We start from the raw sequence: 57,467 nt of genomic DNA on the forward strand, positions 1-57,467 counted from the left end.
TACGTCGGCGCGTACACGACCGCCGGGGTGGTGTCGTTGGTCGCGGCGGGCCTCTCCTTGCTGCTGCGGCAGCCGGGGGCGCCACGCGCGCGTGAAGCCCTGGTCTAGCGTCCGCTGCGGTCACTTCCGGGTGGGGCCCTCCGCCGTCGGGCGGCAGGGCCCCGTCCGTGCTGCCGTACGGTCAGTCGCCGCAGCGGCCGGAGCGCAGCGAGTGCAGGTGCTCGCTGGACTTGCGGGCGAAGGCGTAGGACTCGGCCGGATTGTCGTGCTCGGTCTGCCAGTGGTGGTAGCGCCGGCCCTGGTGGGTGCGGGCGGTCACCTTCGACAGGAACCTCTTGTAGTCGATGTCACCGTCGCCTACGTCCGTCATGCGGTATCCGTCACGGGTGCTCTCGTCCCGGACGCCGTCCTTGACGTGGAACAGGGGGTAGCGGTGCGGCTGCTTGAGTACGTAGTCGAGCGGCTGGAAGGGGGCGGGGGTACCGTCGGGCCGCTTGCCGAAGCGGAACTGGGCGCTGAACGCCCAGTAGATGTCCATCTCCAGGTACACGAAATCGGGATCGGTCTCGGCGAGCAGCACGTCGTAGAGCCGGACGTTCGGCTTGTCGGTGGCGAAGGAGAACTCCTCGGCGTGGTTGTGCTGGTAGAACTTCATGCCGCGCTTGCGGGCCGCCTCGCCGTACGTGTTGAAGTCCTCCGCGGCACGCTTCCAGGCGTCGACGGTGCTGCCGTAGCGGAAGGGTCCTGAGGCGGTGCCGATGTGCTTCAGGCCGAGGGCCTCGGCGTCGTCGAGCACCTTCGTGAGGTTCTGGGCGAACGTGTACGCGCCGGGGTTGCTGTCGTCGTAGTAGCCGACGTGGGAGCCGATGGGGTGCAGTCCGTGATCGCGGGCCAGCGCCCTGAGCTGGGCGAGGGTGATGGCGCCCGCCGAGCCCTGGGTGTATCCGGCGAATTCGATCTCGTCGTATCCGTACTTCTCCAACTCGGCGAAGACCGGGCCGAATCCGACGGTGGAGACCTTGTCGCGCAGGCTGTACAGCTGGATGCCGAGCCGCCCCGGCGGCAGGACGGGGTGGCCGTGACCGTGGCCCCGCCCCTGGGTGGGTGCGGCCGTGGCGGTGGGGGCGGCGGCGCTCACGAGGGCCGCGGCGGTGGCCCCGGCTGCCACGCCCAGCATGCCGCGTCGGCTGAGTCTGCGGGCGAGCTCGGGGGCGGTGGCGGACGGCTGGTGGCTCATGCGGTTCTCCTCGGCAGGGTCAGGGGGGTCAGGGACGGGTCAGGGATGGGTTCGAGGAACGGATCAGGGATCGCTGGGGGCCGGGCCCTGATGGCAGGGTCCGAGCCCTCTGGTTCAGTGGAGATCAAGCAGATTCAGCGGCGCGGCGGGCGGACATCAGCGCAGTCCCGCGAGGTCGAGCAGGAGCGATTTCACATCGGTGGCCGCGACGGGGCCGCTGACGGCACGGGGGGTGGAGCAGAGAATGAGCGGACTTTCGTCCTCACTCGTGGGGAGGCGGCCATGGCTGCCGCGAATAGGTGACGGGTCCAGGGGCACGACCGCCATGCGGTAGCGCATGCCGAGCTTCTTGCGGGCCAGCGCGCTCGCGGCCTTGACGCGGACGTAGGGGTCCTGGGGGTCCATGAAGAGCTCGACGGGGTCGTAGCCGGGTTTGCGGTGGATCTCGACGAGCTGCGCGAAGTCGGGGGCGCGGGTGTCGTCGAGCCAGTAGTAGTACGTGAACCAGGCGTCCGGCTCCGCGACGGCGACGAGTTCACCGGCGCGCGGGTGGTCCAGATGGTGCGCCTTCTTGCCTTCGTCGTCGAGGAGTTGCTCGATGCCGGGGACGTCCTTCAGGGCGGCGCGGGTGGCGACGAGGTCCTCCGGGCGGCGGACGTAGACGTGGGCGATCTGGTGGTCGGCGACGGCGAAGGCGCGGGACGCCATCGGGTCGAGGTACTCCATGCCGTCCTGGGTGTGCACCTCGAGCAGTCCGGCACGGCGCAGCACCCGGTTGATGTCGACGGGCCGGTTCACCCGGGTGATGCCGTACTCGGACAGGGCGACGACGGTCCGGCCCTCCGCCTTCGCGTCATCGAGGAGCGGGGCGAGGGTCGCGTCCAGGTCGCCGGCCGCCCGCAGGGAGCGCGGGTCGTCGGGTCCGAAGCGCTGCAGGTCGTAGTCGAGGTGAGGGAGGTAGCAAAGGGCCAGGTCGGGGTGGCGGGTGTCGATGATGTGCCGGGTGGCGTCCACGATCCAGCGGCTGGACACGATGTCGGCGCCGGGTCCCCAGAAGTGGAAGAGGGGGAATGTGCCGAGCTTCTCGGTGAGCTCGTCGTGGAGGCCGGGGGGCCGGGTGTAGCAGTCGGGTTCTTTGCGGCCGTCGGCGTAGTAGACGGGACGGGGGGTGATGGTGAAGTCGGTGTCGGCGCCCATGGCGTACCACCAGCAGATGTTGGCGACGGTGTAGCCGGGGTGCGCGCGACGGGCGGCGTCCCACAGCTTGTCGCCGGTGACGAGGCCGTTGTGCTGGCGCCAGAGGAGTACGTCGCCGAGCTCGCGGAAGTACCAGCCGTTGCCGACGATGCCGTGCTCGGCGGGGGTGGTGCCGGTGAGGAAGGTGGACTGGGCGGCGCAGGTGACGGCGGGCAGGACGGTGCCGAGCGGGGCTCTGGATCCGGACTGGCCGAGCGCTTTGAGGTGGGGCATGTGGTCGAGGAGGCGGGGGGTGAGGCCGACGACGTCCAGGACCAGCAAGGGGGTCGGGGTCATGGGAGTTCCTTGAGGCCGAGGTCGGTCAGGAGGTCGCGGGCGAGGGCGAGCTCGGCGGCGATGCCCTCGGCGAGCTGGGGGCGGCCGCGCGGGCGGAGTGCGGGCGGGAGCGCCTGCCAGGTGTAGGTCTCGACTTCGAGATGGCGGGTGAGGGGTTCAGGACCGCCGACGAGTCGGGTCAGGGCGTTCTGGAGTACGGGAAGCGTGGAGGTGAGGGGCACGGCGGGGGCCGCGTGCAGGGGGACGTGGAAGTGGGCGCGCCAGGGCGCTGTGTCGGGCAGGGTGCCGGCGGTGAGTGCTTCACCGAGGTCGTCGGTGCCGTGCAGTCCGGTGCTGGTGAGGGTGCGGGTCTGGTGGAGGAAGCGGGGTTCGTCGAAGGCCGAGAGTGCTTCGCGTACCTCGGGGAGGTGGGGGTGTTCGGCATGGAGCGCGGCGGACAGCTGCGCCTTGACGACGGGGATGTTCGCAGCGGCGAGGGCGTCGAGTGCGGTGTCCGGGTTCTCGAAGGAGGTGGCGAGGTGACAGGTGTCGACACAGACACCGACGCGGTCGTGGCCGACCGCGGTGAGCGGGGTGATGGCATCGGCGGTCGTCTCGACGGTGCAGCCGGGTTCCGGTTCGAGGCCGATACGGATCGAGCGGCCGGTGAGTTCGGCGAGGGCGTCGAGGCGCTGGGCGAGCGTGGTGAGGGCTGCGCCGGCGGTCTCGGCGTGGGTGGCGTCGAAGGGGCTGTGCCAGGCGAGCGGAAGGGTGGAGATGGACCCTTCGGTGACGTCGTCGGGGAGCAGGGCGGCGAGCAGCCGGGCCAGTTCGGTGGTGTGGCTCAGCCGTTCCGGGTCGGTCCAGTCCGGTTTGTACACGCGGTACTTGACCTGTTCGGCGCCGAAGCCCTCATAGGGGAATCCGTTGAGGGTGACGACTTCGAGGCCTCGCCGGTCGAGTTCGGTGCGCAGGCCGCGCAGGGCGGCCGGGTCGGCGCCAAGGGCGCGGGCGGCGTCCTTGGCGAGCCAGAGTCCGATGCCCAGGCGGTCTCTGCCCAGCCGTTTGCGTACGGGCTCGCAGTGGTCGCGGAGCTGAGCGAGTACGCCGTCGAGGGTCTCGGCCGGGTGGACGTTCGTGCAGTAGGCGAGGTGGACGGTGGAACCGTCGGGGTGCCGGAAGCGCATGGTTCACGCCCCGCCGCGCAGTATGGAGTTGCCTTCGTGGGTGGCTGCGTCCGGTTCCCGCGCGTCGAGCTGGAGGCGTCCGCTGAGGCTGTAGAAGGCCACGGGATTGCGCCACAGCACGAGGTCTACGTCGTCCTCGTCGTATCCGGCCGCCAGCATGGTGTCGGCGACCTTGCGGGTCTTGAGGGGGTCGCTCTTTCCCCAGTCGGCGGCCGAGTTGATCAGCACTTGGTCGGGTCCGATGTCGCGCAGGATCGCGACCATGCGTTCCTCGTCCATCTTGGTGTCTGGATAGACGGAGAAGCCGAGCCAGCAGCCGCTGTCCTTGGCCTCCTTGACGGTCGTCTCGTTGAGGTGGTCGATCAGGACGCGGTCCGGGGGCAGGGCGGACTCGCGGACGACGTCGATCGTGCGGCGCAGGCCGGCGAGCTTGTCGCGGTGCGGGGTGTGCACGAGGGCGGGCAGCTCGTGGTCGGCGGCGAGATGCAGCTGGGTGGCGAGCGCGGTGTCCTCGGCCGGCGTCATGGAGTCGTAGCCGATCTCGCCGACGGCGACGACGTTGTCCTTGATGAGATAGCGGGGCAGTTCGTCGAGGACGGGCGTGCAGCGGGGGTCGTTCGCCTCTTTGGGGTTGAGGGCGATCGTGCAGTGGTGGGAGATGCCGTACTGGGCGGCGCGGAAGGGTTCCCAGCCGAGGAGGGAGTCGAAGTAGTCGAAGAAGGAGGCGGGCGAGGTGCGCGGCTGGCCGAGCCAGAAGGCGGGTTCCACGACCGCGCGGACACCGGCGGCGTACATCGCCTGATAGTCGTCGGTGGTACGGGAGGTCATGTGGATGTGGGGGTCGAAGATGCGCATCAGGACTTCTGCTCCTCGCCGGTCGAAGGGGCCGCGGGGGCCGAGGGAGCCGCCGGGGCCGCGGTGGGCTCGGGGGCGGTCAGAGACAGGACGCGATGCAGGTCACCGGGGACGGGACGGCCGGCGGCGGTGCGCTCGCTCGCGTAGTCGCCGAGCATGCGGGCGAGTTCGCCGTCACCGCGTGCGCGTCTCGGCAGGTCGGCGACGGCATCCACGGGCACGCCGGTGAACAGGCACTTGAGGACGGCGTGGCGCCAGTCGTGCGGGGCGAGGTGCGCGGCGGCGTAGGGTCCGACGGCCGCGGTGACGAGCCGGGTGTCATTGGTGCGCAGGGCGTCCTCGACGAGCGGAAGGGCGTCGGGTCCTGGCACCAGGTGGGGCAGGGCGTTCAGGACGGCGCGGCGCTCGGCGGCGGTGCCCTGGGCGTAGACGCGGGTGAGGGTGTCCGGGGACGCGTTCGCCGCGTGCAGGAGGAGGACGCGGGCGGCGTCCACGTGGTCGGGGCCGCAGCGGCGCCCGGCCTCGGCGAACCTCATCTCCCAGGTGGAGACGGGCCCCTGCCTCTCTCCTTCCTCTCGCTCGCTGTACGCGGCGGCCTCGGCGACGGCCTGGTCGAGCCAGGCCCGTGCGGCGCCGCCGAGGTCGGTTTCGAGACGGGCGCGGAGGGCGGCGATCCCGGGGGTGTCGGTCACGGGGTACCTCCTTCGGCGGGATCGGCGGATGCGGTGGCGGCCACCGGGGCGGCGGCTACCGGGGTTGGGGGCTCCGAGGTTGGGGGCTCCGAGGTTGGGGCCGCCGGAGCAGGGGCCCCTGGGGCGGTTGCTGCTTCCGCTGCTCGGTTGAGGAAGGCGATGGAGCGGGCTGCGAGTTCGGGGCCCGCGTGGGAGTGGCGGGGCAGTTCGACGACGGTGAGCCCTTGGTAGCCGCCTGCGACCAGAGCTTCGAGGACGGGCGGGAAGTCGATCTCACCGTCTCCGAAGGGCAGGTGCTCGTGGATTCCGCGACGCATGTCCTCGATCTGGACGTGCCGCAGCCAGGGGATGGCGGCGCGTACGCACTCCGCTGGAGGGAGCGGTTCGAGGCACTGGCAGTGGCCGATGTCGAGGGTGAGACCGAGGAGTTCGGGGTCGGGGTCGTCGAGCTCGAGGCGCAGACGGTGGAAGTCGGCTAGTGAGGAGAGGAGGTGGCCGGGTTCGGGCTCGACCGCCAGCGGTACACCGGCGCCCGACGCGGCGTCGAGAACGGGGCCGAGCGCGTCGGCCAGGCGCCGCCACGCGACGTCATCGGCGGTGTCCGCCGGGAGGATGCCGCTGAAGCAGTGCACGGCATGGGCACCGAGGTCGGCGGCGACCTGGACGGCGCGGGTCAGCAGGCGGACGCGGGCGGAGCGTTGTTCCGGGTCGGGGTCGAGGAGGGAGGGACCGTGTTTGCGGCGCGGATCGAGAACGTATCGGGCGCCCGTTTCGACGGTGGCGGTCAGCCCGAGGCGGTCGAGACGGCGGGCCACCGTGCGGGTGCGGGCGGCGAGATCGGGGGCGAGGGGGTCGAGGTGCATGTGGTCGAGGGTCAGTCCGACGCCGGCATAGCCGAGGTCGGCGAGGAGGCCGAGGGCGTCGTCGAGACGCAGGTCGGTGAGGCCGTTGGTGCCGTAGCCGAACCGGAGCCCGTCGGGCGGGGCCGGGCACCGAGGAGTGTTCTCGCTCATGTGACGCTCACCTTCCGTGCGAACTTCCGGGCGGCGGGGGCGAGGGCGACGGTCAGCAGAGCGGTGCGGGCGGCGCCGGCGCGGGCGGCAAGTGCGGCCTGCAACGGAATCATGGCGCGGATCCCGCCGCCGACGGCACGTTGGGTGAGGGCTGGTGATGGATTGAGAGCAGCGTGGAACAGGGGCTTTGCGGCGGTCCCGATGTAGGCGAGGGACAGCGCGCCGGGGAGGAGCCGCCGGGCGGTTTGGAGGGGAGTGATGAGGGGGGCGACCAGGGAGGTGACGAGGGGGGTGTTGGCTCGGATCCCTCCGCTTCCTCTGCTGCCTGGGGTCTCTTCGCTGCCTCGAGCCCCGCCGCTGCCTCGGGTCCCGCCGCCTTCTCGGCTTCCTCCGTTGCCTCGGGTCCTACCGCTCCCTGCGCCTCCTCCGCTCCTCTCGTCCCCTGCGCTCCCTCCGCCCCAACGGTTCCCCGTACCGTCAAAGTGAGGGCGGCGGTCGCCTCCCACCAGCCGGGCCAGCACCGTTGTCACTGCCAACGCGGCCAAGGGGGCGGCGGAGGAGCCGCCCTGGGCCTCGCGGCGGGAGACCGCGGTGACGGCGAGGGTGTGGGCGGCGAGTGCTCCCGCGGAAGGTATGGCGGCCGTGGCGCTCCGGCTGTCACCCGAGTACGGGCTCCACCTCCGACCCCGACCCCAGCCCGTACCCACACCCACACCCGCACCCACATCCGCACCCTCGCCAGCACCCGCACCCGCACCCTCGCCAGCACCCGCCCCCACCCCCGCCGTAGCCGTCGCGCCGAGGAGTAGGTCGAGGCCGCGTGCCGTGGCCATGGCCACCGGGCCCGCCGGTGTGTGCTTCAGGCCGAGGTCGTAGGCCCACACCGTCGCGGCCAGGGCGCCCGCTGTGGCCAGGGAGGGCCGACCCGCGCTGGAGGCGAGGGCCAGGCCCGCGGCGGTGAGGGCGGTGGCCGCGGCGAGGGCCGCGGGTGGGGTGATGCGGCCGGAAGGGAGGGGGCGCTCGGGGCGTTCGACGGCGTCCTCGGTTCGGTCGGCCCAGTCGTTGAGGGCCATTCCGGCTTCGTACAGGCAGAGGGAGGAGCTGATGGCCAGGAGGGTGCGGCGGTTGGGGCGCAGGCCGGTCGTCGCCGCGCCGGCGAGGGCGTCGCCGGGGACGGTGAACAGGGCGGGCAGGCGCAGGAGTTCGGCCCAGGCGCGGGTGGCCGTCATGAGGCCTCACCCGCCGGTACGGAGTGCGGAGGTCGAGCCGTCGGGCGAGGGGCGCGGCGCAGGTCGCTTCCGGAAGCGGGCGCGCCGCTCATCCTTCCCCTCCCAGCTGTGCCGCGAAATCGAGCAGCGCCGCATACTGCTCGCCCAGTGCTGACGGGGCGCCGGGGTCCGGGTCCTTGAAGTAGAAGGCGAGGGCGGGGAGCGCTCCGGAGAGGCCGCGTTCGTGGGCGCGGGATGTCAGACGGGCGAGGTCCAGGACCAGGGGGGCGGCGAGGGCCGAGTCGCAGCCCTGCCAGGTGGTCTGCAGGACCATGCGGGTGCCGAGGAAACCGTCGAAGGCGATGTGGTCCCACGCCGTCTTCCAGTCACCGAGGGAGGGGACGTCGTCGATGTGGACCTCGCCCTCGGGGGCGGCGCCCAGCGTGTCGGCCAGGACGCGTTCCTTGCCCGCGTTCTTCACGGCCGCGGCGGCCGGGTCGGCGAGGGCGGCGCCGTCCCCGCCGCCCAGGAGGTTCGTGCCGGACCAGGCGCGCACGGCGAGGGCCCGTTGCGCGAACATCGGGCCGAGGACGGAGCGCAGCAGGGTCTGGCCGGTCTTGCCGTCCCGGCCGGCGTGCGGCAGGCCGCTGGCGTGCGCCGCCTCGGTGAGGCGGGGGTGGTGCAGACCGGTCGAGGGGGTGAAGTTCACGTAGGGGCAGCCCGCCCGGAGTGCTGCCGCCGCGTAGAGGGAGCTGGCGGGGAGTCGCTCGTCGGTGTCCGAGGGACGTGGTTCGGTCGAGGCGACGTTCACCACCACGGCGCGGGCCAGGCCACGGCGGCGTAGGAAGTCGCGCAGGTCGGTGGCGAAGGCATCGATCAGTTCCTCGTCGCTGCGGGTGTCGCCCGGTTGTGGCCCACCGGGGCGTATCTCGGCGTCGGCGGCGGCGAGTTCGGCGCGTACCGCCGAGGGCAGGTCGTGCGGCAGGACGCCGCCCGCGGCGAGCTCCTCGGCGCGTTTGGGCAGCGGGCAGCTGGTGGTGTCGTGGCCGCCGAAGACGAGGGAGGACAACGTCGGCAGGGAGCGGTCCAGGAAAGGCGCCGTCTCGGTCACCATGCCGGTGGGCGGGTGCAGACCGGCCGCCATGGCCGCGCAGCCCGCGACGGCCGTGGTCGCGACCGAGCCTCGTGCCCCGATCAACCAGACCCCGACGGGCCGGGTATCGGCGGCCGGGGCGTCAGCGGACGAGGTACCGATGGGTGAGGTCCCGGTGGGCGAGGTCCCGGTGGGCGAGGTCCCGAAGGGGGAAGTAGAGGGCGCGGATGTAGAGGTCGCGGATGTGGACACGGCTGCCTCCTGCCATGGTTCAAGAGCTTGGGACTCGGGACACGACTCAGGAGCTCGAGGAACGTGAGTGCGGTGCAAGACGGCGGGCGGAGGTCCGGCGTCCTCCGCCCGCCGCCGTCTAGCGACCCGCGCCTGAACCGCTCGGCGCGGATGAACCAGTGGGTGCGGATGGGCCAGTTGGTGCGGATGAACCAGTTGGTGCGGATGGGCCAGCCGGTCCGGGCGAACCAACTGGCGCGGGCGCACCAACCCGCCCTGGCGTACCAACCGTTCCGGATGAACCAACCCGTCCTGACGCACCAACCCGTCCGGACAAACCACCTAATGCGGACGGACCAACCGCCCCCGAACCCCCCGCACCCCTCCCCGGCAGCTCCCTCAGCCGGATGTTGCGGAAGGAGACCTCATCGTCGTCGCCGTGGTTCTGGATGCCGATGTGACCTTGGAGCAGGCTTCGGACCGGGTCCGTGTTGGTGAAATCGTTGATCTTGATGCCGTTGAGGTAGACCCGGAGGCGTTCGCCCTCGACGCGGATCTCGTACGTGTTCCACTCCCCCGGCGGGTTCAGCGCCCGGTCGCGCTGCTTCAGGTCGGCGGAGCGGAATCCGTAGACGGAACCGGTGGTCTTCTCGGGGACGTCGGTGGCGTCGATCTGGATCTCGTAGCCGTTGTTCACCGCCGACCAGGGGTCGTCGGAGGGCGGGAAGCCCACGAAGATGCCGGAGTTGTCGTCCCCGGCCATCCTCCAGTCGAGCTTGAGCGAGTACGAGCCGAGTTCGCGGCGGTCGTACCAGAGCATGCCCATGCCGCCGGTGGTCGTGAGCGTCCCGTCGTCCGCGTTGAGGGCGAAGGAGCCGGGCCCCGCCTGCTTCCAGCCCTCCAGCGAGGCCGCCGTGCCGTCGAAGAGCGGCGCGTACCCCTTCTCCGGCCGACAGTCGGCCTGGGCGGCGCCGACCGCCCAGCGTATGCCGCCCAACAGGTGCTTGCGGAAAGCCGGTTCGGCGAAGGACTCCTTGGTGTGGCCGCCCCCGGTGTAGAAGGAACGGCCGCCCTCGTAGCTCTGGCACCAGGCGATGGGGTGGTCCCCCGACATGGTGCCGCCCGTGTACGACGACTCGTCGAGCGTGGCGAGGACGCGGGCCCGCTCGCGCGGATTGGAGCGGTAGTTGTACCACTCGTCGGTGCGGTCCCAGGCTCCGGTGCCCAGGTGGGACGTGGCCGGGTGCGCGTGATCCTCGGCCCGCACCTTCGCGGGCTGGATCGCGGGGTGCGACTGGAAGTACGCGCCCGCGAGCCCGCCGTAGAAGGGCCAGTCGTACTCGGTGTCGGCCGCCGCGTGCACGCCGACGTAGCCGCCGCCCGCCCGGATGTACTTCTCGAACGCCGTCTGCTGCGCGGCGTTCAGCACGTCTCCGGTGGTCGAGAGCCAGATCACGGCGTCGTAGCGGGCGAGGTTCTTGGCCGTGAAGGCACCCGCGTCCTCGGTGGCGTCGACGGTGAAGCCGTTCTCCGCGCCCAGTTCCCTGACGGTGGCGACGCCCGTGGGGATCGAGTCGTGCCGGAATCCCGCGGTCTTGGAGAAGACGAGCACTCGCTCGCCCGCCCGGCCGGGCCCCGGCTCGGAGGCGGCCGGAACCGAGGCGCAGCCGATGAGCAGGGCGGCCACCGCCGTCGCGGTGACGACGCGGGCACGTGTGCGCATCGCGGTCACCCCTTCCGGCCGGTGACGGCCCTGGTGGTGAAGGTGAAGTCGTCCACGTCGTACAGCGCTCCGGTGCCCGAGCCCTTGAAGACCAGGTACAGGGTCGTGGTTCCCGTCGGCGGCTTCGTGATGGCCGTGCTGACGTCGGTGTACGTCTCCCACGAGCCGGTCGGCGCGATCTTCGCGGAGCCGAGGAGCCTGCCCGTCGCCGATCCGCTGCGGACCTCCAGCGTGCCACCGGATCCGGCCGAGGCGACCCGCGCCGTCAGCTTGGTGGCGTTGCCGAGGATGTAGGGCTTGAAGGAGACCCAGTCGCCGTTGTGGATGTCGCCGACGGTCTTGCCGCCGTGGGCCGGGGTGTGGTTGATCACGGAGACGCCCTTGGAGTCGCCGTAGTGCTCGCCCTGGCGGTGCTTGGGCTGGACGATGTTCTGGTCGTGGGTGGTCAGCGCGGGCTGGCCGTTCGCGCCCTTGTCGGTGTACTCGGCGTCGAAGACCCCGAAGATGTTGGCGTTCGGGTCGTGCTCGCCGTCCGCCGACGTCTGGAGGGTGCCTTCGCAGCCGTTGGCCGAGGTGACGGGGTGACCGTGGCTGTCGTGGCCGAGGATGTGGGTGACCTTGACCTTGGCGCAGTCGATGGTCCCGTCCTCGGGGTCGGTGACCTTCACCTTGAACGGGATCTTGTCGCCGAAGGTGAACAGCTGCCCGTCCCCCGGGAGTTCCAGGGTCACCTTGGGCGCGGTGTTGCCGACGGTGACGTGCGCGCTGGCCGTGCCGGTGCGGCCGGTGGTGTCCTTGACGGTCACGGTCGCGGCGTAGACGCCGTTCTTCTGGTACGTGTGGGTGGGGTTCTGCTGGGTCGACCTGCCGCCGTCGCCGAAGTCCCAGGAGTAGGTGAGCGTCCCGCCGTCGGCGTCCGTGGCCTTGGCGGTGAACTTGCTCTTCAGCGGCGCCTGGCCGCTGGTCACCGAGGCGCTCGCCTCGACCACCGGCGAGTGGCCGTCGGTGGCGTTCTCGATGCGGAAGAGGGCGGAGTTCTCGTCGCCGTTGAAGTAGCCGGTGCCGTAGTCGAGGACGTAGAGGGCTCCGTCGGGGCCGAAGGCCATGTCCATGACCTGGGTGCCCGCCCACGGGAACGCGTTGATCTTGGAGACGGTGCCGTCGGCGCCCTGCTCGATGCGCTTGATCCAGCGCCGGCCGAACTCGCCGGCGAAGAAGTCGCCGTCGTACGCCTCGGGGAACTTGACCGGGGAGGCGTTCGCCGCGTCATAGCGGTAGACGGGGCCGCCCATCGGGGACTCGGAGCCGGTGCCGAACTCGGGCACCGAGCCGCCGTCGTAGGGGATCCAGGCCTCCTGCGCGGGCGGCAGGTCCGTCAGGCCCGTGTTGTGCGGCGAGTCGTTCTTCGGCGCCGCGCAGTCGAAGGCCTGGCCGGAGGTGCCGGTCGCGAAGTCGTAGTCGATGTAGGCGTCGTTCTTGCCGGTGCAGTAGGGCCAGCCGAAGTTGCCGGGCTTGGTCACCCGGGCGAACTCGACCTGTCCCGCGGGGCCGCGCTTGGGGTCGGCGGCGCCCGCGTCGGGGCCGTAGTCACCCACGTACACCGTGCCTGTCGGTTTGTCGACGCTCATCCGGAAGGGGTTGCGGAAGCCCATCGCGTAGATCTCGGGGCGGGTCTTCTCGGTGCCCTTGGCGAAGAGGTTGCCGTCCGGGACCGTGTAGGAACCGTCGTCGGCGACCTTGATGCGCAGGATCTTGCCGCGCAGGTCATTGGTGTTGCCCGCGCTGCGCCGGGCGTCGAAGGCCGGGTTGCGGTTGGCGCGCTCGTCGATGGGCGTGAAGCCGTCCGAGGCGAACGGGTTGGAGTCGTCGCCCGTCGAGAGGTAGAGGTTGCCGTCCTTGTCGAAGTCGATGTCGCCGCCGACGTGGCAGCAGATGCCGCGGTTCGCCGGGACGTCGAGGACCTTCTTCTCGCTGGCCGCGTCGAGGGTGCCGTCGCTCTTCAGAACGAAGCGGGAGAGCCGGTTCACGCCGTCGAACTTCTTGAAGTCCTCGGCCGTGCCGGTCTCCGGGGCGTCACCCGCGGGGGTGTCCAGCGGGGGCGCGTAGTAGAGGTAGATCGCGTGGTTCTCGCTGAACTTCGGGTCGATGCCGACGCCCTGGAGGCCCTCTTCGTCGTGGGAGTAGACCGGTATCCTGCCCGCGACCTTGGTGTCGCCCGCGGCGTTGGTCAGGCGCAGCGTGCCGTCACGTGAGGTGTGCAGGACCGAGCGGTCCGGGAGCACGGCGAGCGTCATGGGCTCGCCCATCTCCGGTTCGCCCTTGGCGAGGGTGACCTGCTGGAAGTCCTCGGCGAGGGAGGCGGCCGCCGGGGGCGGGTCCGCGGGGGCGGCGCCGGCCGACGGGACAGTGAGGGTGAGGCTCGCGCCGGTGAGCACGGTGCCGGTGAGCAGGGCGAGTGTCGTGCGGAGTCTTGGGCGTTTCCTGTGCACGGGGTTCCTCCGGAAGGGGGGACAGTCGTACGGGAGTGGGTGCGCCGTGCGCCGGGGTGCGCCGTCACCCCGGAGACTTCATGTCCTGTACACCTCAGGGACGGTAGCCACGTTTGTCCCGGGCGGAAAGCCCTTACGCGGCACCGAAGTTGAACTTTTTCCTGTCAATGGACAAACAGGAGCGGGACCGGGACTAGTCGGAGCCGCCGAACGCCGCGTCGAACGACGCCGTCGGGGGTTCGAAGTCGTACGCCTTCAGGTGCGCCAGCGCCTCCGGGGCGCCCTGGAGCCGGTCCATGCCCGCGTCCTCCCACTCCACCGAGACGGGACCTTCGTACGCGATGGAGCGCAGCATCCGGAAGACGTCCTCCCAGGGGACGTCGCCGTGGCCGGCCGAGACGAAGTCCCAGCCCCGGCGCGGGTCGCCCCAGGGCAGATGCGAGCCGAGGCGGCCGTTGCGGCCGTCCAGACGGCGCCGGGCCTCCTTGCAGTCCACGTGGTAGATGCGGTCGCGGAAGTCGTAGAGGAAGCCGACCGGGTCGAGGTCCTGCCACACGAAATGGGACGGGTCGAAGTTCAGCCCGAACGCGGTGCGGTGGCCCACGGCCTCCAGCGCCTTGTGCGTGGTCCAGTAGTCGTACGCGATCTCGGAGGGGTGCACCTCGTGGGCGAACCGCACGCCCTGTGCGTCGAAGACGTCCAGGATCGGGTTCCAGCGCTCGGCGAAGTCCTCGTACCCGCGCTCGATCATCGACTCGGGGGCGGGCGGGAACATCGCCACCAGGTGCCAGATCGAGGAGCCCGTGAAGCCCACGACCGTCTCGACGCCGAAGGCCGCGGCGGCCCGCGCGGTGTCCTTGATCTCCGCGGCGGCCCGCTGCCGCACGCCCTCCGCCTCGCCGTCGCCCCAGATGCGGGCGGGCAGGATCGCCCGGTGGCGCTCGTCGATGATGGCGTCGCAGACGGCCTGCCCGACGAGGTGGTTGGAGATGGCCCAGCACTTGAGCCCGTACTTGTCGAGCAGGGCGTGCCGCCCCTGGAGGTAGGCCGGATCGGCGAGCGCCTTGTCGACCTCGAAGTGGTCGCCCCAGCAGGCGAGTTCGAGACCGTCGTAGCCGAATTCGCTGGCGCGGGCGCAGACCTCTTCGAGCGGCAGGTCGGCCCACTGGCCGGTGAAGAGCGTGAACTTGCGCGGCATGACCGGGCCTCCTCAGGCAGGGATCAGGCGGGGATCGGCGTGTAGACGGAGTTCTTGGCGGCGCTCTCCTCGACGGCGGCGAGTACGCGCTGCACACAGAGGCCGTCGGCGAAGGAGGGCTCGGGCCGCGCCCCGGTGGTGATGGCGAGCAGCAGGTCACGCGCCTGGTGCACGAAGGTGTGCTCGTAGCCGAGACCGTGGCCCGGCGGCCACCAGCCCTCGAGGTACGGGTGGTCGGGTTCGGTCACGAGGATGCGCCGGAAGCCGGACGACGCGGCGGGCTCGGTGTGGTCGTGGAAGGAGAGCTCGTTCAACCGCTCCAGGTCGAAGGCCAACGAGCCTGCTGAGCCGTTGAGTTCGACCCGCAGCGCGTTCTTGCGGCCGGCGGCGAAGCGGGTCGCCTCGAAGGAGGCGAGGGCGCCGGAGGGGAACCGTCCCGTGAAGAGTGCCGCGTCGTCGACGGTGACCGTGCCGAGCCGGCCGCCGCCCGCCCCGGTGAGCCCGCTGGACGCGCCTTCCAGGAGCGGCCGTTCGCGTACGAACGTCTCGGTGAGGGCCGACACCCCTGCCACCGGCTCCCCCGCGAGGAACTGTGCGAGGTCCACGATGTGCGCGCCCAGGTCGCCGAGCGCCCCGGAGCCCGCCCGGTCCTTCCGCAGCCGCCAGGTGAGCGGGAACCTGGCGTCGACCAGCCAGTCCTGAAGGTACGTCAGGCGTACGTGGCGCAGGGCGCCGAGCCGCCCCTCGGCGACCATCTGCCGGGCGAGCGTGAGGGCGGGCACCCGGCGGTAGTTGAAGCCGACCATGGCCACCTGGCCCCGTGCGCGGGCCCGCTCGGCGGCCTCGGCCATCGCCTCTGCCTCCTCGACGCTGTTGGCGAGGGGCTTCTCGCACAGCACGTGCTTGCCCGCCTCCAGAGCGGCGAGGGCGATCTCCGCATGGCTGTCGCCCGGCGTGCAGATGTCGACGAGGTCGACGTCGTCCCGGGCGATCAGCGCGCGCCAGTCGGTCTCGGCGTGGGCCCAGCCGAGCCGGTCGGCGGCGGCCCGCACGGCGCCACCGTCGCGCCCGCAGACGGCCGAGAGCACCGGCCGCACCGGCAGGTCGAAGACGCGCCCCACGGTGCGCCAGCCCTGGGAGTGGGCGGCGCCCATGAAGGCGTAGCCGACCATGCCCACTCCCAGCGGCCGTTTGCCTGCCGCCCCGGAATCGGCCCCTGCCTCGGTGTCCGTCTCACGCATGCGGTACTCCTCCTCGTAAACGCTCGGTGGGGGGTGCGGGCGTGCGCATCACTTGAAGCCGGTGGACATGTACTGGCCGACGTTCTCCTTGTCGACCACGGCGGAGTAGCAGGTGACGAAGGACGGGATCTCGAACTCCGCCATGCCGCTGACGCCCTTGCCCTGGCCGAGGGCGCGCGCGAGGTCGATCGCGGAGGCGGCCATGGTGGGCGGGTAGAGGACCGTGGCCTTCAGGACGCTGTTGTCCGCCTCGATGGCCTGGAACGCGGAGAGCGCGCCCGCGCCGCCCACCATCAGGAAGTCGTCGCGGCCCGCCTGCTTGATGGCGCGCAGGGCGCCCACGCCCTGGTCGTCGTCGTGGTTCCACAGGGCGTCGAAGTTCTTCTGGGCCTGCAGGAGCTGGGACATCTTCGACTGGCCCGACTCGACGGTGAAGTCGGCGGCCTGCCGGGCGACCTTCTTGATGTTCGAGTAGTTCTTCAGGGCGTCGTCGAAGCCCTTGCTGCGCTGTTTGGTGAGTTCGAGGTTGTCGAGCCCCGCGAGCTCCACGACGCGGGCGTCCTTCTTGTCCTTGAGCTTCTCGCCGATGTAGTGCCCGGCGCTCAGGCCCATGCCGTAGTTGTCGCCGCCGATCCAGCAGCGGTAGGCCTGCGGGGTGGCGAAGACGCGGTCGAGGTTGACGACGGGGATGCCCGCCTTCATCGCCTTCAGGCCGACCTGGGTGAGCGCCTTGCCGTCGGCAGGCAGGATGACCAGGACGTCGACCTTCTTGTTGATCAGCGTCTCGACCTGGCCGATCTGCGCCGCGGTGTCGTTGGAGCCCTCGGTCGCCTCCAGCGTGACGTCCGCGTACTTCGCCGCCCGCTTCCTGGCGTTGTCGTTGATCGCGTTGAGCCAGCCGTGGTCGGCCTGGGGCCCGGCGAAGCCGATGGTGACCTTCTTGCCCGGCTTGTCGTCGGCGACCTGCTGCGAGGTGTCCCCTGAGCCCTCGTCGTCCTTGGTCTCGTTGCTGGTGCACCCGGTGATCAGGGCCCCGGTGGAGAGGGCGGCGGCTCCGAGGAGCAGTCCTCTGCGGCTCGTGTTGGTTGGCATGGGTGAACCCCTCAGCTCAGGAAGTGTGGGCCGTACGACGTTGGACGAGCACCGCGGCGACGATGATCGCGCCCTTGGCGATCTGCTGGGTCGCGGTCTCCAGGTTGTTGAGCGCGAAGATGTTCTGGATCGTGGTGAAGATCAGCACGCCGAGCACGGAGCCCGTGATGGTGCCGCGGCCGCCGGTGAGCAGGGTGCCGCCGATGATCACCGCCGCGATCGCGTCGAGTTCGTACAGGTTGCCGTTGGTGTTCTGTCCCGAGCCCGCGAGGACGATGAGCAGGAAGGCCGCGATGCCGCAGCACAGGCCGGAGAGCAGATACAGATAGAGCCGCTGCCTGCGGACGTCGATGCCGGCGAGGCGCGTCGCCTCCGCGTTGCCGCCGACCGCCAGCGAGCGCCGCCCGAACGTGGTGCGGTTCAGCAGCAGCCAGCCGACCACGGTGACGCCGGCGAAGACGAGGACCAGCGGCGGGATGCCGAGGATGTAGGAGTCGCGCTCGCCGAGCTCCAGCACTCCGTCCACGGTGACCATCTGGGTCTTGCCGTCGGTGATCTGCAGGGCGAGGCCGCGGCCCGAGGCGAGCATGGCGAGGGTGGCGATGAACGGCACCACCCCGCCGTACGCGATGAGCAGGCCGTTCACCAGGCCGCACCCCAGGCCGACGATCACGGCGGTGAAGAGGATGCCCGCGAAGCCGTACTCCTGGGTGGCGACCGTCGTCGCCCACACCGAGGCGAGCGCGACGATCGCGCCGACCGACAGGTCGATCCCGCCGGAGATGATCACGAACGTCATGCCGACGGTGACCACGCCGATGACGGAGGCCTGGGTGAGGATCAGCTGGACGTTGTCGGTGTCGAGGAACGAGTCGGGCTGGGTGATGCCGCCGATCAGGATCAGCGCGGCGAGCACGCCGACCAGGGACAGCGTGCGCACGTCGGCGCGGGCCACCGTGGCGCGCCACGGCTTGCCGCCGTCGGTGGAGGCGGTCTTGCGGGCGGCGGCCTCGGCCGCCGGGGCTGGCTGGGTCATGCCGCCGGGCTCCCTTCGAGGACGAGGTCGAGTACGCGGTGTTCATCGAGGTCACGGGCGGGTGCGGTGTGCACGACGCGGCCTTCGCGCAGGACCAGGACGCGGTCGGCGAGGCCGAGCACCTCGGGTACTTCGCTGGAGACGAGCAGCACGGCGAGGCCTTCGTCGGCGAGGCGGCGGATCACCGCGTACAGCTCGGCGCGGGCACCGACGTCGACGCCCCTGGTCGGCTCGTCGAGCAGCAGGACGCGGCAGCCGCGCAGCAGCCAGCGGGCCAGGACGGCCTTCTGCTGGTTGCCGCCGGAGAGGGTGCGCACGGGGACGTTCGGTTCGTCGGGGCGCAGCGACAGCTCGCGCGTCGCGGCGCCCGCGGCCTCGCGCTCGGCGCCCCGGTCGAGCCAGCCCCCGTGGCTGAAGCGGGACATGGAGGAGACCGAGACGTTGCGGGTGACGGACTCCAGCATGAGGAGGGCCTGCGCCTTGCGCTCCTCCGGGGCGAGCCCCAGCCCGGCGCGGACACCGGCCCGGACACTGCCGGGCCGCAACACCCTTCCGTCCACGGCGACTTGGCCGGTGCTGGGTTTGCGTGCGCCGTAGATCGTCTCCAGGATCTCGGAACGTCCCGAGCCGACGAGTCCGGCGAGGCCGACGATTTCGCCGGGGCGCAGATCGAGGTCGAGGGGTTCGAATTCGCCGTGCCGGGACAGCCCGCGCACGGTCAACACCGGGCTCGCCTCGGCCGGTGGTACGGCATCCGCGGGTGGCCGCTCCGGGAAGACGTACTCGACGTTGCGGCCCGTCATCAGCGCCACGACGTCTCTGGTCGGCGTCGTTTTGGCGGGGAGGCCGCCCGCGACGGCACGCCCGTCCTTGAGGACGGTGACGCGGTCGCCGATGCGGCGGATCTCCTCGAGGCGGTGCGAGATGTAGATGACGGCGACGCCGTCGGCGGTGAGGTCCCCGACGATACGGAAGAGATTGTCGACCTCGTCGGGGTCGAGGGCGGCGGACGGCTCGTCCATGACGATCAGGCGGACCTCGTGGGAGAGCGCGCGGGCCATCGAGACGATCTGCCGCTGGGCGGCGGAGAGCTCGCCGACGAGCCGTCCGGGGGCGATCTCCGCATGCCCGAGCCGCTTGAGCAGGGTGGCGGTCGACGCCCTGGCCGCCCGGCCGCGGACGACGAATCCGGCGGCTGTCGGTTCGTGCCCGAGGTAGACGTTCTCGGCGACGGACAACCCCTCCACCAGGTCGAGTTCCTGGTAGATGGTGGCGATACCGAGCCGCATGGCGGCGATCGGCGAGCGGAACGTGGTGCGTTCGCCGCGCCAGGTGATCTCGCCGCCGTCGGGCTGGTGGGCGCCCGCGAGGACCTTGATGAGGGTGGACTTCCCGGCGCCGTTCTGGCCGAGGAGGCAGTGCACCTCCCCGGCCTGGACCTGGAGGTCGACGCCATCGAGGGCGCGGACCCCGGGGAACGACTTGGTGATGCCGGACATGGTGAGCAGGGGTGATGTGGATGCCATGACGGTTCCCCTCGGCGGCGGCCGCAGCAGGGCAGGAGTGAGCTGGGCATGACAGATGAAGGCAGGGCAGGGCGGGGCGGGACAGGACGGGAGGGCAGGACGGGATGTGCGCGCTGTACTGGGCGTGCTGATCTATGTGTCGCTACGTTCCGTACGGACCGGTCGTAGGCGGGCGTCGGCGGGCGTCGGCTCAGGCCGGTGAGAACAGGTGGTCGCTGATGAGCCGCGCGCCTCCGATGACCCCGGCGGTGGGGCCCAACTCGCCGAGGACGATGGGGAGGTTGCCGGTCGCCAGGGGCAGCGACTGGCGGTAGACCTGGGTGCGGATCGCGGCGAGCAGGGTGTGGCCGAGGCCGGTCACACCGCCGCCGATCACCACGAGACCGGGGTTGAAGAAGCTCACGAGGCCCGCGATGACCTGGCCGGTGCGGTTGCCGCCGTCGCGGATGAGGTCGAGCGCCGTGGCGTCACCCGCCGCCGCGGCCGCCGCGACGTCGACGGCGCTGAGCCGCCCCGCCTCGTCGAGCCGCGTGGCGAGCTCCGCCGAACGCCCCTCCCTGGCCGCCGCCTCGGCGTCGCGGGCGAGCGCCGCGCCGCTGAAGTAGGCCTCCAGGCAGCCCCTGTTGCCGCAGGCGCAGGGGCGTCCGTCCGGTTCGGAGCGGATGTGGCCGATGTCGCCTGCGCTGCCCGTCGCACCGCGGTGGACCTCACCGCCGACGACGATGCCGCAGCCGATGCCCGTGCCGATCTTGACGCAGAGGAAGTCACCCACGGAGCGTGCGACGCCCGCGTGCTGCTCCCCCATCGCCATGAGGTTCACGTCGTTGTCGACCATGACGGGGCAGCCGAGGTCCTGGCTGAGGGCCTCCCGGACGGGGAACCCGTCCCAGCCCGGCATGATCGGCGGCGCGACCGGCACGCCCTCGGGGAAGCGGACGGGCCCGGGGACGCCGATGCCGGCGCCGTCCAACCCTTCCGCGAGCCCGGAGGCCTTCAGTTTGGCCGCCATGGCGAGGACCTGCTCGAAGACCGCGACCGGGCCCTCGCGCACGTCCATGGGCTGGTTGATGTGGCCGAGTACCTCCAGCTCGGCGTTGGTCACCGCGACGTCGACCGAGGTCGCGCCGATGTCCACGCCGAGGAAGCGGAGGGCCGGGGCCAGGCGGATGTTGTGGGAGCGACGGCCGCCGCGCGAGGCGGCGAGTCCGTCGGCGACCACGAGGCCGGTCTCCAGGAGCCGGTCGACCTCGACGGCCAGTTTGGACCGCGAGAGGTCGACCTGATCACCCAGCTGGGCACGGGAGTTGGGTCCTCCGTCGCGCAACAGCCGCAACAGCCGCGCCTGGTGCGCATTGGCGGGTCGAGCCGTCATACGTCTCACGCGCCCCTCCCCGCCTCATCGGGCTTCCCATGCCGTTGCCCTCGGGCCGACGCGCCGTCGCCGCGGCCACCGTCGCCTTCGGGCTCCCTTCAAGCTTTCGAGGGGAACGTAGCAGCGCCTGCCGGGACTGGGAAGAAGTTGCGCACGAATTACCCATGACTTTCTCCAGTCACAGGACAAAGGCCTGACGGGCGCGAAGACCGGACGACCGGCTCTCAGCCCTGTTCGCGCTGGTGGTACGTCCGGCGGGTGTGCTCGGTGTGGGCCCGCATGATGTCCGTGGCGCGCTGTTCGTCGCGCTCGGCGATCGCCGCGATCAGTTCGCGGTGCTCCAGCCAGGACTGGCTGCCGCGCTGCCGGGCCACGGGCGTGTAGTACCAGCGGACCCTGCGGTCCACCTGGGCCGCGAGCTCGGCGAGGACCACGTTGCCCGCCAGCTCCATCACCTTGGCGTGGAAGGCGGCGTTGAGGGCGACCACCTGGTCCACGTCGCCGTCGGCCACGGCCTGTTCGCCCTTGGTGCAGAGCTCGTCGAGCGCCGTGATGCCGGCGACGCCGGCGTTCGCGGCGGCGAGCCGGGCCGCCTCGGCCTCCAACAGGGTGCGGACCGTGAGGAGTTGGTCCGCCTCCTGCTCGGTGGGCTCGTGCACGAACGCGCCCTGGGCGGGCCGCAGATCGACCCAGCCCTCGGTGTTCAGCCGTTGCAACGCCTCGCGCACCGGCTGCCGCGAGACTCCCAGGTGCCCGGCAAGCTCACTCTCGACCAGGTGCTGACCGGGCCGCAGCGAACGGGTCGTGATCAGTTCGAGCAGCGCGTCGTAGACCCGCTCCCTCAGCGGCCCCGGCCGTTCGAGTCGGGGCACCGCCCCCTGCGGCAGTCCTGTGGACAACATCGCGGCCCCCTCCTCGACGATTGCCTTTTGTCTACAGTCTACGAGCCTCTGGAGCCGCGCCGCCTTCACAGGCAGCGGTTCCCTTACGGGCAGCGCACGACCTGTCCCGCGTACGACAGGTTGCCGCCGAAGCCGAACAGCAGGACCGGGTCCCCGGAGGCGAGCTCGCCGCGCTCCACCAGCTTGGACAGCGCCATGGGGATGCTCCCCGCCGAGGTGTTCCCCGAGTCGATGACATCGCGCGCGACGACGGCGTTCACGGCGCCGATGCGCTCGGCGAGCGGCTCGATGATCCGCAGGTTGGCCTGGTGCAGGACGAGTCCGGCGAGATCGGCGGGGGTCAGCCCGGCGCGTTCGCAGGCCGCGCGGGCGAGCGGGGGCAGCTGCGTCGTCGCCCAGCGGTAGACGCTCTGGCCCTCCTGGGCGAAGCGCGGCGGCGTGCCCTCGATGCGGACGGCGTTGCCCATCTCGGGCACCGAGCCCCACAGCACGGGACCGATGCCGGGCTCCTCGTCGGGGCCGCACGCCTCGACGACGACCGCGCCCGCGCCGTCGCCGGTCAGCACGCAGGTGGTGCGGTCCGTCCAGTCGGTGACCTCGGTCATCTTGTCCGCGCCGATGACCAGGGCACGGCTCGCGCCGCCGGCCCGTACGGTGTGGTCGGCGGTGGCGAGGGCGTGCGTGAAGCCCGCGCACACGACGTTGAGGTCCATCACGCACGGCCCGGGGATGCCGAGCCGGGCCGCGACCCGTGCGGCCATGTTCGGCGAGCGGTCGATGGCCGTGGAGGTCGCGACCAGGACCAGGTCGATCGCGTCGGGGGTCAGACCGGCGGCCGCGAGGGCCTTGCCGCCGGCGTGCGCGGCCAGCTCGTCGACCGGCTCCTCCGGGCCCGCGATATGGCGGGTGCGGATGCCCACCCGGGAGCGGATCCACTCGTCGCTCGTGTCGACCAGGCCCGCCAGGTCCTCGTTGGTGAGGACCTTCGCGGGTTGGTAGTGGCCGACAGCGGCGATGCGCGAGCCGTGCATGTACGGGTCCCCCTTGTTGCCGGAGATGCGGGACCCTCCAGTCTGGTCAGCGACTCACGAGTAACGGTGCACGTGATGCGACAGGAAAGGAGCACAGGGTTTGGATGCTTCTCATGATGTGGTCACCCTCTGAAGAGTTGCGTGACCGCGTGTACGAGTTCGTACCGTCCGTACCCCAGTGGCAGCCCCACCCAGCGCCGGGTCGTGGTCATCGGCGGCGCCGAGCACGCGGCGCCTGCTCACATCGTTCATGAGGTGTCCTCCTCCTTGGTACGGCGATGGATGACGGCTAGTCGTACGGAGTACGCGAGGCAGAGTGCGGCCAGGACGGGGAGGACGATCAGGGTGGGGTTCACCCAGGCCGGAACCAGGTCGTAGTCCGCGTTGCACTTTTCGTGCAGCGGGTACCACCGCCCGAATTCGCGGAAGTGCGCACTGCGATACGCCGAGTCGTAGGCCTGGCCCGCGCGGTGGCATTCCTCTCCGGTGTCCAGCCCGCCGGCCAAAGCGCCGATGAGGTAGGTGATCCCGGTCCCCAGCAGGAGGATCACGGCGTTCACGGCGAACCAGAGGGGACTGCGGCGCCATACCCCGGCAAACACTGGGTAACACCAGAGCCCGATGAGGACAGCTACGAGGATCAAGAGGATGCTCATGGAGTAACCCTGCCCGTCCTTCCTGCCCCACCTGGCCTCCGCCGCCCGCTTCGCGGCGGCAGCCCTGCTGTTCTCCAGGGCTGTGAGGGCGAGTTGGCGGCCCGTGAATCCCTGGGAGAACGGTACGCGCGCGGGCTCCTCGGCTACGACGTCCTCGGCCCGGAGTTCGACATGCGCGCCGCGGAGTCGGCTGCAACCTGACCCTGCACGTGCAGGACAATGAGATCGTGTAGGTCACCTCGCCGCACGCCAACCCGGTGACCCACGGCAACCTCTGCGTCAAGGGCCGCTTCGGCTACCAGCACATACAGAACCGGGACTGATCACGACATGGGACGAGTCACTGAGCGACGCAAGGTGATACGGATCCGGGACGGGCACGTCTCGGAGCGGCCCGACACCCTGGTCGCCGAGGAACCCCTGGAGATCCGCCTCAACGGCAGGCCGCTCGCCATCACCATGCGCACCCCCGGCGACGACTTCGCGCTCGCTGCGGGGTTCCTGGTGAGCGAGGGCGTGCTCGGGTCCGCCGACGAGCTGGGGTCCATCGTCTACTGCGCCGGTGCGACGGCGGACGGCTCGAACACGTACAACGTCGTCGACGTGCAGACCGCCCCCGGCGTCGTGATCCCCGACATCACGCTCGAACGCAACGTCTACACCACCTCCTCCTGCGGCCTGTGCGGCAAGGCGAGCCTGGACGCGGTCCGCACCACGGCGCGCTTCCCGATCGCCGACGCTCCCCCGGTCCGGCTCGGGACCGAGCTGCTCGCGGCCCTCCCCGACCGGCTGCGCGCCTCGCAGCGGGTCTTCGACAGGACCGGGGGCCTGCACGCCGCGGCGCTCTTCGACGAGGACGGCGTACTGCTCGACCTGCGCGAGGACGTGGGACGGCACAACGCCGTCGACAAGCTCGTCGGGCGGGCCCTCCAGGACGGACGGCTCCCGCTCTCGCGGGCGGTCCTGCTCGTCTCGGGCCGCGCCTCCTTCGAGCTCGCCCAGAAGGCCGTGATGGCGGGCATTCCGGTGCTTGCCGCGGTCTCCGCGCCGTCCTCGCTCGCCGTCGACCTGGCCGCGGAGACGGGACTCACGCTGATCGGTTTCCTGCGCGGCTCCTCCATGAACGTGTACGCGGGCGAGCACCGCGTCGCCCTGCGGGCCACGGCCGGCCAGGGCTGACCCGGGCCGCCCGCCGCACGGCGGCGGCGGGCCCACTGCCTAATCCCGCGAGGCCTCGACGCCGGAGATCCGGCCCAGCATGTCCAGGAACCGTTCACGCTCGGCGGGCGTCAACGGCGCGAGGAGTTCGGCGTTGGCGTGCGCGGCCGCTTCGGCGCACCGTTCGACGGCGCGCCTGCCGTCCGCCGTGATGGTGATCGCGTTCTTGCGGCGGTCCCTGGGGTCCGGTGCGCGCTCGACGAGCCCGTCGGCCTGCAGGTCGTTCAGGACGCCGACCATGTCCTTGGGGTCGAGCGAGACGCTGCGGCCGAGCTCCGCCTGGGCGAGTGGGCCGAGATCGGCGACGGCGGACAACACCACGTGGTGCCACATCTTCAGCCCCTCACGGGCCAGCGCGTCGGCGACAAGACCGCGCCCGCGGGCCGCGGCGCGACCGAGCAGCCAGCTGGGGAGGGTGCGGATCGTGCGGGGGGCGGGCGGTGTCGTGGCCATGGGAGAACCCTAGCCGCAGATCGACGTAATCGTTGGACTTCCCCATGACTTTGGGCTTACCGTTGGGCCTCCCAACGATCCTTCTTGGCGGAGGTGTACGGATGCGTCGTGTCCGGTACGAGCGCAGCGGCGGCCCCGAGGGCCTGTTCCTGGAGGACGTGCCCCTTCCCGAGCCGGGACCCGGCGAGCTCCTCGTGCGGGTCGAGGCGGTAGGGGTGACGCTGCCCGTCGTCCGCAAGGTCCGCGAGGAGCGTGACCCGATCCCCCTCGGCGGCGAGGTCGCCGGTGAGGTCGTCGCGCTCGGCGAGGGTGTGAGCGGCCACGCGCCGGGCGACCGCGTCACCGGTCTCGTCTTCGGGCACGGCTACGCCGATTACGCGCTGCTCCAGGCCGCGATGGCCTCCCCGGTCCCGGACGGCGCGAGCGCCGTCGACGCGGTCGCGCTGGTCCGCTCCGGGCTCGTCGCGTACGGCGCCCTCGAAGCGGCCCGCCCCGCGCCCGGCGAGTCCGCGCTGGTCACGGCGGCGGCGAGCGGTGTCGGACACCTCGCCCTGCAACTGGCCCGGCTGAAGGGCGCCGGGCGCGTCGTGGCCGCCGTGTCCGACCCGGGCAAGGCGGACTTCCTGCGCGAACTCGGCGCCGACGAGGTCATCACGTACGACCGGCCTCAGTGGGGCGAGCCGGTCGACTACGTCCTGGACGCGGTCGGCGGTGAACTGCTCACGCCCGCCGTCAGGTCCCTGGCCCCGCACGGTCGGCTGGTGGCCTACAGCTCCGGCGGCGGCACCGTGGCGGCGTACGACCTGCTCGTGGGCGCCAAGTCCGTCATCGGATTCCAGATGGGGCTCATCGCGCGCGGGCAGCCCACGCTGTACGAGGCGTGGCGGCGCGAGCTGTGGCGGCTGCACTCCGGTGGCGACCTGCGGGCCGCCGTGCACGGCGAGTACGCGTTGGAGGACGCGGCAGGGGCACATGCGGTGATCGAGGCGCGAAGGAACCGGGGCAAGGTCGTCCTGATCCCCTGACGCGTGCTCCTTGTGAGGTAATGACACCCCCACGTAGCGTCTGTGACACGCACATGGGACGTGGGATGTCAGGATGTCCGAACCTCGCTGTCAGGATGTCCGCACATCATTCCCATGTCTGCCGCCCCGGGCCCGGCCCGGGGCGCTTCGCACCGATCCGTCATCGCCATGAGTCGCCGTCGCCCCGAAAGGCGGACCGCACCATGCCATCGAGTCTCCGTGCACGCCTCAGACCGTTCCGCGCCGCGGCCGCCGTCCTGACCGCGGTCGCCGTCGGCGCCCTGCTGCCCGTGCCCTCTGCGCAGGCGTTACGCGCGGCACCGGCAGAGACACCGCCGTTTGAACAGCAGGTGCTGTTCAAGGCCTCCCAGGACCCCGGGTACGCCTGCTTCCGCATCCCCGCCGTGGTGCGGACGGTCAAGGGCACGCTCCTCGCCTTCGCGGAGGGGCGGGTGAACGACTGCGGCGACGCGGGCGACATAGACCTGGTGCTCAAACGGTCGCACGACGGCGGCCGGACGTGGGGGCCGCTCCAGGTCATCAGCGAGGGGGCGGGTGACACCCACGGCAATCCGGCGCCGGTCGTGGACCGCAGGAGCGGCCGGATCCTGCTGGCCGAGACGTACAACACCGGCCGCACGGACGGCAAGAACTGCGACGTGCCGTGCGACCGGACCCCGCACCTGCAGTACAGCGACGACGACGGCAGCAGCTGGTCGGCGCCGCGCGACCTGAGCGACCAGATCCTGCCGGAGGACTGGAACTCCTGGTACGCGACCGGCCCCGTGCACGGCATCCAGCTGACCCGCGGCCGGCACGCCGGGCGGCTCGTCCTCACCGCCAACACCGAGACGTGGGACGGCGGCCGGGTCACCGCCAACCACGCCGCCCTCATCGTCAGCGACGACGGCGGCGACCACTGGAAGATCGGCGCCACCGACTCGTACCCCATACCGCCCGAGGGCACGTTCCGCCAGAAGCCGTCCGAGATGACGATCACGGAGCGGCCCGACGGGGCGGTCTACGTCAGCGGCCGCGAGCAGGACGGCACGGATCTGGGGCACCGCACCCACACGGTCAGCCGCGACGGCGGCGACTCCTTCGTCGCGCCCTTCCGGGCGATCCCCGACCTCTACACGCCCCAAGTACAGGGCTCCACGCTGCGGTTCGGCGGGCGCATGCTGCTCGCCTGCCCCGCCGACCCGGACCGCCGCCGCACCATGCAGATCCGCTCCTCCTACGACGGCGGCCGCACCTGGGACAGCGTCGACCGCGGCACGACGGTGACCGCGGACTGGTCGGGCTACTCCGACATGGTGCGGGCCGACGGCGAGCACGTGGGGCTGCTGTACGAGGGCGGGGCGGTCGACGCCCGCGACGAGATCCGGTTCGCCCGCTTCACCGAGGAGTGGCTGAAGCCGCGCCGCGGCCCGGACCCGACCACCCGCGACCGCGCGCCGGGCGCCCGCCCCGCGGCGGTGCTCGGCGGGGCGGACACGACCGAGGGGCGCTTCGGCCGGGCCATCGCCTTCGACGGCACCGACGACGCCGTACGCCTCCCGTTCCGCCAGCAACTCCCGCTGTACACACGGGATTTCACCGCATCACTGTGGTTCCGGTACTCCGCGACGACCGGTGAGCAGCCCCTGCTGTGGATGGGCGGCATCGGCACCAACCAGCCGCAGGTGTGGCTGCGCGGCGAACCGGCGAGCAACCGCGTCACCGGCCTGATCACCACACGGGACGGCGCCACGCCCCCGAAGTCGGCGTCCGTGCGCACATCGAGCGCGTACAACGACGGCGAGTGGCACCACATCGCGCTGCGCCGCGGCGCGGGAAGCCTGACGCTGTTCCTCGACGGCGCCCAGGTCGGTGCCGTCGCCGACGTGCCGGGCTCGGTCAGCCGCAACTCGCCCTTCGGCGTGCACGTCGGGCAGCGCCTGGACAGCCGGGCCCACTTCACCGGCGCCATCGACGAAGTGGCGGTGTACAAGCGGGCGTTGGAGGACTCGGAGATCGAGTCCCTGGGCACGGGTGATGCTCCTGTGACACGGGACACCGTCGTCCGGCTCCCCATGGACCACGTGCGCGACAGCAACTAACGTCCCGGGCGTGTCCGCCCGCGAACGTACCGCGACGGGGCCGCGCAGGATCTTGCTGGTCCTGCTGCTGGCCCTGGCCTGCGCGGCCGTGCTGCTCATCGCCCTCCCGGACGACGACCGGGAGGGCGGTGCGGCGTGCGGGCCCCGCACCGTCGCCTCCTGGGCGGCCGACGACGGGACCACCGCGGAGTTCGCGCGCTACGGCGACGACCCGACCCACGCCGACGACTGGACCGGCGGGGACGGCACCCATTCGGTGCGGCTTCCGGACGGGCGGCTGCTTTGGCTGTTCTCCGACACCTTCCTCGGCCAGGTCCACGCGCCCCCGAACCCGGTGGGCCAGCCACACACCTGGCGCGACGCGAACACGCCGATGGTCCGCAACTCGGCGGTGGTGATGTCCCGTTCGGGCACCCTGCAACGCACCCTCGCCGCGCCGCTCTTCCCCGACCCGGCGCCCCAGCAGTGGCGCTGGCCGGTGGCGGCCCACGTGGAGCCCCGCTCGCCCGGCTCCGACGAGCGCGTCGTACACGTCCTGCTGTGGAACCGCATGGCGAGCCAGGGCGGCCCGTGGATCTACGGCGTCCCCCTCGCCACCGAGGTCGCCACGCTCTCGCTGCCCGGCCTGCGCGTCGAGTCCATCGTGAAGGTCTCCGACCAGCAGGCGGTCGCCGATCCCGAGAAGCGGGTCCTGTACGGCACGACGACGGTCGACGACGACGGCTGGACGTACGTCTTCGGCGGCACCGACGCCCAGGCGAACGCGCGCCCCTCCTCCCACGCCTACGTCGCCCGGGTCCCGCACGGCAGGCTCGCCGAGGCCGCGGCGTGGGAGTACTGGGACGGCGAGGAGTGGGGGCCCGGTGTCACGCCCCGGCCGGTGCTCGGCGACGGCGGGCGCAAGGGGGTGGGCAGCGCGTTCACCGTGGTGCGGGACGAGGGGACGTACGTACTGTTCACCATGGCCGCCGGCACCGAGGGCATGACCACCGTCAACTCGTACTGGTCCTGCTCCCCCACCGGCCCCTGGCACGGCCCCGCCAAGGGCTTCGACGCGCCCCTGCCCAGGGACGGCGCGCCGCGGCAGGACACCGCGGCCTACAACCCGCAGGCGCACCCGGCGCTCGGCGGCGGGGGCCGCCTCGTGCTCAGCTACGACGTGAACTGGCTGGACCCGACGCCCGCGAACGCGCAGGCCAACATCAGCCGGAACGTGTCCCTGTACCGACCGCGGTTCGTGTCCCTGCGACTCTCGGCGCCAGGCTGACGGGCTCCTCCGGGTCCCGCGAGCGCCGCTTGGCGATGACCGCGCAGACCATCAGCTGCATCTGGTGGAAGAGCATCAGCGGCAGCACGGCGAGGGAGGCGTCCGCCCCGAACAGGACGCTCGCCATGGGCAGCCCGGCGGCCAGGGACTTCTTCGACCCCGCGAACTGGATCGCGATGCGGTCGGCCCGGCCGAACCCGAACCGTTTCGCGCCGTACCAGGTCAGCGCCAGCATGGCCGCGAGCAGCACCGCCTCGACACCGAGCAGCGCGAGCAGCCGCACGGGGTGCACCTGGCCCCAGATGCCCTGCACCATGCCCTCGCTGAACGCGGTGTAGACGACGAGCAGGATCGAGCTGCGGTCGACGTAGCCGAGGATCTTCTTGTGCCGGGTGATGAACCCGCCCACCCAGCGGCGCAGGAACTGCCCGGCGAGGAACGGCACGAGCAGTTGCAGCACGATTCTGAGGAGCGAGTCGCCGGAGAAGCCGCCCCCGTCCCCGCCGAGCAGCGCGGCCGCGAGCAGCGGCGTGAGCAGGATGCCGGCGAGCGAGGAGAAGGAGCCCGCGCAGATCGCCGCGGGGACGTTGCCGCGGGCCATCGACGTGAAGGCGATGGACGACTGGATCGTGGAGGGCACCAAGGTGAGGAAGAGGAAGCCGCTGTAGAGCGCGGGCGTGAGCACGTACGGGACGAGCCCCTTCGCCGCGAGCCCGAGCAGCGGGAAGACGACGAACGTGCAGGCCAGGACGGTGACGTGGAGCCGCCAGTGCTTGAGTCCCTCGAGCGCCTCGCGGGTGGAGAGGCGGGCCCCGTAGAGGAAGAAGAGCAGGGAGACGGCGGCCGTGGAGGCGCCGGACGCGACATCGGCTGCGGCGTCGCGGGCGGGCAGCAGGGCCGCGAGCCCCACGGTCGCGAGCAACGCCACGATGTACGGGTCGACCGGCATCCAGGACGGCCACTTCAGGCGTTTCACGGTGCTCCATGCTCTCGGTACGGGGCGGTGCCCCCGTTCGGTGCCGGACGGTGCCCCGCCGGGCGCGGGGCGTGCCCTCTCCATGATCCTCCCGAAACGGGTGAACGGGAATCCCGTACACCGCTCTGACTGCCATCACGTTCCGCGATGAGCGACGCTACGGTGGTCCGCATGTACGACCCCACGCAGCTCCGTACGTTCCTCGCGGTCGCCCAGACGCTCGGTTTCACGCGGGCCGCCCGCCGGCTGAACCTGCGCCAGTCGACCGTCAGCCAGCACGTGCGCCGCCTGGAGGACGCCACCGGGCGGCAGCTGTTCACGCGCGACACCCACCGTGTGGAACTCACCGAGGACGGCGAGGCCATGCTCGGCTTCGCCCGCAGGATCCTCGCGGCGCACGAGCAGGCGGCGGCGTTCTTCACCGGTACGCGCCTCGGCGGGCGGCTGCGCTTCGGGGCGTCGGAGGACTTCGTCCTGACGCGGCTCACCGACATCCTGGAGTCGTTCCGGCACGACCACCCCGACGTCGACCTGGAGCTGACGGTCGAGCTGTCCGGCACGCTGCACGAGCAGTTGGACGCGGGCAAGCTCGACCTGGTGCTCGCCAAGCGGCGCCCGGAGGACCCGCGCGGCGAGCTGGTGTGGCAGGACGACCTGGTCTGGATCGGCGCCGAGCGGCTCCGCCTCGACCCGGAGCGCCCGGTACCGCTGATCGTCTACCCCCCGCCGGGCATCACCCGGGCCCTCGCCTTCGAGGCGCTTGAGCGGCGGGGCCGCGCCTGGCGCGTGGCCTGCACGAGCGGCAGCCTCAACGGCCTGGTGGCGGCGGCCCGCGCGGGCCTCGGCGTGATGGCGCACTCGCGGGGCCTCATCCCGCCGGGGCTCGTCCGCGTCCCGGACCGGGCGGGCCTGCCGGAACTCGGCCCGGTCGACTTCGTCCTGCTGCACGGCGAGCGGCGCGCGCCGGCCCAGGAGGCCGCGGACGCCCTGGCGGGAGCGATCCTGGCGGGCGGGACCTTCGACACGGGCCTCAGCGCAGTGGCCGCGGGTAGGTGAGTTCCTTGAAGCGGCGCAGGTAGGGCGCCGACTCGACGTGCCGTACGCCGTCGAGCGCGCCGAGCTTTCCGCTGAGGTAGGCGTAGAGCTCCGCGGTGTCGCGGGTCACCGCGCTCGCCATCAGGTTGGCGGGGCCGGTGATCGCGGAGGCGTGGGCGATCTCGGGGTGTCCGGCCATCGCGCGGCCCACCGCGTCGAGCGCCCCGGGGTCGACGGTGATCCAGAGCATCGCGGCCGTCGTGAAGCCGACGCGGGCGGTGTCGTACTCGGTGTCGAGGTAGAGCCCGCCCGAGCCGAGCAGCGCGGCGATGCGCCGCTTCACGGAGGACTCGGAGCGGCCCGTGAGCCGCCGCAGTTCCGGGTAGGTGGCGCGGCCGTCCTCCTTGAGGGCGGCGGCCAGGGGCTCGTCCTCGGGGGTGATGCGGGCCGGTCCGGGGGCGGCCGGGGGCAGGAGGGGACGCAGCGCGGCGACCTGCTCGTCACCGAGCGGACGGTGCTTGCCGATCCAGCCGGTCCGGCCGCCGTAGAAGCGGTGGATCAGCTGGTGCGCGGTGATCTCGATGAGCTTGCGGCTGCGCAGCAGCTTGCCGAAGACGAGGTCGTCGTGGTCGCCCGGGGTGCGGGGCAGTGTCACGCAGGCGACTTCGGTGCCCGCCGACATGAGGTGGACCCAGGCCGTGTCGGGGCGGCGGGCCAGGGCGGCCGCGATGGCCTCGGCGCCGTCGGGGGTGCAGCGCAGCCGCAGCATCCACTCGTCCCTGCCGAGCCGTTGCGTGTCGCGGACGGCGATCACGCGCAACCCCGCTTCGGCGCGCAGCCTGCGGTAGCGGCGGGCGACGGTCTGGTCGGAGACGCCGAGGACGGCGGCGATACGGCTGAAGGAGGCCCTGCCGTCGACTTCCAGCGCGTGCAGCAGTTGCAGATCCAGCTGATCGAACTGACGGAACGCCCCGGGCGCCGTGCCGGAGGCATCGGATTCCACCACTGTCTCCTCATCTGATGTCGGATTGCATCGGTCTGCCGTCCCGCGACACCGGGATCGTCCGCCGGAGGGCTCATCGTACGAGGACAGACGCATCCGTCGTACGACGAGTCGGAGGAACAGGGAAATGCGTAGATGGGGGCCGCTCACGGCGGTGTCTCTGGGAACGTTCATGCTGCTGCTGGACGTGACGATCGTGATCGTGGCGCTGCCCGACATGACGCGGGCGCTGGACGCCTCGCTGAGCGATCTGCAATGGGTCATCGACGGCTACGCGCTCGCGCTGGCCGCGCTGCTCCTCGGTATCGGCGCCGCGGCCGACGTGCTCGGCAGGCGGCGGATCAATGTGGGCGGCACCGCGCTGTTCGCGCTCGCCTCGCTGGGCTGCGGGCTCGCCTCGGACGCGGACCTGCTGGTGGCGGGCCGCGCCGTGCAGGGCCTCGGCGCCGCCGCGATGCTCGCGACGACGCTGCCGCTGCTCGGCGCCGCCTATCAGGGGCGGGAGCGGTCGGCGGCGCTCGGGGTGTGGGGCGCGGTGAGCGGGGCGTCCGCCGCGCTCGGGCCGATCGTGGGCGGACTCCTCACGGAGGGGCCCGGCTGGCGCTGGATCTTCTTCGTCAACCTGCCCGTGAGCGTGGCGTCGATCTGGCTGACGCTGCGCGTGGTGCCGGAGTCGAAGGGTCCGGCCGGCCGGCGGGTCGACTGGGCGGGCACGGCGACGTTCGCGTCCTTCGCGGGCGCGGGGACGTACGGGGTGCTGCGGGGCGGCGCGGAGGGCTGGACCTCGACGGCCGCCGGTACGTCCTTCGCCCTCTCCGCGCTCGCGCTGCTCTGCTTCGTCCTCGTCGAGCGGCGCGTCGCACAGCCGCTCCTCGACCTGCGGCTGCTGCGCAAGCCCGCCTTCACCGGGGTGCTGATCGGCGCCGTCGGCTACAACGCGGCGGCCTTCGGCGTCATCCCGTACCTCTCCATCTGGCTGCAGACGGTGCTCGGCATGAGCCCGCTGCACGGCAGTCTGGTGCTGCTTCCGCTCGGTGCGACGTCGTTCGCGGTGGCGCTGGTCGCCGGGCGGCTCCTGCACGGGGCGGCGCCACGGCTCGTCATCGGTGGCGGGCTGCTGCTGATCGGTGCGGGCGGTCTGTGCCTTGCGGTGCTCGACGCCGGGTCGTCGTGGGAAGCGCTCGTGCCGGGCCTCGTGCTGGGGGGCTTCGGCTCCGGTCTGGTCTCGCCGGGTCTCGCGGGGGCGGCGCTCGCCGCGGTGCCGCCCGCGGAGGCCGGGATGGCGGGCGGTGCGGTCAACACGTTCCGCCAGCTCGGGTACGCGGTCGGGGTCGCCCTGTTCGGGACGGTTCTCACCACCCGTATGGAGGACTCGCTCGGCCACGAGGCGGCGCACACCGTCGCGGGCGGCGGCGCGTCGGCCCTGCACGGGACGGTGCCGGAGCACGCGGTGCGGGCGGCCTTCGCGTCGGGCCTGAACGGGGCGTCGCTGGCGGCGGGCGCGGCGGGGCTGGTCGCGGGGGTCCTGGTGCTCGTGATGGTGCGGGGGCCTCGGCGGCGGGCGGGGGTGGTGGCTTCGGGCGCCTCGGGCGGTTCGAGCGCTGCGTCGTCGGCTGCGGGCGCGTCGGTCGGGGCGGCGGCGCCGTCGGAGCGGTGATCCGGCGGGGCGGTCCCGGGGCATCCGGCAGGGTGCCCCGGGACGCCCGCGGTTCCGCTCGTCCGCGCGAATTATCGGCCATTCACGGAGCGAGAGCACAGCGCCCCCGCATTCACCTTCCGGGTATATCGGTGCGGCGCTATCGTCACCTTCCCGGCCGATCGGCCGCGGGGAGGGATCAACCGGGCAGAGGAGATCTGCGCATGTCGAAGGTCGACACGTCGGGTACCTGGACCGCGATCAGCATCAACCCGCCCAACCTGGAAGGCTTGAGCTCCGACAACGTCAAGTGGGGAATTCCCGCGGGCGGCGGAAAGAGCGGCTATCTGTTCGCGGGCGGAACGGTCGAGGTGCTCCTCGACGGCACGGAGTTCACACTGGGGACGTTCACCCACCAGAACTTCCCGATCCAGGGAATGCCGCAGAACCAGTTCGAGGTCGACCTCGCGGCGCGCGTCGTATTCGAGGACCAGGTCCCGCACGACTTCAGCTTCCGTTTCCAGCACAACGAGACACCCAACGTAGGCCCGAACCCCGAGGACATCGTCGAGCTGCCCACCAGGGTGTCGCCGGAGACGGTGGTGATCGACAACACCGAGTACGCGGTGGTCATCACGGGGTTCAAGCAGGGCGGTCAGATCGTCACCCGGTTCATCAGCCCGGAGAACAGCGCCAACAGCGCCGACCTCGTCGCGGTCCTGGCCCGCACCGGTCTCCCGGACGTCCACATCACCACCGTGCGGTTCAAGGGCGACGTCAAGCGCACCCAGGCCGACGAGTTCGTCGAGGTCGTCAACCGCGGCACCGCGCCCGCCGATGTCTCCGGATGGGTCCTCGGCGCGGACGACGCGGGGCAGAACTTCACCTTCCCGCCGGGCACGGTGCTGCTGCCGGGCGCGCGCATCCGCATCTACACCAACCAGGTCCACCCGGAGTGGGGCGGTCACACCTACGGCAGCGGCCGCCCGATCTGGAACGACCGGGGTGACGCCGCCAGACTCCGCGACACCGACGGCAACCTGATCTCCGAGTACGCGTACGGATCGGCCGCGACCACTCCTTGAGAGACGTCGAGGATGAGCACGGTTCGCCCAGTGGGGTCATCGAGATGGGAGGTACGCGAATGTCCGGATCCTCCGACGGCAGGTCGCCGAAGGCCGTTGAAAGACAGAAGATCGCGTGGGTCGAGCAGGGGCTTTCCAAGCCTGACAGGGAAGCCACGAAGCGGATTCCGCGCTTCGTCTCCCGCGGGGAATGGGGAGCCGAGAAAGCTGCTCGGGAAAGCTACGAGTTCTTTCCGCAGAATGGCGGGATCACCGTCCATCACGAGGGTGGCGGCCACAAGATGCGGGGGCACCACTCGCTGTTCAATTGGCCAAGCGCCCCGAATCTGCCGGACAACTGCTACACGCAGGTGCTGCAGATTCAGCACCAGCACATGCATCCGCTTCCCTGGATAGGCGGTGACCGCTATTGGGACATCGCCTACAACTACCTCGTGTGCCATCACGGTTACACGTTCGTGGGCAGGGGCATCGGCGTCCAGCCCGGCGCCAACGGCACGCACTGGGCGAACGTGAACCTCTACGCCGTCTGCGGCCTCCTCGGCGCCGACGACGAACCGACGCGCGAGATGCTCGACGAGATCAAGGCCGTGTGCGACTGGGTCCGTGACAACGACGACGCAGGCGCGAATCTGCCCGGCCGCACGGTCGTCGGCCACAAGGACATCATCCCCGGCAAGACCGACTGCCCCGGCAACCTCTACCAGTACGTCAAGGACGGGCGCTTCGAGTGAGGAAGGGCGACATCTGTGTGCCGCGTACAGATTCGGTGGAGATTACGCCACCGAAACTTACTCCTCCGTAAGTAAGTTGTCCGGCCCTTCCCCTTGTGGCCGCATTTCCACCGGCTGACCTGTGCCGATGGTCCGTACCGGGCGCGCCTGGACCCCCTCCCGGAGGCGCGCGCCGTGGGGTACGGTCACGGCGCTGTGCGGAGCGCCACAAGGAGCATCATTGCGCGAGTTCTCGAATCCTCCGATGGCGACGGCGCCGCTGGTGGGCGGCCTTGCCGACGCCGTGTTCGACCATGCCCTCGAGGACCCCTCGCGCATCGCTTTCGGCCGCAAGACCGAGGGGCGCTGGACCGACGTCACCGCCGCCCGGTTCCGTGACGAGGTGCTCGCCCTGGCCAAGGGCCTGATCGCGCAGGGCGTGCGGTTCGGCGACCGGGTGGCCATCATGTCCCGCACCCGGTACGAGTGGACGCTCTTCGACTTCGCGCTGTGGACCATCGGCGCCCAGGTCGTGCCGATCTACCCGACCTCCTCGGCCGACCAGGTCCTCTGGATGCTGCACGACGCGCAGGTCTCGGCCGCGATGGTCGAGCACGAGGACCACGCGATGACCATCGGCTCCGTCATCGGCCGCCTGCCGCAGCTGCGCAAGCTCTGGCAGCTGGACGCCGACGCGGTGGGCGAGCTGGGCGCCGCGGGGCGGGACATCGACGACGAGGTGGTGCACCGCCACCGCCGCGCGGTCACGCCCGACTCGATCGCCACGATCATCTACACGTCAGGCACCACGGGCCGCCCCAAGGGCTGCCTGATCTCCCACGCGAACTTCATGTTCGAGGCGGACGTCATGGTCGCGCGCTGGGAGCCGGTCTTCCACTCCAAGCGCGACAGCGAGGCCACCACCCTGCTCTTCCTGCCGCTGGCGCACGTCTTCGGCCGCATGGTGCAGATCGCCGCGGTGCGCGGCCGGGTGAAGATGGGGCACCAGCCCAATCTCAACGCGGCGGCGCTCCTGCCCGACCTCGCCGCCTTCCGGCCCACGTTCATCCTGGCCGTGCCGTACATCTTCGAGAAGGTCTTCAACGCGGCGCGGCGCAGGGCGGAGAAGGACGGCAAGGCGGGTCCGTTCGACAAGGCCGTCGAGTGCGCCGTGCGCTACGCCGACGCGCTGGAGGCCAAGGCCTTCGGGACGGGACCCGGCCCCGCCGCGGCGCTGCGCATGCAGCACCAGCTCTTCGAGAAGCTCGTCTACTCCAAGGTCCGCGAGGCGATGGGCGGCCGGGTGCGGCACGCGATGTCGGGCGGCTCGGGGATGGACCGCCGCCTCGGCCTCTTCTTCGCGGGCGCCGGCGTGACGGTCTACGAGGGGTACGGCCTGACGGAGTCGACGGCCGCCGCGACCGCCAACCCGCCCGAGCGCACCCGCTACGGCACGGTCGGCCGGCCGATTCCCGGCACGACCGTGCACATCGCGGAGGACGGCGAGGTCTGGCTGCGCGGCGACAACGTCTTCCAGGGCTACCTCAACGACCCCAAGGCCACCGACGCGACCCTGCACGATGGCTGGCTGGCCACGGGCGACCTGGGCACGCTCGACGAGGACGGCTATCTGACCATCACCGGGCGCAAGAAGGAGATCCTGGTGACATCGGGCGGCAAGAGCGTCTCGCCGGCCCAGCTGGAGGAGCGGGTGCGCGACCATCCGCTGGTCGCCCAGTGCATCGTCGTCGGCAACGACCGCCCCTACATCGCGGCGCTCGTGACCCTGGACGCGGAGGCCGTGGAGCACTGGCTGACCATGCGCCGCAAGCCCATGATGGCCCCGGCCGACCTGGTGCGCGACCCGGATCTGGAGACCGAGGTGCGCCGGGCCGTCGTCGCCGCCAACACTCTTGTCTCGCAGGCCGAGTCGATCCGTACGTTCCGCATACTGGCGCATCAGTTCAGCGAGGAGCACGGCCTTCTGACACCGTCGCTGAAGCTGAAGCGGAAGGCGATCGAGACGGTGTACTCGGCCGAGGTCGAGGCGCTGTACCGCAGCTAGATCCCGCCGGGCACCCGTTCCTGACGGTGCATCAATTCCTCTCGCGCCTGTTCTTGACGGTTCATCAGGTCGCGCACAGAATCAGCCCCACTTCGATTCCAGGGGGTTCGACCGTGTCGCGATCGATCCGCACCATCACCGCCGCCGTCGCGGCCCTGCTGCTCGCCACCGCCTGCAACTCCGCGTCCGACAGCGGTGGTTCGGGTGGCGGCGGTGACGAGAAGGGCGGCGGTTCCACGCGCGGTGTGACCGAGGACTCCATCAAGGTCGGCGGGATCGTCTCCATGACGACGGCCAGCGGGTACAGCAAGAAGGACACCGACCTCGGCGCCAGGGCCCGGTACGACCGCGCCAACGCCGAGGGCGGCGTGCACGGACGGAAGATCGACTACCTGGGTGCGGAGGACGACGGGCAGGACCCGGGCAAGAATCTCGCGGCGGCCCGCGGGCTCGTCCAGCGGGAGAAGGTCTTCGCGATCTCCCCGATGAGCTCGGTCACCTTCTCCGGCGCCGGCTTCCTGCAGAAGCAGAAGGTTCCCACGTTCGGCTGGGGCACCGTCCCGCCCTTCTGCGGCCCGACGTACATGTACGGCTTCGGCGGCTGCATGGTGCCGATGCCCGGCGGCACCATCACCCAGAGCTGGCCCGAGGGGCTGAAGAAGGTCACGGGCGGCGCCAGGGGCAGGACGGTGGCGATCCTCGCCAACGACAACGACGCGGGCACGTTCGCCATCCGCACCTACAAGCAGAGCTTCGCGGCGGCCGGTTACGAGGTGACGTACGCCAAGTCGACCGTGCCCGCCACGTCGGTGCCGAGCGACTGGTCGGCGTACACGAAGGAGATCCTGCGCTCCGACGGCGGTAAGGCGCCTGACGCCGTCGTCTCCGTCATGCAGACCCCGTACAACATCGGCCTGTTCACGGCCGTCAAGCGTGCCGGGTTCAAGGGCGTCCTCACCGATCCCACCGACTACGACCCGGGCCTGCTCGCCAAGAGCGCCACGCGGAAGGCCCTGGACGGCGTGCACATCCTGCTGGCCTTCCAGCCCTTCGAGCAGGACAGCGCGGACATGAGGCGGTTCAAGGCGGACATCGCGAAGGCGGCGGGCAAGAAGGTGCCTCTCAGCATGCACATGATGACCGGCTACATGTCCGCCGACCTCTTCCTCGCCATCGCCGAGAAGGCGGGCAAGGACCTCACCGTCGACTCCTTCCAGAAGGCGGCGGACGGCTACTCCGACACCGGCACCATGGTCGGGGACCGCAGACTGCCCGACGGGCGCAAGGAGTCGTTCGGCTGCGGCGCGCTCGTCCAGCTCCGCGACCGGAAGTACACGGTGTCGTCGCCCTTCAAGTGCTACGAACCGATCCCCTTCAAGTAGGGGCGGGCCGCCATGTCGGACCTGCTGGGATTCGTGCTGAGCGGTCTCGTCTCCGGTGCCCTGTACGCCCTCCTCGCCACCGGACTCGTCCTGTCCTACTCGGCGTCGGGCCTCTTCAACTTCGCGCACGGCGCGACCGCCTACCTCTGCGCCCTCACCTTCTACGAGCTGCACTCCGGCTTCGGCTGGCCCGCCGTGCCGACGGCGCTGCTGCTCGTCGCCGTGGTGGCCCCGGCCCTCGGCTTGGGCCTCGACCGGCTGATGTTCCGCAAGCTGGCCCGGGTCGGCGAGAGCGCGCAGATCGTCGCGACGATCGGCCTGCTCGTGGCGCTGCCCGCGCTCGGCCTGTGGGTGGTGGAGCTCCTCGCGGACGCGGGCGCCCCCGTCGAACCCGCGGAGAACCAGTTCGGGCTGCCGGGCGTCGGGCCGAGCCCGGCCAGGAGCTGGCAGCTGACGGACGGCGTCGGCATCGACTCCGACCAGCTGATCACCTGGGTGGCCACGGCGGTCGTCGCGGTCGGCCTGTGGATCCTGATGCGCCGTACGCCGCTCGGCCTCCGGCTCCGCGCCGCGGTCGACAACCGCTCACTCGTGGAGCTGCGCGGTATGAGCGCGGACCGCCTCTCGTCGGTGGCGTGGATGCTGTCGTCCGCTCTCGCGGGCCTGGCAGGCGTGCTCGCCACCCCCCTCCTCGGACTCTCCTCGCACGACTTCACCCTGTTCCTGTTCGTCTCCGCGACGGCCGCCGTGCTCGGCCGCTTCCTCTCCGTCCCGCTGGCCTTCGCCGGTGGGCTCGGGCTCGGCGTCCTGCAGAACCTCGTCGCGGGGTACGCCGACTTCGCCGAGAAGATCACCGGATTCCGTACCGCCGTGCCCTTCCTGATCCTGTTCGCCGGACTGCTCCTGCTCACCCGCAGCCGGCGGACCGCGGGCACGGTGGCGGTCGACGCACCACCCGTCGACTACCTCGCCGGACGGTCGTGGGCCCGCAGGTGGGGTCCGTGGACGGCGGCAGCGGTGCTCATGGCCCTCGCCCTCTACACGGTGACGACGCCCTTCTGGAGCGGCCTGCTCGCCCAGGGGCTCGCGATCTCGCTGGTGTTCGTCTCCTTCACCGTGGTGACGGGGCTCGGCGCGATGGTCTCCCTTGCGCAGGCCACCTTCGTCACGGGTGCCGCACTCATCGCCGGGCTGCTGATGAGCCACGGCTGGCCGTTCCTCGCGGCCACTCTGGTGGGCACCTGTGCGGCGGCGGCGCTCGGCGCGCTCGTGGCGCTGCCCGCGCTGCGGCTCGGCGGACGCTCCCTGGCCCTCGCGACCCTGGCGCTCGCCTTCCTCGCCGATCAGGTGCTCTTCCAGATGGGGTGGCTGCGCAACGGCGACACGGGCTGGGAGATCCCCCGGCCGGTCTTCGGCCCGGTCGACCTCTCGGACGACCGGGCCATGGGCGTCGCGATGATCGTCCTTGTCTCGGCCACCGTCACCGCGCTCGGTGCGCTGCGGAACTCCCCCTCGGGACGCGCGATGCTCGCGGTACGGTCCGCTCCCACGGCGGCGATGGCGTCGGGGGTGTCCGTGGTGCGCACGAAGCTGCTCCTGTTCACCCTGTCGGCGGGGCTCGCGGGGTTCGGCGGGGTGATGTACGCGTCGTACAACACCCGTATCACCGCCACCGACTTCACCGCGATGACCGGTCTTGTCTGGCTGGCGGTGGTGGTCGCCGCGGGGGTGCGCAGGGCGCAGTTCGCGGTGGTGGCGGGGCTGGTCTTCGCGATCGTGCCGCACCTGCTCGCGGAGTACGTCACGGAGTCCGTACAGCTGCCGGTGATCCTGTTCGGCCTCGCGGGGCTCGCGCTCGCCAACGACCCGGACGGGTACTGCGCGGCGGTGTCGGTGCGGATGCACCGGAGGCGGCTGAAGGCCCGGCCACTTGACGAAGCCGAGTCCCCGACCCCTCCGGCGGTGGACAAGCGGAGCCCGGAGCACGGCCCAGGGCCGGACGGGGGCGGGCCCGGGCAGGAACAACCCCCCGCCCTCGTCCTCCGCCGCCTCCATGCCGGGTACGACGGCGCCCCCGTCCTGAACGGCGTCGACCTCACCGTCCGCCCCGGCGAGATCGTCGCCCTGCTCGGACCGAACGGCGCGGGCAAGTCCACCACGTGCCTCACGGCGGCGGGACTGATCCGCCCCCTCACGGGCCGGGTGTACGTCGACGGGCACGACGCGACCCGCTGGGGCGCCGTCGGCCGTGCCCGCGCCGGTGTCGTGCTCGCCCCCGAGGGCCGCGGCATCTTCCCCTCGCTCACCGTCGAGGAGAACCTCGCCCTCCACCTCAGGGACCGGGACGCGCGCGACGCCGTGTACGAGCGGTTCGCGGGACTCGCCGCCCGGCGCAAGGTAGCCGCCGGCGCCCTGTCCGGCGGGGAGCAGCAGCTGCTCGCCCTCGCCCCGCTGCTGCGGCGCCCGCCGAAGGTGCTGATCGCGGACGAACCATCGCTCGGACTCGCGCCCCGCGTGGTCGACGACGTCTTCCGCCTGCTGCTCGAACTCCGGGACGCCGGGGCCGGGCTGCTGCTCGTGGAGGAGAAGGCCGCGGAGATCCTCGGTATCGCGGACACCGTGGCATATCTGGCACAGGGCCGCGTCTCCTGGTGCGGCCCGCGCTCCGAGGTCCGGGCGGACCGGCTCACGGAGGCGTATCTGGGCATCGCCGCGGAGGGCGTGGAGGACGCAGAGGGCGCGGACGGCGCCGACGCCGGGCGGCGGACGACGAAGGGCGTGACGCGGCCATGACGGAAGAGGCCTACGTCCTGCGGGCCGCGGACATCGAGGTCCGCTTCGGCGGGATCCGCGCCCTCGACGGAGTGGACCTGGCCGTACGCCCCGGCGAGATCTGCGGACTCATCGGCCCCAACGGAGCGGGCAAGACCACCCTGTTCGACGTGTTGTCGGGCATCCGCAGGCCGGACCGGGGCCGGGTGCTCGTCGACGGCCGTGACGTCACGCGCCGCTCCCCCGTGTGGCGCGCCCGCCACGGCATGCGCCGCACCTTCCAGCGGCAGCAGCTCTTCGGGCAGCTCACCGTCGCCGACCATCTCGTCCTCGCGCAGGAGTGGCGGGGTGGTGGCGGCGGTCTCGCCGCCGATCTGCTGGCCGCGCCGACCCGGCGTACGCACGAGGCCGCGCGCCGGGACCGGGCCGCGGCGGTGCTGCGCGCGTGCGGCCTCGAAGCGCTCGCCGGGCGGTACGCGGGCACGCTGCCGGTCGGGCAGGCCCGCATGGTGGAGCTGGCGCGGGCGGTGGCGGACCCGCCCAGGGTGCTTCTCCTGGACGAACCCGCGTCCGGGATGACGGCCGATGAGCGGCGCCGTCTCTCGGCCGTCATCCGCCGTCTGGCGGACGACGAGGGCTGCGCGGTGCTGCTCGTCGAGCACAATGTCGCCTTCGTGATGGAGCTCAGCGCCCGCGTCGTAGTCCTCGACCTGGGCCGGGTCCTGGCGCACGGCACGGCGGCGGAGGTGCGCGCGGACCCGAAGGTGCGGGACGCCTATCTGGGTACTTCGCCGGGCGCGGGGGCGGCTGCGGATTAGCCGCGGGGCGGCCGCGGACCAGCTGCGGAGGCCGGTTGATTCCCGGCGGGTTCCGTGTTGATTCCGGGGCGGCCCGCCCCCAGGAATGCGACATCGCCGCTGATCGTTGACCATGGAAGCACCAACCGACGACTGAAGGATCGAAAGCTCGTGAGCAAGGTTCCCCCGATCATCCTGAACAACGGCGTCGAGATGCCCCAGCTCGGCTTCGGTGTGTGGCAGGTTCCGGACGACGAGGCCACCAAGGCCGTCGCGCTGGCCCTGGAGGCCGGGTACCGCAGCATCGACACCGCGGCCGTCTACGGCAACGAAGAGGGCACGGGCCGGGCGATCGCCGCCTCCGGCGTGCCCCGCGAGGAACTGTTCGTCACGACGAAGCTCTGGAACGGCGACCATGGCCACGACGCGGCACTGCGGGCTTTCGACGCCTCGCTGGCCAAGCTCGGCCTCGACTACGTGGACCTGTACCTGATCCACTGGCCGCTGCCGTCCAAGGACAGCTACGTGGACACGTACAAAGCCCTGGAGAAGATCCTCGCCGACGGCCGCGCCAAGTCCATCGGCGTCTCGAACTTCCTCCCCGAGCACCTGCGGCGGCTCCTCGACGAGACGTCGGTCATCCCGGCCGTCAACCAGATCGAGCTCCACCCGCAATTGCAGCAGCGCACCCTGCGCGAGTTCCACGCGGAGCAGGGCATCGCCACCGAGGCGTGGTCGCCGCTCGGCTCCGGCAAGGGCCTCCTGGAGGTCCCGGCGATCATCGCCATCTCGCGGAAGCACGGGCGCTCACCCGCACAGATCGTGCTGCGCTGGCACGTCCAGCTGGGCAACGTCGCGATCCCCAAGTCCGTGACGCCGTCGCGGATCAAGGAGAACATCGACGTCTTCGACTTCGAGCTCGACCCCGAGGACATGGCGGCGATCTCCGCGCTGAACGAGGACCGCCGGACCGGCCCGGACCCGGCGACGTTCGACGTGGTCTGAGGGAGGGGCCCGCTGGGGCGATGCCCGGGGGCGGGCGGCAGGTGCGGTTCCGCGCCGCCCGCCCGAAAGGCGGCGTCAGCAGGTCTCGCGGTACTCGGTGTCCGGCAGATACGTGCGCCACTGCTCGCGTGTCAATCCACCGTGGGCCCGGACACATGTCCTGTCCGCCGCCCGCTCCGCCGCGACCAGGACGCCGCGGACCGTGCCGCGGGAGGTCGTGACGCGCAGCTCGTCCCCGGCGAAGCCGAGGGCCAGGACTGGCCCGTCCGCCGCCGGGTACCGGGCGCCGGTGAGGCGCGGGGTCTCCGTCTCCCACACGCGGACGGAGCCGTCGGCGCGGCTCGCTGCGAGGTGGCGGCCGTCGGCGGAGAAGGCGACGGCCGGCACGGGCTCGCCCCCCACGGGCCCCTCCTCCCACAGGACGGCGAGGGGGTGGGCGGCTCTGCCGTCCCACAGGGCGAGTCTGCCGTTGTCGTCGCAGACGGCGAGGAAGCGGCCGTCGGGGCTGAACGTGGCGGATGTCAGCGAGTCCTCGCCGTGCAGCGCGGATCGCGTGCGCCCTGTCGCGATGTCGATCATCGTGCCGTCCAGGGAGAGGAGTTCACGGCCGCCGGGTGCGAGGACCGTCAGGCCGGAGAGCGTGCGGTACGGCAGGCGGGTGCGGGCGTGCCCGCCGATCCGCCAGACGGCGATCTTCGGAGCGTCATGGTCCTGCGTCCCGAGCGGCGCGCCCGCGGCGAGGGGCGGCCCGCCTCTTTTGGGCAGCGCAAGGTTCTCCACCCACGACGGCACGGCCGTCCTTGCCGTCTCCTCGCCGCGCCGCAGGTCCCACCGCCGGACCGTCGAGCCCTTCGCCGCGTCGACGCTGTACGCGAGGGCCCCGCTGTCCGGGGAGAACGCCAGGGCCGGGGCGCCGCAGTCCGCGCAGATCCGGCCGGGCAGCGTGCGCAGCACCGTACCGTCCCGCCCGTCGCGCAGCAGCAACCGCCCCACGCCGGCCCGGCGTTCGAGCGTGACCAGGGTGCGGCCGTCCGGACTGAAGTGAGCCTCCTCGAAGGGGGGCGGTGGTGCGCCGCGCGGCTCGGCCAGGACGTCGCGCACGTCCAGGGTGCGGATCACCCTGGCACTGGTCTGTACACGGATCACCCCGGCCGTCTCGTCAAGGCGCACTCCTGTCGCCGTCAGCTCACCCATGCGATGCCGCAGCAGCGGAGTCCGCGGAGCGGCGGTGCGCCACAGGACCACCTCGCCGTCGCCGAGGGCCACCGCCGTGGCGCCGTCGGCGCTGAAGTCCAGGCTCGGTTCGTACGCGCCGGGGAGGTCGAGTCCGGGCCGCTCATCGCCGGTCCTGACGTCCCAGGTCCGTACGCCGCCTTCCACGGGGACGGCCAGCGTCCGGCCGTCCGGTGTGAAGGTCGCCTCCTGCGCCAGGCAGAACGCCCGGTCGAGCGCGCGCGGCCAGGTCCTGGCGAGGTCGCGCCCCGTGTCCACCTCCCGTACGAGGAGCGGTCCTTCGTCTCCCGTACAGGTCGCGAGGAGCCGGTCGTCAGGGCTCACGACGGAGAAGGGGGAGCTGCTCGCCCAGGCTCCCCCGACCGTGGTGACGACCTTGTGCCGCCGCACGTCCCACACCTGGACGTTGTGCCGTGCCTCGTCCTGGACGATGAACATCCGTCCGCTGGGCGAGAACCTGCCACTCGTATCCGACCCGCCGCCACTCGCCAGCGTCCGCCCCACCGCGCGTTCGCTGCGCAGGTCCCAGATCTGGAATCCCCGCCCGGTCGACCGCGCGATCAGCCGGCCGTCCGCGCTGACGTCCGCGTCAAAGTCGGCGGCCCGGAAGGAGCCCGGTCTGTCGTACGTGCTGATCCGCCGCCGGCCGCTCAGTCCCCAGCGCGTCACCCGGCGCCCGGTGGAGCTGGTCAGGGTGTGTCCGTCCGCGCTGAGGAACCGGGCCGTCGCGGGCGGGCCCGCCCCGCCGCTCCCGAAGAACGTGTCCTGCTCCCGCTGCGCGGACGCGCCGCGCACCGCCTCCCGGGTCTCTGGCAGGTCCGCGATCCGCCAGGCGGCCACGCTCAACCGCATCGCGGTGACCGGGTCGGACGTGCGCAGCGTCGCCGCGATCCCGGCGATCCGCCGCGCCCGGGCCTCGTCGCTCCGCCGTTGTCCGTTCCTGTTCTGCTGCCAGGCCAGCGCGCCCGCGACCGTCGCGAGACAGAGGACCACGGCGAGCGCCGCGAGGAGCACGCGGGTACGGCGTCGGGCGCGCGTGCGGGCCCGGACGCCCTGGTCGTGGGCGGTGACGGCGGCCCGCAGGAACTCGGCCTCCTTGGCCGTGAGTTCACTGTCGCCTCTGCCGCCCTCGAACGCCTCACGTGCCGCCTTGAGTCTCGCCCCCCGGTACAGCGCCCCGGCGTCCCGGCCCAACTCCTGCCAGGCGCGGGCGGCTTCGGTCAGCGCCCGGTGCAGTCGCAGCCGCTCCCTGTCCTCCTCGATCCAGCCGCGCAGCCGTGGCCAGGCGCCGATCAGCGCCTCGTGCGCGAGGTCGACCGTCGTGCCGTCGACGGTCAGCAGGCGGGCCGCGACCAGTCGTTCGAGGACGCCGTCGCAGCCGGGCGGCAGTTCGGTGCGGTCGACGGGGCGCCGCGTGTCCTGCGTCCCTTCGCCCGGTGCCACCATGCGCAGCAGCAGCGTGCGCGCCCGTGCGGCCTCCGTCACGTGCAGACTGCCGTAGACGTCCTCGGCGGTGTGCGCGACGGCGCCGCGTACCCCGCCGATCGCCTCGTACGCCGCCTCGGTCAGCGTCCTTCCGCTGCGCCGCCGCCACACTTCGCGCAGCGCGTGGGCCATCAGCGGCAGCCCGCCCGGCTCGTCCGCCACGTCGGCGACGATGCGGGCGGTCAGGGCGCGCTCCACGACGAGCCGGCCGGCCCCGGCAGGTCCGACGACGGCTTCGCGCAGCCGGCCCGGCGACATCGGACCGACCAGGACGTTGGCGTCGCCCAACGCCTCGGCCAGCGGTCCGTGTTCGGCGCACCGGCCGTAGAAGTCGGCCCGTACGGCGAGGAGCACGCGGAGCCGGGAGGCGGTGTCGCGCGCGGCGAGCAGCCCGTCGAGGAAGGCGTTCCGCTCGGCCGGGTCGTGGCAGAGCGAGAAGACCTCCTCGAACTGGTCGACGACGAGCAAGGTGTCGCCGTCACCCTCCACCGGCGTGAACAGATGGCGGTGGGTGCGGGCCGGGCGCTCCCCGGGGGCCAGGATGCGGATCGCCGCGGGGCGCGCGGGTCCGGTCGACTGCCGTAGCGCCGGGATGAGCCCGGCCCGCAGCAGGGACGACTTGCCGCTGCCCGACGCACCGATCACCGCGACCACGCGCCGCAGGGCCGTGAGCGCCACCAGCTCGTCCACGAGGTCGTCACGGCCGAAGAAGAGTTCCCGGTCGTCGGCGCCGAACCGGGCGAGGCCCGGGTAGGGCGACTCGCCCTCGTCCGTGCCGCGTCCGGCGTCCTCGGCCACCGTCTCGTACCAGTACCGCTCCCATTCCTCCGGGTCGCCCTCGCACGCGGTGACGTAGGCGCGCAGCACGGGCAGCGTCGGCAGTCGATCGCCCGCGGCCGCCGCGGAGAGCGTGGGCGCCGAGTACGGGACGCGCTGCGCCATCGCGCGGTACGTCGGGCCGCCCGCGTCGACGCGGAGCTTGCGGAGCCGGTGCGCGAGGTGCTGGACGGGGCCCGCCGTCGGCTCAAGCGGCTTCTCACGACGCCCCACCGCGAACCCCCCTCCCCCGCACTCGTCGGCGCCCCGGCCGACGCCGTCACCGGCTCTCCCGGTCGAGATCCTGCGCCACGCTAGCAATTGATTGACGCGGCGGAACAGGGCTGCCCATCAATCCGCGCGCCGCTGAACTCGGCCTTCCGGGCCCGCTCTTGGGCCCGTCGGCCCCTTCGCAGCGCACCCTCGGGAGCACGTCATCGTCACCACCCGGCCCCTCCCCTCGACCGACGTCCGCCGCTCCACGCGGGACGGCCCGCACCGGCCCCGGCTCCGCGCCCGCGCACGTTCGGCGGCCATCGCCCTGCCCGGACTGCTGCTGGCGATGGGCCTCGGCCTCTGGGGCATCCGCCGGGACGGCACGATGTGGCGGGACGAGGTGGTGACGTACGACGTCTCACGACGCGACCTGTCCGACCTCTGGCACACACTCGGCAACGCGGACGCCGTGCACGGGCTCTACTACCTCCTGATGCACGGCCTGTTCCGGATCACCGGAGGCGCCGACCCGCTCCTCGTCATGCGGATTCCCTCCGTCCTCGCCATGAGCGCGGCCGCCGCGGGTGTCGCGCTGCTCGGCGCCCGGCTCGCGGGGCCGCGTACGGGAGTGCTCACCGGTGTCGCGTTCGCGGTGTTCCCGCTGATCCAACGGTTCGCGCAGGAGGGCCGCTCCTACGCTCTGGTCTGCGCGCTGGTCGTCTGGGCGACGTCCGCCCTCCTCGACGCCGTCGCAACCGATGAACCGCGCTCGGCACGCATGTGGTGGCGGTACGGCGCGCTGATGCTGGTGGCCTGCTGGCTGCACGAGTTCGCGGTGTTCGCCCTGGCCGGGCACGCGATGGCGATACCGCGTGCGGCTCGTCGCCGGTGGGGCGTGGCCGCGGGCGCGGTGGTCGCGGGGCTCGCGCCGCTCGTCGTGCTGAGCGAGCGGCAGCAGGCGCAGGTTTCCTGGCTCTCCTTCAGCCCTCGTCAGTACGCGGCGACCCTCGGAGTGTGCCTCGTGGGCGTGGGTTGTGCCGTGCTCCTCAGGAAGTGGCTTCCCCGGGGCGCGGTGTCGAGGGACGGGCTCGTCCGGGTGGCGCTGCCGCTGCTGGTCGCCCCCGCCGTCCTGCTGATGCTCCTCACGCCGTTCAAACCCCTGTTCGTTGACCGCTACGTCCTCTACATCTGGGCCGGTCAGGCCCTCCTTCTCGGCGCTCTGTCGGACCGGGCCCTGCGCGCCGGGCCCAGGCAGACCGCCGTCGCCACGGTGGCCGTCATGGTCGCTCTCACCTCACTGGTCCCCCTCTCCCTGCATCTGCGGACCCCCGGCAGCCGCCTCGACGACGCCACCGCCGCCGCGCGCTCGATCGGGGCCGCCGGCCGCACGGGGGACGCGGTGGTCTACCTGCCGTCGCGCCGCAGGGTGTGGACGCTTGCGTCACCCGATGCCGTCGAGGGGCTGCGCGACATCGCCCTGGACCGCGGCCCGGTCGCCTCGCGCACCCTGTACGGCACGGAGGTGCCCGCCCAGGTCGTCCGCGACCGCATGACGGCGGAGCCGCGCATCGTCCTCGTCACCGATCCGTCGGGCGAGACCTCCGACGCCGTGGAGCAGGAGACCGTGAAACGCCGTGTCATCGAGGACCGCTTCGCGAGGTGCCGGTCCTGGCACACGCGCGGGGCGCGCGTCACCCTGTACGCGCGCCCCGGTCACTGCTGAGTCCCCTTGCCCCGCTCTAGCTCCGCCCCCCGTCCCGCACCGCCACATGCACCGTCTGCGCCGTCAGGAGGAACAGGTCGCGGCGCTGGTGCAGGCTCTCGAGGTCGTTCTCGTCCAGGAGGCGGTCGAGGGTGGTGAGGTCGTCGGGGGCGAGGCGGTCGGCGTGCATCTCGCGGCGGCGGGTGAGCTCCGTGACCACGTGGGCCCTCGCGTCCTGCGAGAGGGGAGCGGGCAGGTCGAGGAGGAAGGTGCGCGTGGCCTCGTACCGCAGGCCCGCGTCGGCGAGCAGCGTCGGCCAGTCCTCGGTCGCCTCCTTCGCGCCGTCCAGACCCGCGCGCATCCCGGTGAACCACTCCTCGTCCGCCGCCTCAAGCCGGGCCTGGAGTCCCGGACGGCCGAAGCCGATGTCGCGGGGCAGGGAGCGGGCGCTCAGCCCGCCCTCAAGCAGGGCGATGGCGCCACCCGGTGCGAGGTGTCCCGCGAGGGTGGCCAGCGCGGCGCCCTGGTCACCGACGTGGTGCAGGGACTTGCACAGCCAGAGCAGGTCGGCCGTCGGCACGTCGTCGACGGCGTCCGGGAGCGCGGCGCGCACCGTGCCGAAGCGGCCCGCCAGGCCCTCGCGTTCCGCGCGCTCGCGGGCCCGCTCCAGGAGGGGCTCCTCGGGGTCCGCGGCGACGATCCGTGCCTCGGGGAACGCCTCGGCCAGCAGGAAGGAGATGGCGCCCGGACCGGAACCGACGTCGGCGACGACGCCCGGGGCCGGGGCCCAGCGCTTCAGCCAGTCGGTCACCTCGCCGTACAGGGGCGCGGCGACCCGTGCGTAGCGCTCGAGCATCTCGCCCATGGCTGCCCAGTCCATGTCGCCGTCGTGCCCGTGCCCGTGTCCGTGTCCGTGGCCCTGTCCGTGCCCGTGGTGATGGCCCATCGTCTTCCGCCGCCTTCCGGTCAAGCCGCCTCGATGACGTCCTGTCGTGTCGGTGTCGATCCGTCCTCGTCTCGACAGGGACAGCCTGCTCCGGGTTTCCGGTATCCGCCCAACGGTATTGCCGGACCCGCAAATTTCTGTTCAGCGCTGCTTGCGGTACGCGCGCAGGCTGAACTGCGGGTCGGGCCGGGGAACGTCCTGGTCCGGCAGGGCCGCCAACCGCGCCGCGAGGCGGGCGGCGCGCGGCCCGTCGGGCGGGATCTGCGTGAACCAGCCGCGCCGCAGGTCCGCGACCGTGGAACGGGGCGAGCGGCCCTGGCCGTGGCCGCTGAAGCGGGCCCGCCCGGCCGGGACCAGGCCGTGAGCGGCGGCGTACGCGTCGACGGTCTCGGCCCGGTCGGCGGCGGTGAGGACCGGGCGTGACGCGAGTACGGCGTCGATGTCGCTGCGTACGTCGTGCGAGGCGGCCTTGTCCACGGTGGTGATGTAGACGCCGCCGGGCCGCAGCACCCGTGCGCACTCGGCGACGACCGACGAGGCCTCCTCGGGTCCGGCGAGCAGGTGCAGCAGCCATACGGTGCTCACCGCGTCGAAGGAGCCGTCGGCGAAGGGGAGTCGGCGGCTGTCGCCGAGGACGACGGCGCCCGGCAGCCGTCCGGCGGCCATCCGGGCCATGCGGTACGCGGCGTCGACGCCGGTCACCCGCAGCCCCTGCCGCGCGGCGAGGCGCCGGGAGACCAGGCCGGTTCCGCAGGCGGCGTCGAGGAGCGTGCCGGTCCCCGCGGGAAGCAGGCCGAGGACCGCGGTGGCGGCGGCCTCGGCGCGCGGCTCACCGCCGCGTGAGGCGTCGTACCGGTCGGCTTCCTTGCCGTAGTCGAGCATCGGCGGTCACTCGGCGCCGTGGGCGGGGGCCAACCCCGCGACCCGGCGGGCCAGTTCGAAGTCGAGGGCGGTGAGCGCGCCGCCCGCGCTGTGCGTGTGCACGGCCAACGTGACGGTGTTGTAGCCGAGGGTCAGGTCGCAGTGGTGGCCGAGCTCCTCCTGCGTCCGGGCGATGTGGACGACCAGGCCGGTCGCGGCGAAGTGCGAGGCGAGCCGGTAGGAGCGGGTGATTTTGCCGTCCGCCACGGTCCAGCCGGGCAGCTCCGCCAGGCGGGCCTCGATCTCCTTCTGCGAGAGCGGTTCGGGGGTCATGGGTCACGCTCCTTCGGGGAAGTCCGGCGCTGTGACCGGGGAGAAGCCGGTCTCCGGCTCACCTTGCCACAAAGTGTTTCGTTACCGTCTACGTATGACAACCGCCGCGCCCGCCACGGGGAACACCAGAGGCAAGGCCAAGGGGGCCGTCAACGAACACGCGGCCGGCGTGGGACCGCTGCTGCGCGGCTGGCGCGAGCGGCGCCGGGTGAGCCAGCTGGAGCTGGCCCTGCGCGCCGACTCCTCCGCCCGGCACATCAGCTTCGTCGAGACGGGCCGGTCGCGGCCGAGCGAGGAGTTCCTGCTGCGCCTCGCCGAGCATCTCGACGTGCCGGTGCGGGAGCGCAACTCCCTTCTGCTCGCGGCCGGTTACGCGCCCCACTACCGGCAGACCCCGCTCGACGACCCCTCGATGGGCGCCCTGCGCGAGGGCCTCGATCAGCTCCTCGCCGGTTACGAGCCCTATCCGGCTCTGGTCGTCGACGCGACGTACGGCGTGATCGCGGCGAACCGCGGCATCGCGATGATGCTCGAAGGCCTGCCCGAGCACCTCCTCGCGCCGCCCCCGAACGCGATGCGGCTCACCCTCCACCCGGAGGGCCTCGCCCCGCGGATCCGGAACCTGCGGGAGTGGCGCGGTCACCTGCTGCACCAGATGGAGCGCCAGATCGCCCTGCAGCGGTCGGACGCGCTGCGGGCGGTGTACGAGGAGGTGGCGGCGTATCCGGTGGAGGATCCCGGGGTGGACGCCTTCGAGGCGGGGCCGTCCGGGGGCACGGTGCCCTACTTCGCGCTGCCGCTGCGGATCGAGCACGGCGGGCAGGTGCTGTCCTTCATCTCCTCGATCTCGACGTTCAACACGCCGATGGACGTGACGGTCGCCGAGCTGGCCATCGAGACACTGCTCCCGGCCGACCCGGCGACGGTCAAGTACCTGCGGGCGAACGTGTCCTGAGCCGGCGGGCTCTTGCGGACGGCGAGGCATCCGGCTCCCGCGGCGGAAGGGGCCCCGGGGCGGCGGCGTGCGCGAGGCCGTTGCCCGCGGTCACGGCCGCGTCCAACCCGTACGGCGGCGGTCGGCAGGTGCTCCGTGATCACCGCGGCTAGGTTCGGTGGGAGGCACACCTAGGGAGCTCCACGGTGACAGAGACGACCGAGCCCGCCGCCGCCCTGCTGCGGGCGGGGAAGTTCTTCCGGCGCGGCACGGCCGCCCCCGACCTGCACAGCGTCCGGCTGACCGGCGGGCGGGACGCGGACGCCTTCTACCGGGACCGGTGGAGCCACGACAAGGTCGTGCACTCCACGCACGGCGTGAACTGCACCGGCTCGTGCCGCTGGAAGGTGTACGTCAAGGACGGCATCATCACGTGGGAGACGCAGGCGACGGACTACCCGAGCGTCGGCCCCGACCGCCCCGAGTACGAGCCGCGCGGCTGCCCCAGGGGCGCCGCGTTCTCCTGGTACACGTACTCGCCCACGCGTGTCCGCTACCCGTATCTGCGCGGCGTCCTCGTCGACATGTACCGGGAGGCGAAGGCGCGCCTGAAGGATCCGGTGCTGGCCTGGGCGGACATCCAGGGCGATCCGGAGCGGCGCCGGGCCTACCAACTGGCCCGGGGCAAGGGCGGACTGGTGCGGGCGAGCTGGGACGAGGCCGTCGAGATCATCGCGGCCGCGCATGTGCACACGATCAGGACGTACGGCCCCGACCGGATCGCGGGGTTCTCCCCCATCCCCGCGATGTCGATGGTGTCGCACGCGGCGGGCGCCCGCTTCATGTCGCTGATCGGCGCGCCGATGCTGTCGTTCTACGACTGGTACGCGGATCTTCCTGTCGCCTCGCCGCAGGTGTTCGGCGACCAGACCGACGTGCCGGAGTCGGGTGACTGGTGGGACGCCGCGTATCTGATGATGTGGGGCTCCAATGTGCCGGTGACGCGGACACCCGACGCGCACTGGATGGCCGAGGCCCGCTACCGGGGCCAGAAGGTCGTCGTCGTGGCTCCCGACTACGCCGACAACGCGAAGTTCGCCGACGAGTGGCTGCACCCGCATCCGGGCACGGACGGGGCGCTGGCCTTCGCCATGGGACATGTGATCCTCAAGGAGTTCTTCGTCGACCGGCAGACGGAGTTCTTCACCGACTACGTGCGCCGGTTCACCGATCTGCCCTTCCTGGTGACCCTGGAGGAACGCGACGGCGCGTACGTCCCCGCGAAGTTCCTGCGCGCCACCGACCTCGGCGAGGACGGTGAGGGCGGGGAGTGGAAGACGGTGGTGCTCGACGCGGCCACCGGCCGTCCCGCCGTCCCGAACGGCTCGCTGGGCTTTCGCTGGACCGAGTCCGGCAAGGGCAAGTGGAATCTGGAGCTCGGCGACATCGAGCCGGTGCTGACGTTGCGGGGCTCCGACGTGGCGGTGGGCGTCGAGGTGCTGCTGCCCCGCTTCGACACGGAGGGCGGCACGCACGGGCAGGGCCGCGGTGAGGTCGTGCGGCGCGGGGTGCCCGCCACCCGGCTCGGCGGTCAGGGCGGACCGCTGCTCACCACCGTCTTCGATCTGCTGCTCGCGCAGTACGGCGTGGGGCGCGCGGGGCTGCCGGGCACCTGGCCCGCCTCGTACGAGGACGCGGACGCGCCCGGCACCCCGGCCTGGCAGGAGGCCCACACCTCCGTGCCCGCCGCCAAGTGCGTGCGGATCGCCCGGGAGTTCGCCGCGACGGCCGAGAAGTCCAGGGGCCGCTGCATGATCCTCATGGGGGCGGGGACCAATCACTGGTTCCACTCGGAGACGATCTACCGGTCCTTCCTCGCACTGCTCCAGCTCACCGGCTGCCAGGGCCGCAACGGCGGCGGCTGGGCGCACTACGTCGGGCAGGAGAAGTGCCGCCCGGTGACCGGCTGGGCGACGCTCGCGGGCGCGGGCGACTGGAGCAGACCGCCGCGGCAGATGATCGGCGCCGCGTACTGGTTCCTCAACACCGACCAGTGGCGCTACGACAGGTTCGCGGCGGACGTCCTCGCCTCGCCGCTGGGCGATGGCCGGTTCGCCGGGATGACCGGCGCCGACTGCCTCGCCCTGTCCGCGCGCTCCGGCTGGATGCCGTCGTACCCGACCTTCGACCGCAACCCCCTCGACCTGGCCGACACGGCGGGCGATCCCGTGGCGAACGTGGTCGACGCACTCAAGGCAGGCACCCTCAAGTTCGCCTGTGAGGATCCGGACGCCCCCGAGAACTGGCCGCGCGTGCTGACCCTGTGGCGCGCCAACCTCCTCGGCTCGTCCGCGAAGGGCGCCGAGTACTTCACCAAGCACCTGCTCGGCACGCACTCCTCGCTGCGCGCCGAGGAGGCGGCACCGGACGAGCGTCCCTCGACGGTGACGTGGCGCGACGAGGCGCCCGAGGGCAAGCTCGACCTGCTGGTCTCCCTGGACTTCCGCCAGACCTCGTCGACGCTGCTCTCCGACGTCGTACTGCCCGCGGCCACCTGGTACGAGAAGCACGACCTCTCGACCACCGACATGCACCCCTACGTGCACTCCTTCACCCCGGCCGTCGACCCGCCCTGGCAGGCCCGCACCGACTTCGACACCTTCCGCGCCATCGCCGACCGGCTCAGCGAGCTCGCCGTGGACCACCTCGGCGTACGCAAGGACGTCGTCGCCACCGCGCTCCAGCACGACACCCCCGGCGAGACCGCGCAACCGGGCGGGGTGGTCCTGGACTGGCGCAAGGGCGAGTGCGAGCCGGTCCCGGGCAGGACAATGCCGAACCTGGCGGTGGTGGAACGCGACTACACCGCGATCGGCGCGAAGTTCGCCGCGCTCGGCCCGCTCGTCGAGCAGCTGGGGCTGCCCGCGAAGGGCATCGCCCTCCACCCCGACCAGGAGGTCGAGGAGCTGCGCGAGCGCAACGGCGTGGTGCGCGGCGGGCCCGCGGACGGGCGGCCCGCCCTGGACACGGCGGTGAAGGCCGCCAACACCATCCTCGCGTTGTCCGGCACCACCAACGGCCGCCTCGCCACCCAGGGCTTCCACACCCTGGAGGCGCGCACCGGCCAGGAGATGGCGCACCTGGCCGCCGAGCACGAGGGCAAGCGCGTCACGTACGCCGACACGCAGGCCGCGCCCGTGCCGGTGATCACCTCGCCGGAGTGGAGCGGCAGCGAGGCAGGCGGGCGCCGGTACACGGCGTTCACCCTCAACACCGAGCACCTCAAGCCGTGGCACACCCTCACCGGCCGCCAGCACTTCTTCATCGACCACGACTGGATGCACGAGCTGGGCGAGGCGATGCCCGTCTACCGGCCGCCGCTGGACATGAACCGGCTCTTCGGGGAGCCGCGGCTCGGCCCCAACGGCGAGCGGGAGGTGACCGTCCGCTACCTCACGCCGCACAACAAGTGGTCGATCCACTCCGAGTACCAGGACAACCTCTTCATGCTGTCCCTGTCGCGCGGCGGCCAGTGCCTGTGGATGGCGCCGCAGGACGCGGACGCGATCGGCGTCAAGGACAACGACTGGATCGAGGCCGTCAACAGGAACGGCGTGGTGGTGGCGCGCGCGATCGTCTCGCACCGCATGCCGGCCGGCACGGTCTACATGCACCACGCGCAGGAACGCACCGTGAACGTCCCCAAGACGGAGGCCACCGGGAAGCGCGGCGGCATCCACAACTCGCTGACCCGCCTCATCCTCAAACCGTCCCATCTCATCGGCGGCTACGCCCAGTTGTCATGGGCGTTCAACTACCTCGGCCCGACGGGCAACCAGCGCGACGAGGTGACGGTCGTCCGCCGCCGAAGCCAGGAGGTTCAGTACTGATGCGTGTGATGGCTCAGATCGCGATGGTCATGAACCTCGACAAATGCATCGGGTGCCACACCTGCTCGGTCACCTGCAAGCAGGCGTGGACCAACCGCGACGGCATGGAGTACGTCTGGTTCAACAACGTCGAGACCCGGCCAGGACAGGGCTATCCGCGCCGCTACGAGGACCAGGAGAAGTGGCGCGGCGGCTGGGAGCTGAACAAGCGCGGGGCCCTGAAGCTGAAGAACGGCGGCCGGATCAAGTCGCTCCTGGAGATCTTCTCCAACCCCAAGCTCCCGGAGATCAAGGACTACTACGAGCCCTGGACGTACGAGTACCGGAACCTCACCGACGCCCCGCTCGGCGACGACTACCCGGTGGCCGAGCCGCGCTCGCTGATCTCCGGCAAGCCCATGAAGATCGAGTGGTCGTCGAACTGGGACGACAACCTCGGCGGTACGACCGAGCACGGCCACCTCGACCCGATGGTCGCCAGGGCCCGCCAACAGGCAGCCGACAAGGTGCAGTTCGCGTTCGAGCAGACGTTCATGTTCTATCTGCCGCGCATCTGCGAGCACTGCCTGAACCCGTCGTGCGTGGCATCCTGCCCGTCCGGCGCGATGTACAAGCGCTCCGAGGACGGCATCGTCCTCGTCGACCAGGACCACTGCCGCGGCTGGCGCAAGTGCGTGACCGGCTGCCCGTACAAGAAGGTGTACTTCAACCACCGCACCGGCAAGGCCGAGAAGTGCACGATGTGCTACCCGCGCGTCGAGGTGGGCCTTCCCACCATCTGCTCGGAGACCTGCGTGGGGCGCCTGCGCTACCTCGGGGTGATCCTCTACGACCCCGACAAGGTGACGGAGGCGGCCTCCGAGCCGGACGACCACAAGCTGTACGAGGCGCAGTTGGGCGTCTTCCTCGACCCCGCGGACCCCGAGGTGCGGCGCGACGCGGAGCGGTCCGGGATCTCCCACGACTGGATCGAGGCCGCGCGCCGCTCCCCCGTGCACGCGCTCATCAGCACGTACAAGGTGGCGCTCCCGCTGCACCCGGAGTACCGCACCATGCCGATGGTCTGGTACATCCCGCCCCTCTCCCCGGTGGTGGACGCGCTGACGGAGACCGGGCACGACGGCGAGGACCTGGGCAATCTGTTCGGCGCCATCGACACGCTGCGCATCCCCCTCGAATACCTCGCGGAGATCTTCACGGCCGGTGACGTCGGGCCCGTGCGC

45 protein-coding genes and 1 pseudogene (2 of these 46 cut by a window edge) are annotated in these 57,467 nt (G+C 71.8%); 19 read left to right on the forward strand and 27 right to left on the reverse strand.

Annotation, left to right across the window (positions count from 1 at the left end; translation table 11 throughout):
- Positions 1–108 carry the 3' end of an OFA family MFS transporter gene (locus ACFVYR_RS02555; protein ID WP_384247775.1) on the forward strand. The gene continues 1,272 nt to the left of window position 1, outside the view, so the window shows 108 of its 1,380 coding nt (coding positions 1,273–1,380); the start codon falls outside the window, past its left edge; its stop codon occupies positions 106–108.
- Between the two features lie 73 nt (positions 109–181).
- Here ACFVYR_RS02555 and ACFVYR_RS02560 read toward each other — a convergent pair whose 3' ends face one another.
- From ACFVYR_RS02560 to ACFVYR_RS02655, 20 genes are all read right to left on the reverse strand, one after another.
- Positions 182–1,237, reverse strand: coding sequence for a sugar phosphate isomerase/epimerase family protein (locus ACFVYR_RS02560; protein WP_384247777.1), 1,056 nt, complete (start codon positions 1,235–1,237; stop codon positions 182–184).
- A gap of 156 nt (positions 1,238–1,393) precedes the next feature.
- Positions 1,394–2,770, reverse strand: a complete 1,377-nt coding sequence (locus ACFVYR_RS02565; RefSeq protein ID WP_384247779.1) for an alkaline phosphatase family protein — start codon at positions 2,768–2,770, stop codon at positions 1,394–1,396.
- Positions 2,767–3,936, reverse strand: a complete 1,170-nt coding sequence (eboE, locus tag ACFVYR_RS02570; protein ID WP_384247781.1) for a metabolite traffic protein EboE — start codon at positions 3,934–3,936, stop codon at positions 2,767–2,769. Before eboE ends, ACFVYR_RS02565 begins: the two co-directional genes overlap by 4 nt.
- 3 nt (positions 3,937–3,939) lie before the next feature.
- The gene (locus ACFVYR_RS02575; protein ID WP_384247783.1) at positions 3,940–4,791 is read right to left on the reverse strand and encodes a TatD family hydrolase; all 852 of its coding nucleotides are present in this window, start codon (positions 4,789–4,791) and stop codon (positions 3,940–3,942) included.
- Positions 4,791–5,483, reverse strand: a complete 693-nt coding sequence (locus ACFVYR_RS02580) for an EboA domain-containing protein (protein WP_384247784.1) — start codon at positions 5,481–5,483, stop codon at positions 4,791–4,793. The genes ACFVYR_RS02575 and ACFVYR_RS02580 overlap by 1 nt, the downstream gene beginning before the upstream one ends.
- Positions 5,480–6,496, reverse strand: a complete 1,017-nt coding sequence (locus ACFVYR_RS02585) for a sugar phosphate isomerase/epimerase family protein (protein ID WP_384247786.1) — start codon at positions 6,494–6,496, stop codon at positions 5,480–5,482. Before ACFVYR_RS02585 ends, ACFVYR_RS02580 begins: the two co-directional genes overlap by 4 nt.
- The gene (locus ACFVYR_RS02590; protein ID WP_384247788.1) at positions 6,493–7,725 is read right to left on the reverse strand and encodes an SCO3242 family prenyltransferase; all 1,233 of its coding nucleotides are present in this window, start codon (positions 7,723–7,725) and stop codon (positions 6,493–6,495) included. The genes ACFVYR_RS02585 and ACFVYR_RS02590 overlap by 4 nt, the downstream gene beginning before the upstream one ends.
- A gap of 88 nt (positions 7,726–7,813) precedes the next feature.
- A complete protein-coding gene (locus ACFVYR_RS02595) occupies positions 7,814–8,959 on the reverse strand; it encodes an inositol-3-phosphate synthase (protein WP_384248022.1) in 1,146 nt (381 codons plus the stop codon).
- Complete coding sequence (locus ACFVYR_RS02600; RefSeq protein WP_384248034.1) at positions 8,940–9,065, reverse strand: hypothetical protein; 126 nt, start codon at positions 9,063–9,065, stop codon at positions 8,940–8,942. Before ACFVYR_RS02600 ends, ACFVYR_RS02595 begins: the two co-directional genes overlap by 20 nt.
- A gap of 102 nt (positions 9,066–9,167) precedes the next feature.
- Positions 9,168–10,751, reverse strand: coding sequence for a ThuA domain-containing protein (locus ACFVYR_RS02605; RefSeq protein ID WP_384247789.1), 1,584 nt, complete (start codon positions 10,749–10,751; stop codon positions 9,168–9,170).
- A 5-nt stretch (positions 10,752–10,756) separates the two neighbouring features.
- Positions 10,757–13,240 carry a PQQ-dependent sugar dehydrogenase gene (locus ACFVYR_RS02610; protein WP_384247790.1) on the reverse strand — a complete coding sequence of 828 codons (2,484 nt, stop codon included), beginning with the start codon at positions 13,238–13,240 and terminating at the stop codon, positions 10,757–10,759.
- A gap of 193 nt (positions 13,241–13,433) precedes the next feature.
- Positions 13,434–14,438 carry a sugar phosphate isomerase/epimerase family protein gene (locus ACFVYR_RS02615; protein ID WP_384247792.1) on the reverse strand — a complete coding sequence of 335 codons (1,005 nt, stop codon included), beginning with the start codon at positions 14,436–14,438 and terminating at the stop codon, positions 13,434–13,436.
- Between the two features lie 23 nt (positions 14,439–14,461).
- Positions 14,462–15,679: a Gfo/Idh/MocA family protein gene (locus ACFVYR_RS02620; protein ID WP_384247794.1), complete on the reverse strand. Its 1,218-nt coding sequence runs from the start codon at positions 15,677–15,679 to the stop codon at positions 14,462–14,464.
- Positions 15,680–15,727: 48 nt separating this feature from the next.
- Positions 15,728–16,771, reverse strand: a complete 1,044-nt coding sequence (locus ACFVYR_RS02625) for a substrate-binding domain-containing protein (RefSeq protein WP_384247795.1) — start codon at positions 16,769–16,771, stop codon at positions 15,728–15,730.
- Positions 16,772–16,787: 16 nt separating this feature from the next.
- Positions 16,788–17,807 (reverse strand): ABC transporter permease, encoded by a 1,020-nt coding sequence (locus tag ACFVYR_RS02630; RefSeq protein WP_384247796.1) that lies wholly within the window; start codon positions 17,805–17,807, stop codon positions 16,788–16,790.
- Complete coding sequence (locus ACFVYR_RS02635; RefSeq protein ID WP_384247798.1) at positions 17,804–19,333, reverse strand: sugar ABC transporter ATP-binding protein; 1,530 nt, start codon at positions 19,331–19,333, stop codon at positions 17,804–17,806. The genes ACFVYR_RS02630 and ACFVYR_RS02635 overlap by 4 nt, the downstream gene beginning before the upstream one ends.
- 190 nt (positions 19,334–19,523) lie before the next feature.
- Entirely contained in the window at positions 19,524–20,705 is a 1,182-nt protein-coding gene (locus ACFVYR_RS02640; RefSeq protein ID WP_384247799.1) for an ROK family protein, read from the reverse strand.
- Positions 20,706–20,929: 224 nt separating this feature from the next.
- Positions 20,930–21,607: a GntR family transcriptional regulator gene (locus tag ACFVYR_RS02645; RefSeq protein ID WP_384247800.1), complete on the reverse strand. Its 678-nt coding sequence runs from the start codon at positions 21,605–21,607 to the stop codon at positions 20,930–20,932.
- 83 nt (positions 21,608–21,690) lie between these two features.
- On the reverse strand, positions 21,691–22,638 hold the full coding sequence (locus tag ACFVYR_RS02650; RefSeq protein ID WP_384247802.1) for a beta-ketoacyl-ACP synthase III: 948 nt from the start codon (positions 22,636–22,638) through the stop codon (positions 21,691–21,693).
- Positions 22,639–22,886: 248 nt separating this feature from the next.
- A complete protein-coding gene (locus tag ACFVYR_RS02655) occupies positions 22,887–23,294 on the reverse strand; it encodes a hypothetical protein (protein WP_384247803.1) in 408 nt (135 codons plus the stop codon).
- Positions 23,295–23,476: 182 nt separating this feature from the next.
- On the opposite strand from ACFVYR_RS02655, the pseudogene ACFVYR_RS02660 reads away from it, so the two are divergent.
- Together ACFVYR_RS02660 and fdhD are read left to right on the forward strand one after the other, a co-directional pair.
- Positions 23,477–23,617, forward strand: a pseudogene (locus ACFVYR_RS02660) (Fe-S-binding domain-containing protein); the annotation flags it as partial.
- Between the two features lie 7 nt (positions 23,618–23,624).
- Complete coding sequence (gene fdhD, locus ACFVYR_RS02665; protein WP_384247804.1) at positions 23,625–24,473, forward strand: formate dehydrogenase accessory sulfurtransferase FdhD; 849 nt, start codon at positions 23,625–23,627, stop codon at positions 24,471–24,473.
- A 39-nt stretch (positions 24,474–24,512) separates the two neighbouring features.
- On the opposite strand, the gene ACFVYR_RS02670 is transcribed toward fdhD, so the two are convergent.
- Complete coding sequence (locus tag ACFVYR_RS02670; RefSeq protein WP_384247806.1) at positions 24,513–24,965, reverse strand: MarR family winged helix-turn-helix transcriptional regulator; 453 nt, start codon at positions 24,963–24,965, stop codon at positions 24,513–24,515.
- Between the two features lie 101 nt (positions 24,966–25,066).
- Between ACFVYR_RS02670 and ACFVYR_RS02675 the strand changes: the two genes are divergently transcribed.
- The 3 genes from ACFVYR_RS02675 to ACFVYR_RS02685 all read left to right on the forward strand — a co-directional run bounded on the left by ACFVYR_RS02675 (position 25,067) and on the right by ACFVYR_RS02685 (position 29,359).
- Positions 25,067–25,990: a zinc-binding alcohol dehydrogenase family protein gene (locus tag ACFVYR_RS02675; protein WP_384247807.1), complete on the forward strand. Its 924-nt coding sequence runs from the start codon at positions 25,067–25,069 to the stop codon at positions 25,988–25,990.
- 203 nt (positions 25,991–26,193) lie between these two features.
- A complete protein-coding gene (locus ACFVYR_RS02680; protein ID WP_384247809.1) occupies positions 26,194–28,092 on the forward strand; it encodes an exo-alpha-sialidase in 1,899 nt (632 codons plus the stop codon).
- 10 nt (positions 28,093–28,102) lie between these two features.
- Positions 28,103–29,359, forward strand: coding sequence for a DUF4185 domain-containing protein (locus ACFVYR_RS02685; RefSeq protein ID WP_384247810.1), 1,257 nt, complete (start codon positions 28,103–28,105; stop codon positions 29,357–29,359).
- Here ACFVYR_RS02685 and ACFVYR_RS02690 read toward each other — a convergent pair.
- Positions 29,295–30,335, reverse strand: a complete 1,041-nt coding sequence (locus ACFVYR_RS02690) for a bile acid:sodium symporter family protein (RefSeq protein ID WP_384247812.1) — start codon at positions 30,333–30,335, stop codon at positions 29,295–29,297. The two genes, ACFVYR_RS02685 and ACFVYR_RS02690, sit on opposite strands and share 65 nt — an antisense overlap.
- Before the next feature lie 171 nt (positions 30,336–30,506).
- Between ACFVYR_RS02690 and ACFVYR_RS02695 the strand changes: the two genes are divergently transcribed.
- Positions 30,507–31,391 carry a LysR substrate-binding domain-containing protein gene (locus ACFVYR_RS02695; protein WP_384248023.1) on the forward strand — a complete coding sequence of 295 codons (885 nt, stop codon included), beginning with the start codon at positions 30,507–30,509 and terminating at the stop codon, positions 31,389–31,391.
- On the opposite strand, the gene ACFVYR_RS02700 is transcribed toward ACFVYR_RS02695, so the two are convergent.
- A complete protein-coding gene (locus tag ACFVYR_RS02700) occupies positions 31,366–32,373 on the reverse strand; it encodes an Lrp/AsnC family transcriptional regulator (protein ID WP_384247813.1) in 1,008 nt (335 codons plus the stop codon). The genes ACFVYR_RS02695 and ACFVYR_RS02700 overlap by 26 nt on opposite strands.
- 127 nt (positions 32,374–32,500) lie before the next feature.
- Between ACFVYR_RS02700 and ACFVYR_RS02705 the strand changes: the two genes are divergently transcribed.
- The 8 genes from ACFVYR_RS02705 to ACFVYR_RS02740 all read left to right on the forward strand — a co-directional run bounded on the left by ACFVYR_RS02705 (position 32,501) and on the right by ACFVYR_RS02740 (position 43,828).
- Entirely contained in the window at positions 32,501–34,030 is a 1,530-nt protein-coding gene (locus tag ACFVYR_RS02705) for an MFS transporter (RefSeq protein WP_384247815.1), read from the forward strand.
- A gap of 203 nt (positions 34,031–34,233) precedes the next feature.
- A complete protein-coding gene (locus tag ACFVYR_RS02710; protein WP_384247817.1) occupies positions 34,234–35,094 on the forward strand; it encodes a choice-of-anchor K domain-containing protein in 861 nt (286 codons plus the stop codon).
- 59 nt (positions 35,095–35,153) lie between these two features.
- A complete protein-coding gene (locus ACFVYR_RS02715) occupies positions 35,154–35,828 on the forward strand; it encodes a hypothetical protein (protein WP_384247819.1) in 675 nt (224 codons plus the stop codon).
- A gap of 244 nt (positions 35,829–36,072) precedes the next feature.
- The gene (locus ACFVYR_RS02720; protein WP_384247820.1) at positions 36,073–37,872 is read left to right on the forward strand and encodes an AMP-dependent synthetase/ligase; all 1,800 of its coding nucleotides are present in this window, start codon (positions 36,073–36,075) and stop codon (positions 37,870–37,872) included.
- A 113-nt stretch (positions 37,873–37,985) separates the two neighbouring features.
- Entirely contained in the window at positions 37,986–39,254 is a 1,269-nt protein-coding gene (locus ACFVYR_RS02725) for an ABC transporter substrate-binding protein (protein WP_384247822.1), read from the forward strand.
- 12 nt (positions 39,255–39,266) lie between these two features.
- Entirely contained in the window at positions 39,267–42,047 is a 2,781-nt protein-coding gene (locus ACFVYR_RS02730) for an ATP-binding cassette domain-containing protein (protein WP_384247824.1), read from the forward strand.
- Positions 42,044–42,844, forward strand: a complete 801-nt coding sequence (locus tag ACFVYR_RS02735) for an ABC transporter ATP-binding protein (protein ID WP_384247826.1) — start codon at positions 42,044–42,046, stop codon at positions 42,842–42,844. The genes ACFVYR_RS02730 and ACFVYR_RS02735 overlap by 4 nt, the downstream gene beginning before the upstream one ends.
- Before the next feature lie 192 nt (positions 42,845–43,036).
- The gene (locus ACFVYR_RS02740) at positions 43,037–43,828 is read left to right on the forward strand and encodes an aldo/keto reductase (RefSeq protein WP_384248025.1); all 792 of its coding nucleotides are present in this window, start codon (positions 43,037–43,039) and stop codon (positions 43,826–43,828) included.
- 75 nt (positions 43,829–43,903) lie between these two features.
- On the opposite strand, the gene ACFVYR_RS02745 is transcribed toward ACFVYR_RS02740, so the two are convergent.
- Complete coding sequence (locus tag ACFVYR_RS02745) at positions 43,904–47,596, reverse strand: hypothetical protein (RefSeq protein WP_384247828.1); 3,693 nt, start codon at positions 47,594–47,596, stop codon at positions 43,904–43,906.
- A 328-nt stretch (positions 47,597–47,924) separates the two neighbouring features.
- Here ACFVYR_RS02745 and ACFVYR_RS02750 point away from each other — a divergent pair, with 328 nt between their 5' ends.
- A complete protein-coding gene (locus ACFVYR_RS02750) occupies positions 47,925–49,301 on the forward strand; it encodes a hypothetical protein (protein WP_384247830.1) in 1,377 nt (458 codons plus the stop codon).
- Positions 49,302–49,317: 16 nt separating this feature from the next.
- Here ACFVYR_RS02750 and ACFVYR_RS02755 read toward each other — a convergent pair whose 3' ends face one another.
- From ACFVYR_RS02755 to ACFVYR_RS02765, 3 genes are all read right to left on the reverse strand, one after another.
- Positions 49,318–50,226, reverse strand: coding sequence for a class I SAM-dependent methyltransferase (locus tag ACFVYR_RS02755; RefSeq protein WP_384247832.1), 909 nt, complete (start codon positions 50,224–50,226; stop codon positions 49,318–49,320).
- Positions 50,227–50,367: 141 nt separating this feature from the next.
- Positions 50,368–51,108: a class I SAM-dependent methyltransferase gene (locus ACFVYR_RS02760; protein WP_384247834.1), complete on the reverse strand. Its 741-nt coding sequence runs from the start codon at positions 51,106–51,108 to the stop codon at positions 50,368–50,370.
- 6 nt (positions 51,109–51,114) lie between these two features.
- Positions 51,115–51,420 carry a 4a-hydroxytetrahydrobiopterin dehydratase gene (locus tag ACFVYR_RS02765; RefSeq protein ID WP_384247836.1) on the reverse strand — a complete coding sequence of 102 codons (306 nt, stop codon included), beginning with the start codon at positions 51,418–51,420 and terminating at the stop codon, positions 51,115–51,117.
- A 94-nt stretch (positions 51,421–51,514) separates the two neighbouring features.
- Here ACFVYR_RS02765 and ACFVYR_RS02770 point away from each other — a divergent pair, with 94 nt between their 5' ends.
- The 3 genes from ACFVYR_RS02770 to narH form a co-directional block, all read left to right on the forward strand.
- Positions 51,515–52,375 (forward strand): helix-turn-helix domain-containing protein, encoded by an 861-nt coding sequence (locus ACFVYR_RS02770; RefSeq protein WP_384247838.1) that lies wholly within the window; start codon positions 51,515–51,517, stop codon positions 52,373–52,375.
- A gap of 185 nt (positions 52,376–52,560) precedes the next feature.
- Positions 52,561–56,244, forward strand: a complete 3,684-nt coding sequence (locus tag ACFVYR_RS02775) for a nitrate reductase subunit alpha (RefSeq protein ID WP_384247840.1) — start codon at positions 52,561–52,563, stop codon at positions 56,242–56,244.
- Positions 56,244–57,467, forward strand: partial view of a nitrate reductase subunit beta gene (gene narH, locus ACFVYR_RS02780; protein WP_384247842.1) — the 5' portion only. The gene runs 411 nt beyond the window's last position; only the first 1,224 of its 1,635 coding nucleotides appear in the window; the start codon lies at positions 56,244–56,246; its stop codon lies beyond the right edge, outside the window. The genes ACFVYR_RS02775 and narH overlap by 1 nt, the downstream gene beginning before the upstream one ends.

The organism is Streptomyces sp. NPDC058284 (genome assembly GCF_042881135.1).
GTDB lineage: Bacteria > Actinomycetota > Actinomycetes > Streptomycetales > Streptomycetaceae > Streptomyces.

Excerpts from the sequence above, each read along its gene's own strand:
- ACFVYR_RS02585 (WP_384247786.1), bottom strand. The coding sequence starts at position 6,496 with ATGAGCGAGAACACTCCTCGGTGCCCGGCCCCGCCCGACGGGCTCCGG.
- ACFVYR_RS02650 (WP_384247802.1), bottom strand. The coding sequence starts at position 22,638 with ATGCACGGCTCGCGCATCGCCGCTGTCGGCCACTACCAACCCGCGAAG.
- ACFVYR_RS02705 (WP_384247815.1), top strand. The coding sequence starts at position 32,501 with ATGCGTAGATGGGGGCCGCTCACGGCGGTGTCTCTGGGAACGTTCATG.
- ACFVYR_RS02670 (WP_384247806.1), bottom strand. The coding sequence starts at position 24,965 with ATGGCCACGACACCGCCCGCCCCCCGCACGATCCGCACCCTCCCCAGC.
- eboE (WP_384247781.1), bottom strand. The coding sequence starts at position 3,936 with ATGCGCTTCCGGCACCCCGACGGTTCCACCGTCCACCTCGCCTACTGC.
- ACFVYR_RS02600 (WP_384248034.1), bottom strand. The coding sequence starts at position 9,065 with ATGGCAGGAGGCAGCCGTGTCCACATCCGCGACCTCTACATCCGCGCC.
- ACFVYR_RS02695 (WP_384248023.1), top strand. The coding sequence starts at position 30,507 with ATGTACGACCCCACGCAGCTCCGTACGTTCCTCGCGGTCGCCCAGACG.
- ACFVYR_RS02615 (WP_384247792.1), bottom strand. The coding sequence starts at position 14,438 with ATGCCGCGCAAGTTCACGCTCTTCACCGGCCAGTGGGCCGACCTGCCG.
- ACFVYR_RS02740 (WP_384248025.1), top strand. The coding sequence starts at position 43,037 with ATGCCCCAGCTCGGCTTCGGTGTGTGGCAGGTTCCGGACGACGAGGCC.
- ACFVYR_RS02675 (WP_384247807.1), top strand. The coding sequence starts at position 25,067 with ATGCGTCGTGTCCGGTACGAGCGCAGCGGCGGCCCCGAGGGCCTGTTC.
- ACFVYR_RS02710 (WP_384247817.1), top strand. The coding sequence starts at position 34,234 with ATGTCGAAGGTCGACACGTCGGGTACCTGGACCGCGATCAGCATCAAC.
- ACFVYR_RS02640 (WP_384247799.1), bottom strand. The coding sequence starts at position 20,705 with ATGACGGCTCGACCCGCCAATGCGCACCAGGCGCGGCTGTTGCGGCTG.
- ACFVYR_RS02630 (WP_384247796.1), bottom strand. The coding sequence starts at position 17,807 with ATGACCCAGCCAGCCCCGGCGGCCGAGGCCGCCGCCCGCAAGACCGCC.
- ACFVYR_RS02765 (WP_384247836.1), bottom strand. The coding sequence starts at position 51,420 with ATGACCCCCGAACCGCTCTCGCAGAAGGAGATCGAGGCCCGCCTGGCG.
- ACFVYR_RS02635 (WP_384247798.1), bottom strand. The coding sequence starts at position 19,333 with ATGGCATCCACATCACCCCTGCTCACCATGTCCGGCATCACCAAGTCG.
- ACFVYR_RS02560 (WP_384247777.1), bottom strand. The coding sequence starts at position 1,237 with ATGAGCCACCAGCCGTCCGCCACCGCCCCCGAGCTCGCCCGCAGACTC.
- ACFVYR_RS02755 (WP_384247832.1), bottom strand. The coding sequence starts at position 50,226 with ATGGGCCATCACCACGGGCACGGACAGGGCCACGGACACGGACACGGG.
- ACFVYR_RS02730 (WP_384247824.1), top strand. The coding sequence starts at position 39,267 with ATGTCGGACCTGCTGGGATTCGTGCTGAGCGGTCTCGTCTCCGGTGCC.
- ACFVYR_RS02575 (WP_384247783.1), bottom strand. The coding sequence starts at position 4,791 with ATGCGCATCTTCGACCCCCACATCCACATGACCTCCCGTACCACCGAC.
- ACFVYR_RS02620 (WP_384247794.1), bottom strand. The coding sequence starts at position 15,679 with ATGCGTGAGACGGACACCGAGGCAGGGGCCGATTCCGGGGCGGCAGGC.
- ACFVYR_RS02760 (WP_384247834.1), bottom strand. The coding sequence starts at position 51,108 with ATGCTCGACTACGGCAAGGAAGCCGACCGGTACGACGCCTCACGCGGC.
- ACFVYR_RS02750 (WP_384247830.1), top strand. The coding sequence starts at position 47,925 with ATGGGCCTCGGCCTCTGGGGCATCCGCCGGGACGGCACGATGTGGCGG.
- ACFVYR_RS02655 (WP_384247803.1), bottom strand. The coding sequence starts at position 23,294 with ATGAGCATCCTCTTGATCCTCGTAGCTGTCCTCATCGGGCTCTGGTGT.
- fdhD (WP_384247804.1), top strand. The coding sequence starts at position 23,625 with ATGGGACGAGTCACTGAGCGACGCAAGGTGATACGGATCCGGGACGGG.
- ACFVYR_RS02770 (WP_384247838.1), top strand. The coding sequence starts at position 51,515 with ATGACAACCGCCGCGCCCGCCACGGGGAACACCAGAGGCAAGGCCAAG.
- ACFVYR_RS02625 (WP_384247795.1), bottom strand. The coding sequence starts at position 16,771 with ATGCCAACCAACACGAGCCGCAGAGGACTGCTCCTCGGAGCCGCCGCC.
- ACFVYR_RS02605 (WP_384247789.1), bottom strand. The coding sequence starts at position 10,751 with ATGCGCACACGTGCCCGCGTCGTCACCGCGACGGCGGTGGCCGCCCTG.
- ACFVYR_RS02735 (WP_384247826.1), top strand. The coding sequence starts at position 42,044 with ATGACGGAAGAGGCCTACGTCCTGCGGGCCGCGGACATCGAGGTCCGC.
- ACFVYR_RS02720 (WP_384247820.1), top strand. The coding sequence starts at position 36,073 with ATGGCGACGGCGCCGCTGGTGGGCGGCCTTGCCGACGCCGTGTTCGAC.
- ACFVYR_RS02565 (WP_384247779.1), bottom strand. The coding sequence starts at position 2,770 with ATGACCCCGACCCCCTTGCTGGTCCTGGACGTCGTCGGCCTCACCCCC.
- ACFVYR_RS02715 (WP_384247819.1), top strand. The coding sequence starts at position 35,154 with ATGTCCGGATCCTCCGACGGCAGGTCGCCGAAGGCCGTTGAAAGACAG.
- ACFVYR_RS02590 (WP_384247788.1), bottom strand. The coding sequence starts at position 7,725 with ATGACGGCCACCCGCGCCTGGGCCGAACTCCTGCGCCTGCCCGCCCTG.
- ACFVYR_RS02680 (WP_384247809.1), top strand. The coding sequence starts at position 26,194 with ATGCCATCGAGTCTCCGTGCACGCCTCAGACCGTTCCGCGCCGCGGCC.
- ACFVYR_RS02645 (WP_384247800.1), bottom strand. The coding sequence starts at position 21,607 with ATGTTGTCCACAGGACTGCCGCAGGGGGCGGTGCCCCGACTCGAACGG.